Here is a 56095-nt window from a genome sequence, read left to right on the forward strand (position 1 = left end):
CTTGTTGATTACGATCCTGACTGGATTGGATTATTTGAAAATATGAAAAAAAGCATCTGTACTGCCACCTCATTACATCCAAATAGAGTACAACATATTGGAAGTACAGCGATTACTAATATCCAAGCCAAACCTGTAATCGATATTCTTGTCGGGATTGATCATTTAGAGCAAGTAACTATGTATGATGAGTATTTGAAAACGATAATTTTGTAATATATTTCCACTTTAAAGCAAAAACCCTTCTTTGTGTTGTAAAAGAAGGGTTTTGTTGATTATTATTTTTCCATCTATACGTTCATCTATACGTTCATCTATCCGCGAAAAGCCGCCAAACGTTTATTCAATTCCGCAGTCTGTCCATAAATATCCTGATAAATCGCAAACAACTGATCATACTTTTCAGCACGCTCTGGATCAGGTTGATAAGACTTCGCGTGACGTAAAAATGCCGCTGCACAGTCTTGCAAAGATGGGAACCACCCGCTACCATAAGCCGCTAACATAGCCGCTCCCATAGCAGGCCCTTGCTCATTTTCTAAACGAACAATCTCAGCGTTAAAGATATCTGCTTGCATTTGTAACCAAGTCTCATTCTTCGCTCCGCCACCGATCGATACGACAGAAGTGATACTTTTGCCTGATTCGCGTAAAATATCAATCGATTCTCGTAAAGAGAATGTAATTCCTTCCAATACAGCACGCGCAAAATGCGGTAACTTGTGCGCGGCATCAATACCGATAAAGCTTCCACGAATATCTGCATCCGGATGAGGTGTACGTTCACCTACGATATAAGGTGTGAATAACAACCCTTCTGCACCTGCCGCTACGTTGTTCACGCCATGCAATAACTGGTCAAATGAAAGGTCTTTGCCAAATGCACTGCGGAACCATTCTAGACTGTACCCTGCCGCAAGAGTAACGCCCATAATATAAAAAGCATCTTGCTCGCTATGATTAAAGAAATGAACTTTCCCTGCAAAATCCAAATCTTTGCGTTCTTCATAAGACAGCACGACACCGGATGTACCGATACTGCACATCGTCTGCCCTTCACTTAGAATTCCTGCACCAATCGCACCACAAGCATTATCTGCTCCACCACCATAGACGCGTGTATTTACACTCAATCCTGTCTGTTCAGCGACTTCCGGCAATAATCCACCTACATCATCAAATGATTCGATTAGACGCGGAAGCAACGACATAGGCAAATCAAAAGCTGAAGCGATCTTCTCACTCCACTGCTTACCGGTTACATCGAGTAACAATGTGCCTGCCGCATCGGAATAATCCATCGCTAGATCACCTGTTAACTGGTAACGCACATAATCTTTCGGTAGCAAAACTAATCGTGCCGCTTCCATATGCTCTGGCTCATTTTCCTGCACCCATAAGATTTTGGGCAATGTAAATCCTTCCAACGCTCGATTACGAGCAATCTGTAATAATTCATCACCTAAGGTTTTTTCAATTCGGCGACACTGCTTACTGGTACGTGTATCATTCCACAAAATCGCTGGACGAATTACCTTATTGTCTCCATCCAACAACACCAATCCATGCATTTGCCCCGAAAAGCTCAACCCTTCAATTTCTTCAGACGCTACACCTGAAATCTCTACTAACCGACGGAGCGATGTTAACGTCCCTTTTACCCAATCTTCAGGACTCTGTTCGCTATATCCTGCTTTCGGTTGAGATAACGGATACGATTCAGACGTCTCATAAGCAATATTCCCCTGCTTATCCACCAACACCGTCTTCACCGCACTCGTCCCCAAATCAACCCCAATCACATAACTCATCCTTACCCCTCCTTCAATTTATCTTTGCTACACAAATAATTACTAAATATATCAAAAAAATTAAATCCCTTTTACCACTTCATAACACCTTTAATTCCATACCTCTATATTTTTCTTTCATCACATAAAATGCTAATCATTATTTATTATCTCTAAACTTATTGCCAACCATTATTACGTATTCTACGCCCATAACTGCACTCATAGCAGACATCTACTCACAATAAATCATTCAATCTTCTAATCTTTTAACCTTTTAATCTTTTAATCTTTTAAAACTTTATATTTATTTATATTTTTGCCCTATATCAAAACCAAAAGCATTTTCCCAAAATGCTTACCGCATCAAAAAATGCCTCCCTCCCCACAAGGGAATAAGGGAGACATGCCTTTGACCTTATCTTTTAGCGTTATCTTTTGCTCTAATCTTCTATCCTAATCCACAGTACCTACACGCTCAAGCGAAGAGAATCTATTCTTCTGAAAGAGCGAAGCGCTCGCCTTTAAGGTTGGATATCGACTGCCTAGCAGTCTAACCAAGATATCCAACCTTACCAGCGACGACAAGAAGAATAAATTCTCGTAGCGCTCTAACGTTAGTACACTATATTTAAACTAAATTAATCCCTAAAGTGTATCCCTCTTATTCCGTCACCAAATACTGATTAAGAACAGATTTCAACCATTCTTCACGACCAGATTCATTGGCACGAGGAGTTTCATTATTAAGCGCATACTCTGCTAGTGAAGACAATGTCGCTTTACCGCTCAATACATCGGCTCCAATACCTTCTTGGAAACTGCTGTACCGTTTGTCGATAAAGTCTTCAAATACACGATCTTCGATCAGACGCGCTGCTGTTGTTAGACCTTTAGCAAAAGTATCCATTCCAGCGATATGAGCTAAGAACAAATCTTCTGGCTCAAAAGAAGGACGACGTACTTTCGCATCAAAGTTAACGCCACCTTTGCCTAGACCGCCATTTTGCAACACTTCATACATTGTTAAAGTCGCTGCATAAAGATCTACCGGGAATTCATCCGTATCCCATCCGATCAATAGATCCCCCTGATTCGCATCCAGTGATCCTAACATACCATTCGTACGAGCAACACGTAATTCATGTTGGAAATTGTGTCCTGCAAGCGTCGCATGGTTCGCTTCCAAGTTCAATTTGAAATGTTTATCCAGACCATTTTTTTGCAAGAACGCAATGGTAGTTGCCGCATCAAAATCATATTGGTGTTTTGTCGGCTCTTTTGGTTTGGGTTCGATCAAGAATTGAGCATCAAACTGAATTTCTTTCGCATAATCGATCGCCATATGGAACATACGTGAAATATTATCTTGTTCTAGTGCATAGTCCGTATTGAGCAATGTCTCATACCCTTCACGACCGCCCCAGAACACATAGTTTTCAGCACCTAGACGTTTACCTACTTCAAGACCTTTTTTGATCTGAGCCGCTGCATGAGCGTACACATCTGCATTACTCGTTGAAGCTGCACCATGCATAAAGCGTGGATTACTGAACATATTCGCTGTATTCCAGAGCAATTTTTTACCGGATTGTTTCATATATCCTTCTAAAAGGTCGACAATCGTATCAATATTGCTGTAAAATTCTCGCAAGCTATCTCCTTCAGGAGCGATATCTACATCATGGAAACAGAAGTAAGGCATATCAAGCTTATCCATTAATTCAAATAGTGCTTCAGCACGAGCTTTGGCAAGATCAAGACCTGTATACGAATCCCAAGGACGCACTGCTGTATTCACACCAAATGGATCAGCTCCACCTGCTACCATCGTATGCCAGTAAGCCATACCGAAGCGCAAATGTTCTTCCATTGTTTTACCAGCGATCACTTGAGTCGGGTTATAAAATTTAAAAGCGTATGGATTTTTGGATTGGACACCTTCGTAAGTAATTTTTTCGATATTTGCAAAGTAAGCCATAAATAAAATCCTCCTCTTATCATTCGTATGAGATTGTTACAAAAATCTCTTTTAGAGCGGCTTAGTAAGCAGAGAAGGTGCGCCTAAAATCGATCATCTAACAATCATTTAGCAGAACAATGTATCCAACATAATCAAAAAGAAATCGTTTACATCGCTATCCTAACATATATGATATACTTTGTCTATCGGTTAAACAAAGTTAGTGAATAGTCATCTGAAAGGAAGAAAATTATGAAAATCACAGGTGATCAAGCGCTTGTCAAAAAGATAAATAAGTCTCTGGTGTTAGATAATATTCGCCAGTATGCTCCTCTATCACGTACTCAAGTCTCCCAATCAACAGGGCTGAATAAAGCCACAGTCTCCAATCTTGTACAAGAGTTGATTGATGATCAACTGGTAATCGAATCCGGTCAAGGACAGTCTAGTGGTGGACGTAAGCCGTTGATTTTGTTGTTTAACAAAAATGCAGGTTATGCCGCAGGTGTAGAGATTACAGTCAACGAGCTTATTTTGATTCTGACCAATCTAGAAGGTGAAATTATTGCCAACTCGACCTCTCCTCTTGCTAGTCATCAAGTGACTGATGTTATTGAGCAGCTACAGACCGAAATGACTGTATTGTTGCGCAATCTGCCTGATTCGATCCATGGAATTATCGGTATGGGAGTAGGTGTACCAGGAATGGTGGATGAACAAGGAAATGTATTATTTGCACCCAACCTCGGTTGGGAAGGTGTTGCTTTACGAGAACAATTAGAGCATTTATTTCATATTCCTGTGATTGTCGATAATGAAGCCAATGCAGGGGCACTCGGAGAATTGCAGTTCGGTGCAGGTAGACAAGCTCAACATCTGGTCTATGTCAGTGTAGGAACAGGGATAGGTTCTGGCATCATTATTGAAGGGGAACTGTACAAAGGCTCACGCGGTTATGCGGGAGAAACAGGGCATATGTCTGTAGAATCTTACGGTCTGCCTTGTTCTTGTGGTAGTCAGGGGTGTTGGGAATTATATGCTTCTGAACTGGCTTACGATCATGCTGTCAAAGAACCGATTCCCGGTAGTACTACCGCAGATTGGGTAAGACGTGCTGAATTCGATGAACCGGAAGCTAGAGATTTATTTCAAAAAATCGGTGAATATCTAGGGATTGGTATTACCAATCTAGTCAATGGATTTAACCCTGAATTAGTGATTATTGGCGGGCATATGAGACAGGCAGAACCATGGATCGATCAGTATTTACAAGAGGTGGTATCCCGAAGAACTCTTCCTTATCATCGCCAAAAGTTAATCATTCAATACTCCGAATTACAAGATCAATCGACTGTGATCGGTACAGCCTATATGGCTGTCTCACAATTTCTAGGTCGGGTAAAAGTATCGCTTTAATATCATTTGGACACAATTCTTAATTATTTTAATAGTAAATGTGAATTATTTATCTTAAATTTGACGTAAAATTGCCTTATTTTAGTGGAAAATCTATTGCTCTTTCGGTCTATAATTTCGTTATGTGTTATGCAATACGAACGAATGTGAAACGGAGAGAGCTACCATGAACCTGTTGGGAACTGCCGACATTTCGCTGCCTTTTTACGTAATGTTGTTTTTATTTTCTTTTATCATCGTTCCATTAGTAAGCCTGAGTGTGTTTAACTTCTCACAAGCGAGGCGCAAAAAGGGCGTATCCTTTTTGATCGCAGGTTTTGGATTTTTTATGATTTTTCGCGCTGTCACCCAGTTATTATTTTAGATACGATATCATGTGTTAGTATGCTCCACATTATTTTTTTGATACAAATGTACTTTATTTGCACAACGTACATGTTTTTCTTCATTCTTATAGGATTATCTAATCAACAAAAAAACGGCAACCCATCATCCGGGCTACCGTTTATTTTTTTGCTTATTTTACGCTTCTGCTAGCGCTTTGTTAAATTGGGTCATATTCATACCCATAATTTTGTACTCACCGATCAATGTAACTGGAACAGCACGTACACCCATGTTCCAAGCTTCTTCTGCATATTTTTCTTCCAATTCGATATTACGTTCTTCGAATTCGATGCCTTTGTCATTCAAAAAACTTTTCACCTGTTTGCAATGCGGGCAGTTAGTACTTGTATAAACGATAGCTTTTTCCATAATAATGTAACACTCCTTTTATCAAATTAGATTATGTAGATAGCAGAACTTGAAGCTATTCTGCTACCTGTAGACATTATATATGTTAGATCTGTATAAAATACAATTAACCCATAACGACTTCTTGATGTTCCAACGCTTCGATAAATTTCTCACAGTCCATCGCTGCCATACAGCCACTACCTGCTGCTGTAATCGCTTGACGGTAACGAGTATCTTGCACATCGCCACAAGCGAATACGCCCGGAATATTGGTCTCTGACGTACCTGGGTTAGATACGATATAACCATTCGCATCCGTTGTGAGTTGATTGTTCAAGAATCCTGTATTGGGATGATGACCAATCGCTACGAATACGCCATGTGCAGGAATGATTTCTTCTTGCCCTGTATTGTTGTTCATCACTTTAAGACCTGTTACACCGCTATCGCCAGCAACCACTTCAAGTGGATTTTGGTTCAAAGCCCATTCGATTTTTTCATTGGAACGAGCACGATCTTGCATGATTTTGGAAGCACGCAATTCTTCGCGACGGTGAACCAGTGTTACTTTAGAAGCAAAACGAGTTAAAAAGCTAGCTTCTTCCAATGCAGAGTCTCCACCACCGACAACCACGATTTCTTTACCGCGGAAAAAGAATCCATCGCAGGTTGCGCAAGTACTTACGCCGCGTCCGATATTATCTTGTTCGTTAGGGATACCTAGATATTTAGCTGTAGCCCCTGTAGAAATAATCAATGTTTCGGTAACCAATTCGCCCATACCTTCTACTTGCAATTTGAACGGACGATCTCCAAGATCTACACTGTTCACCCAACCTGTACGGAATTCTGCACCAAAGCGCTCTGCTTGTTTGCGCATATTGTCCATCAATTCCGGTCCCATAATACCATCAGGGAAGCCCGGGAAATTTTCAACTTCTGTCGTGGTAGTCAACTGACCACCTGGTTGTGGGCCTTCAATAATCAACGGGCTTAGATTTGCACGAGCAAGGTAGATCGCAGCAGTTAGTCCCGCAGGACCTGTTCCAACAATAATTGATTTGTACATATTGCATTCCTCCATATTTAAGATGAGCATGATGATCACACCCAACTGAATGTGTATAGTAATATAAATGTTAAGAGCTAATAGATAATAGTTACAATTAATTGCATACAATTTATAATCATTCTAAACTATTACCAATTATGAGGAAAAGGAGGACTATAGTCAAATGAAGTTTTCATGAAGGGATCACTTGGCACACAAATAAAACCTGCTTTCTTCTATAACAGAAGTCCGCAGGTTTGAAGTCTATATCATATAGGATGATCACTTAATCTTTGTCTAAATGATCGTAAATAACGCCCCAGCCATAACCTGCTTCTGGAGAAGTATCTTCTGGCATACCCGGCAAAATCAATCCGCCATCTACCCGTAAATTGATTCCTGTAATATAAGAAGCGTCATCAGAAGATAACCATGCAACTGCTTTGCCGATATCCGCAGGTGTACCCATACGACCTAAAGGAATCTTACGTCCTAGTGGTTGCTTGATAGCATCGTACTCTAATCGATTTACAGTCGCACCCGGACCTACACAATTCACCCGTATACCGTAAGGAGCAAATTCCAGTGCAAATGAAGCCGCTGAGCGTATCAATGCCGCTTTCATGCCACCATAGATGCTGTCGGTAGGATAAGCACGTTCTGCGCGGGAAGATGTGATAAAAATAATATTTCCAGCAATTTCTTGATCAATCATCGCTTGGGCTGCATATTTGGAAGCTAGAATAGGTGCGCGATAATTAAGATGGATCGAATGATCTAAATCTCCCATTTCCAGATCCAATAAGGCTGTACCGTTGCCTCCACCTGCATTATTAACAAGCAAGTCGATCCTTCCGAAATGTTCTAACGTCTGCTTGATTACCGATTCTGGCTGATCAGGTTGCGTAAGGTCTGTCTGAATAGCAAACGGCTGTGCTCCATAAATATGTGATAATTCTTGAGTCACATTGTCAATATCATCCGATTCTGAATGATATGTAAGCGCAATACGATATCCTTTATGAGCAAGTACTTTGGCGATTCCTCGTCCAAGCCCTATGCCAGCTCCAGTAATCAAAGCTACTTTACGATTTCGATGATGCAGTAAATTATTCATCGTACCCTCCTTCTTCTTATCCCTATCTGCTTCTTCATACATCTGTTAAGAAGAATTAAACATGAACTTAAAGTATGAAGCTTATTGATAACGATAGCAATGATTTAATATTTTGCCACATTCTACAAAAAAAAGAATAGCCTTATGATAAAGGCTATTCTTCAAAAGGAGGATATCGAAAAATAATAATAGCTACACGATTAAGCCTGTACGTCTTGCCAGATCTTACGCATATATAATGATGCTTGCGGAAGGTCATCTAAAGGTACACCTTCTAGTGAAATATCGATATGAGGTTTGTACTCCTGAAGCAAACGGAAAAATAACGGATAATCCAATATACCTGTACCTGCTGTACGATAAGGCTTACTGCCATCCGGTGCAAATGTAAAATCTTTCGCATGGATCAACAACATCCGATGAGCTAACTGTTCAAATGTATCCCGTAAAAAAGCTTCTTGATGATCTACATGTTCCGTTTTCATCATATTACAAGGGTCAAACAGCATACCTATCGCTGTCGTAGGAATATCCTCGATTAACTGTAACATCCGCTCGGTAGAATGAAGCGTATGATCAGCAACCGGTTCGATGGCCATATGTACGCCCCATTTATCAGCTTCTTCGGCTAATTCAGATATTGTTTCTTCCAAAATACGCCAACCTACTTCTGCATATCGTTCCGGTTCTGAAGCTTGATAGGTCGTATACCCACCTGTTTCGGTAGCGACCATACTACATCCAAAGTCACGTGCATATCGCAAATGTTCTTTGAACCGTTCGATGCCATGACGACGTTCACTGAGATCAGGATGAATAGGATCAATATAACAACCCAGTACAGCAATGCGTACATTCTGACGATCAAATTGTTCTGCAATATGATTAGCAAGTCCGGGACTTAATCGACCATTTGATGTATCTATATCCGAGATCGCTTTGGCAAGCGCTAACTGAACAGAAGTGAATCCACCAGCAGACACTTTAGCAGCAAGTTCTGCAAGTGGCAATTGTCCATAAATATGTGCAAGTACGCCTTGTTTCATCATCACACTGCCTTTCTGTTATAGATTCTGTGGTACACATTCATGCTAATCGATACAATCATCCAAATCGAATTAGCGTGCCATCCATCCGCCATCTACACAGATGACATGTCCATTCAAATAATCGGAAGCTTTGGAAGCTAAAAAGACGACAGGTCCTTGCATATCTTCGGCTGTTCCCCAGCGCCCTGCTGGAATACGATCGGTAATCGCATCAAAGCGAGCAGGATCAGCTACAATCGGTGCTGTATTGTCTGTCAGCATATAACCTGGAGCAATCGCATTAATCTGAATCCCTTTGCTTGCCCATTCATTCGCAAGTGCTTTGGTAATTCCTGCAACCCCATGCTTACTGGCTGTATAACCCGGTACATTGATGCCACCTTGATAAGACAACATCGAAGCCACACTAATAATTTTACCGCTTCCTTGTTCGATCATATGACGACCGACCAATTGTGACAGATAAAACACTGTTTCTAAATTAATATCAATCACATCGGCAAAGTCTTTCCACGGATGATCTACTGCTGGAGCACGACGGATAATACCTGCATTGTTGACCAAAATATCGATTTTGCCTTTAAATGCTAATGCTTGATGTACTACATCTTCTAATCGGTCATGCTTGCTCAGATCAGCTTCGATATCGATCGCTTCACGTCCTAATGCTTTTACTTTATCGACTGTATCTTGACTGCTTGAATAAGAGACCGAGATAATATCTGCTCCTGCTTGAGCAAGCCCTAATGCCATTCCCTGTCCCAGACCACCGCTTGATCCTGTAACCAAAGCTACTTTGCCGGTCAAATCAAAACTGTTCATCAATATATTCATCCTTTCTACTGTGTAGCGATATCCAATGGAAGATTGGATTGTTTAAAATGTTCTATCTGTTCAGCAGACAATCCACTATCGGTAATAATCATATCGAGCTGTTGGCAGGCAGCAAATGTCCATAATGCAAATTGTCCGAACTTTTGATGATCGACTACTCCATAGACTTGTTGCGCTGTTTCAACCAGTGCCTTTTTGAAAGGAACCAGATCACCTGTATAGATCGACAATCCAAATTCAGGATGGAGCGCTGTCGAAGATACAAATGCTTTATGAATATTGAGACTGCGTACATACTCTACCGCTTGCGAACTAATCAACATATTACGTGTTCGTTCCCCGCCAGGAACGACCAGACGTACTTGTTCACGCTTGGCAAGTTCACTCAAAATAAACAGGTCATTGGTAACTACAGTTAATGGCACATTAGGCAGTCGCTTGGCGATCTCCAGCGTAGTACTGCCTCCATCGAGTGCAATAATATCGTTAGGCTGTATATAATGAAGCGCCCGCTCGGCGATTTCTACTTTTTCAGACATATGCTTGGTATTGGTTCCTTGACCGGATAAAATGCCATATTGATCATTTTGTGCCAGTACAGCTCCGCCATGTACACGAGTTAACAATCCCATGTCTTCTAACTTAGCTAGATCTTCACGAATCGTTTTGCCTGTAACATTCATCATCTCGCTCAATTGACTGACTGTTACTTCTTGATGAGATATTAATATTTCCATAATGCGTTCATGACGCTTCAATGCACTCATAATTCCCCCGTCCCTTCCAGTATGATGCCGGAATGGTTTTGGGTTTATTTTAAATCTTTCATAGCTACTGCGTCCATATCATCGAACGTTTGATTTTCGCCAGCCATTGCCCAACAGAATGTATAATTGCTTGTACCTACGCCACTATGGATCGACCAGCTTGGAGAAATCGCTACCTGTCCATCACGTACAACAAGATGTTTGGTATTTTGCGGTTCGCCCATAAAGTGGAATACTGTCGCATTTTCATCCAGATTGAAATACAGATAGACTTCAGAACGACGGTTATGAGTATGACAAGGCATTGTATTCCACATATTACCTGGAGCCAGTTCTGTTATTCCCATCACTAACTGACAGCTTTTAATACCGCCTTGATGAATATATTTGTAAATTGTACGCTCATTTGATGTTTTGATATCACCTAGATGACTTGGTGTTGCATCTTCTTGGGTTGCTTTTACGGTTGGATACTGATGGTGTGCGGGTGTAGATACAAAGTAGAACTTAGCGGGCTCACTGCCACTACCTGAAAACGTCACTTCTTTGGTACCCAGTCCGATATACAGACATTCTTTGGCAGCTACTTCATATTCCTGACCATCTGCGGTAACTTTACCGGGAGCTCCAATATTAATAATTCCAATCTCACGACGCTCAAGGAAAAAGTCTGTTCCGATATCTTTAAGATTCACTTCTAATTTGATCTCTTTTGAAGCAGGAACAGCCGAGCCTACAATATAGCGATCTACATGACTGTATACGGTTACAAGTTCATCGGTTTGAAATAAAGATTCGATCAAAAATTCCTCACGTAGACGATCAGTATCAAAAGATTTCACATCATTCGGGTGAGACACATAACGGTTTTCCATTATTATTCATCCTCTCAATAAGTGTAATTTGGATTACTAATGTTCATATAAGTTCATTTTAGTTCATATTGTTCGTTTTGGGAAGTGATTAATCACACTTTTTGGATTTTTTTGCAAATTCGTTGATAGGCGTGTTGCTGGGTTGATGTTATGATCTACATAATGTCAGACTATCTCGTTCATGTATTCTTCATATTGATCTGATATGATAATGCAAGCACTGGGTACGATTAATCTGATTACTTGTAAAGGAGCGTTACGATATGGTACGTATTTTGATAGCTGATGATGATCCTTCCATTTTGGAATTAATTCATATGTATTTAAGTCGTGAAGGATATAGTGTGCATACGGCACGAGATGGTAAAGAAGCATTTGATATGCTTGGAAATGGCAAATGGGATCTGATTATTCTGGATGTGATGATGCCTCATATGGACGGATGGCAACTAACGCAAGATATTCGCCGTTATTATGGAGATGTACCGATTCTTCTAGTAACTGCCAAAGGTGAATCCGAAGACAAAATCAAAGGATTCCGCTTGGGTACAGATGATTATTTAGCGAAGCCTTTTGTAGCTGAAGAAATGGTTATGCGCGTCAAAGCTTTGTTGCGACGTTATCGCATTTTTTCAGGCGAATCTCTTTCGATTGGTAATGTCAGACTGGATGCTTCGACCAAAGAAGCAGATACAAATGGTAGCCTACAAGCTTTGCCTGCCAAAGAATTTGATCTGTTATATACTCTTGCTGGATTCCCGGGACAGATTTTTACACGCGATCAATTGATCGAAAAAATCTGGGGGCATGATTATGATGGTGATGAACGTACAGTCGATGTGCATATTAAGCGTCTACGCGATCGTTTTACAGAAGAAAATGGATTTACGATTCAGACAATTCGGGGCATCGGTTACCGGATTGAGGTGAAATAAGGTTGAAAAATATTTATAGTCAGCTGGTACTTACGTTTATTGCAGTTGTAGTAGCCAGCTTTGTCATTACTTTACTGATGTCTGATTGGGTATTTCAACGACAACAGGTTAACTTTGTAGAAGATCGTATTTTGGCAGATGCCAAGTCTATGGCTGAGATTCAATCTTCTATTCCTAAAAATATGATTCAGAAATATCTAGATAGTCAGGGCGGACAGATGCAGATTGTAGTGATCGGCGCAGATGGTACGACGTATCGTTCTATTGGTGAAGGACCGGGAGGGCCTCCGGGACTTTCCCCACCACCTGTACCTCCGACACCGCCTGCTTCTACAACAAGTACCTCAACAGATACAAAAAATAAAGCAAAACCAACACCTCCTGATCCTTTGAATCAATGGAATATCCCAGAGACAGTGAAAGAAGAAGTATTAAATGGACAGGTCTATCACCCTACAGCTATACCGACTACCAATAATACTGTCCCTAGTTTTGATTTTTCATTTTTTAATTCAAAAGATAAAAAAGAACCTCGTTATGTCGGTGTACCGTTTGAGCGTAATGGTCAAAAATATGCTCTTTTTGCTCGTCCTGCACCCGGTCATTTTGTGAATCAATTTAATAGTTGGATGTTTTTAGTCTTGTCGGTCATGTTAGTGATTGGGGTTGTACTGTTTTTATTTGCGGCTCGCTTAATTGCCAAGCCGATTGCCAAATTATCGGAAGCGACCCGACGTGTAGCCAAAGGCGATTATCAAGTTCGTGTGAATCTACGACGTAACGATGAGATTGGTGAATTAAGCCGTAACTTTAATCGAATGATTGGCGAATTATCTAAGATCGAAGCGATGCGTCAAGAATTTGTATCCAATGTATCGCATGAGATTCAGACTCCTTTGACTTCTATTCGTGGATTTGCAGGAGCTTTGCGAGATAGTGCTTCTCCTGAGCAGGTCAGACATTTGACGATTATTGAGCAAGAAAGTGAACGATTATCCAAGCTTAGTAGCAATCTGTTAAAACTAGCTTCACTTGATGTTGTTAAACTTCATACTGTTCCTTTCCGTCTGGATGAACAGATCCGAATGTCTGTCGCTTCTTGTGTCCCTCTTTGGATGGAAAAAAATATCGAACTTTCTGCTGATCTCGACAAAATTACATTTGACGGAGATGAAGATTTACTCAGTCAGGTATGGATTAACTTATTATCGAATGCGATCAAGTTCACTCCGGAACAAGGGAATATTTATATTACGCTTACACATGATCAGCAATGGATTATAGCGTCGGTGCAAGATACCGGTTGCGGAATAGCACCTGATCATTTAGAACATATTTTTGATCGCTTTTATAAAGTCGATACTTCACGTACATCGGTTACCGGTGGTAATGGATTAGGATTGTCGATTGTGCAGAAGATTATTGGATTGCATGGTGGACGAATAGAAGGATCTAGTGGGGATGGACAAGGAACCAAAATGACTGTTTTTTTACCGTTAACTGTTGAACAACCCAAAGGATCTTAACTTTTTTAAATCAGAGCTAGGTGTTGACCCATTTTACAATATCAATATATTCTTTTCAGGTTCTATTCATCTTGTATCAGTAAGCGAGAAATTCCTTGTATGTTAAGGGTTTCTCGCTTTTTTATATGTATTTATAGCAATCTTTAACCGCCTTTAAGGCAACGTTCATTTTTTGTTCATAAACCCTTGTTATATTTTTTACATAAAGTTATACGACGTGATCAACAAAGGAGGATATATACAAGTGAAAGAATCCCGCATTCGAAGGATAGATCCGATTTTAGCTATACTGGCGCTTATCGCCGCGGGTCTTTCGCTATATAACATTAATCAATCAGGTGACCTGAACAGTTACTATACTGCTGCTATTACAAGCATGGTGCAGAGCTGGCATAATTTCTTTTTCAACGCTTATGATCCTGGTGGTTTTATTACGATTGATAAGCCGCCGGTTGCTTTCTGGCTTCAAGCGATCAGCGCCAAACTATTTGGAATTCATAGTTGGAGTCTAGCATTACCATCTGCACTTGGATTAGCTGGCTCTGTTATTTTACTGTATCTCATAATGAAGCCTCACTTTGGAATCACTGCTGCACGTATCGCCGGGCTGATTATGGCGTTAACGCCAATCGCTGTAGCTGTTAGCCGCACGAATAATGCAGATAGCACACTAGTTTTCTTTTTAATGCTAGCGACTTATCTATTGTCCAAAAGTGTACGCAGTGGCAAACTACTTACCCTTTGTATCGCATTCGGACTAGTTGGAGTAGGATTTAATACCAAAATGCTACAAGCATTTATGGTACTCCCTGCGTTCTACCTTCTCTACTGGTTAGCTCGTAAAGGACAATGGAAACAAAAAATACTTCATTTGTTAACTGCTAGTGTATTGATGGGAATGATTTCTCTATCATGGGCAGTTATTGTTGACCTTACACCTGCGGATCAACGTCCCTTTGTAGGAAGTAGTGGAACATCCAACTCTGTATTAGAACTTGCGCTTGGCTACAATGGAATCAGTCGTCTTACAGGTGATTCTAGTGGTAGTGGCGGCAGTGGTGGAATGGGTACTATGCCATCCGGTACACCTGATGGTCGTAGCAATAGTAGCACAACATCAAGCTCTATCAGCTCAAGTAGCACACCAACAACAGCTAACACTTCAACAGATACATCCAATACAAAAACATCGGCAATATCGGATCAGCCTGCAACTACTACAGTTAGTGCAGATCATTCTACCGCTTCTGTTCAGAATACTAACGGAAATGCTCCACCACAAGGCGGATTTGGTGGGGGTAATGATGGCGGACGATCTGGCAGTGGTGGAATGGGTGGTTCTGGCAGTGGTGGAATGGGTGGTTCTGGCGGTGGTAGTAATGACGCTGGTGATGCTGGATGGCTTCGATTATTCAGCACAGCCAATGCAGGGCAAATCGCATGGTTCCTTCCTTTAGCCTTATTGAGTGCTCTGATATTATGGTTGCAACGCAGGGAACAACGACATATTGTTCTGTTCTGGGTAGCATGGCTTGCACCGATGATTATCTTTTTCAGTATTGCAGGGCATATTCACCGTTATTACTTTATTATGATGGCTCCTGCGATTGCCGCTCTCACAGGTGCAGCGCTCGCTTATTTATGGCAAAATATACACAAGCGCTGGTTGACGATATTTATGCTCATAGGGATCGCAACTGGATTATATATTACGATTTCGTTAGATCAAATGATTCTTGGTATTGTAGCAGCTCTGATCGGACTGATGTCTATAGGGATTGCCCTTCGTTCACGTCAATCGATGAACAGCATCTCACTCACTCTTGCTCTTGTCGCTTTACTTATTGCACCTGCCTACTGGTCGATAACACCAGCAATCTATGGAGGCAATTCTACACAACCTTCTGCCGGACCGGAATTAGCAACCTCTAGCGGACGCAGTAACAGCTCTACTATTGATTCTGGTTTGATCACTTATTTGCAACAACATAACACTGGTGAGAAATATCTGGTAGCCACTACTTCTTCACAGACAGCTACACCGATTATTTTAGCTACTGGATCTCCTGTAATAGCATGGGGCGGATTCAAAGGCTCTGATACTGCACTGACAACGACTCAACTCGAAGCGCTAGTCACCAATGGCGAACTTAAATATGTGATTCTTGGTGGCGGTATGGGTAGTGGGAGCTCAGATTTGACATCATGGGTACAAGCACATGGCACTGAAATTGCACAAAGTGAATGGAGTGCTAACTCTACTACATCAACCGATACGACTTCTCAACGTTCTCAACGCGGTGGCGGTGGAAGAAGTTCTCAACTGACTTTATATGAATTAAATCAATCGTAACTCCACTGTTGTGATGACATAAAGATGTATTTATAAGGAGGAAAACCTATGCGATATTCAATCGTTGTACCTGTATATAATGAGGAAGCTGTTGTAATGGAATGTTACCGTCGCCTGACTGAAGTGATGCAACAAACGAATGAACCTTATGAATTAATTTTTGTAAACGATGGAAGTCGTGATCAAACGGCTTCTATTGTGAATCAGCTTTGTGCCCAAGATACATCTGTGAAATGGATCGACTTTTCCCGTAACTTTGGTCATCAGATCGCGATTACTGCTGGTATGGATCATGCTCAAGGTGAAGCGATCGTTGTTATTGATGCTGATCTTCAAGATCCACCAGAATTGATTTTGCAAATGATCGAAAAATGGAAAGAAGGCTACGATGTCGTCTATGCTACCCGGGCAGAACGTAAAGGTGAAACAGGCTTTAAAAAATGGTCTGCTTCGATGTTCTATCGCACACTGAACAAATTAAGTGATATTGATATCCCGATGGATACAGGTGATTTTCGCTTAATCGATCGTAAAGTATGTGAAGCGATGAAAACATTAAAAGAAAATAATCGATTTGTTCGTGGTCTGGTGAGCTGGGTAGGCTTCCGCCAGACATCTATCAGTTATGTACGTGAAGAACGCTTTGCAGGTGAAACCAAATATCCTCTTAAAAAAATGATCCGCTTTGCATCAGATGCACTGGTCGCTTTTTCGCTCAAACCTTTAAAATTAGCTAGTATTCTAGGTAGTGTTGTATCGTTATTCAGTTTCTTTTATCTAATCTTTGTACTGGCTCAGAAGTTACTGCATTTTTCAACCACACCAGGGTGGGCTTCTATCGTAGCAACGATCTTATTTTTAAATGGGATTACGTTAGTCATTCTTGGTCTTATCGGTGAATATATTGGCCGGATCTATGATGAAGTGAAGCAACGTCCTCTTTATCTGATACAGCAAACTAGAAATTTTGCTCAAGAACAACCACTTCCTGTGCATGAACAATTGCAAGAACAACGTCGTATGATGAGCGAACAACGTCATGCTGGTTTCTAAATTATTTGCGAATCAAGCGATTCGATTTGCTACAGTTGGTGTCTCCAATACTGTGATCGACTTTGTTGTTTTTATGCTACTACAGAGCTTTACAGGCGTTGTAGCCGCTCAGTTTATCGGCTATGGCGCTGGAACACTGAACAGTTATCTCTGGAATCGTCGTTGGACGTTTGCACGTGGTAAAGGCTTTGACTTTTCAGAAATACTCCGTTTTCTACTGGTAAATATAACAGTTGCTAGTATTACAGCTATTGCAATTAGCTTGGTTCCTGCGAGTATTCCGGTCTGGATTGCCAAAATAGCAGTAACCATTTTGGGATTAGGAATCAACTATACGGTCAGTAAATTATGGGTATTCCGTTAATCAAACGTCTGCATAACAGATATAGCGTACGTGTATGAAGATAATACAGGTTCAGGAGGGAATTCCGATGAAAGTTCGTAAAGCGATTATACCTGCTGCCGGGCTTGGCACACGTCTGTTGCCTGCTACCAAAGCACAACCAAAAGAAATGTTACCTATCGTTGATAAACCAGCGATTCAATATATTATTGAAGAAGCCGTTGCTAGTGGGATCGAATCTATCCTTATTGTTACCGGTCGTGGCAAACGCTCGATTGAAGATCATTTTGACCATTCGATTGAGCTTGAACTTGATTTAGCTTCCAAAGGGAAACATGCTTTACTAGAACAGGTGAATCGTATTTCGGAACTGGCAGATATTCATTATATTCGTCAAAAGAAACCTTTAGGTCTAGGACATGCCATTTTGTGCGCCAAGCAGTTTGTTGGAAATGAACCTTTTGCAGTACTACTGGGTGATGATCTTATCGTTAATGAAGTACCCGGATTACAGCAATTATTGAATCAAAATGTATATCCTTCTACAGCGATTGTAGGTGTACAACATGTGCCTTATGAACATACAAATAAATATGGGATTGTCGCTCCATCGGTTATACCCAACACTCCTTATTCGATTATTCCTGTTAGCGATATTGTAGAAAAGCCGGCTATCGAAGATGCTCCATCCGATCTAGCAGTGATAGGACGGTACGTATTGCCTCCTGAAATCTTTGATTATTTGGAAGATACGTTACCTGGCAAAGGTGGCGAAATTCAATTAACCGATGCGATCTCACGCTTACCTCATATAGCAGCGTTAGAGATTCAAGGTAATCGTTATGATATCGGTGATCCGCTTGGTTATGTCAAAGCAACAATTGATTTTGCTCTTCAGCGTCCTGAACTTCGTGATGAAGTTCAAACGTATTTGGATCACTTACAATATCGTGTTACTTCTTCTATCCCTCAATTAGGATAATGCTCTCAAGTAGCTATACATTATGATAATCACTTTGTATCTGCTATACATTATGTATCACATCTATAAAAGAGTCTTGCTTTGCTGTTTGTCACAGCGGAACAAGACTCTTTTTGCTATACTGCTGTTGTTATCTATTACGGTATTACATCATCGACTATGATGATGCACTGCACTGTATCTGCTGTTGTCCTTTAAATTAGATATTAATTAGGCTTACTTGGATTACATAATCTAATCATTCCTATCAAACGGTATAGCAAAAAAGCTCTTTCACTTTCACCACTACAGCATAACAATCTGTAGTAGATCCAGCAAAAGAGCTTTTAAAGTCTATCTCGTATCTTGCACTTATAAGTTCTTATCTAGTGGATTAGTATCCTACGCCGTTGTAAGCCATGATCCATACAGAACCAGATACAACAACCAATACAATCGCTAGACCAAAAATCAAAGCCATTACGTTCCAACGAGGTTGGTTACCTGTACGATCACGTACATGCATAAAGAAGAATAGCTGTACAACGAACTGCAATACTGCAGTGATCATAATGATTAGAATCGTTGCTGTTGCTTGGAACATATGGTTCATAACAACAACTAACGGAATAATCGTTAAGATAATCGAAAGGATAAAACCAATGATATAAGATTTAAGCGAGCCATGAGCATGATCTTCACCATGTGCATGTGAATCTGTTGAATGCTGCGCCATATTACATCACCCCCAACAAGTAGACGACGGATAGCAAGAAGATCCATACCGCGTCCAAAAAGTGCCAGTACAAGCTGATGACGTTAATTTTACCGCGTGTTACGTCAGTGATACCACGACGAGACAATTGGATAATCAATAACAACATCCAGACTAGACCAACCGAGACGTGAAGTCCGTGAGTTCCGACAAGTGTGAAGAATGCACTTAGGAATGCACTTGCAGAGATTCCGTGTCCTTCTCCAATCAATTTCACGAACTCCGTTACTTCAAGCCCGATAAATGCTGCACCTAGAATAAAAGTAACGATCAACCAAGAAATAAGTTGTTTTACCTTTCCTTTGTTCATAGCAAGTACAGCAAGTCCGCTTGTAAAACTACTTGTTAACAAGATAAATGTCTCAGCGATAACGCCAGGCATTTCGAATATTTCTGCACCACCGGGACCACCGGCAGTGTTTTTATGAAGAACCACATATGTTGCAAATAAAGTACCGAATAAGATAACGTCGGTAATTAGGAAGATCCAGAAACCAAGAAGCTTCATTTCTTGCGGATCGTGATGCCCGTGGTCATGACTATGATCATGGTCGTGACCATGCTGTGATACAGCTTGTGCCATTAGACCGTCCCCCTTATCGATGCTTCCGTCTTCTCAATTTCTTCAACTGGAATGTAATAGTCGGTATCGTATTGGAAAGAGCGAGCAATCATACAACCTGCTACACCAATCAGACCAAGAACCGCCATCCATGTCCATAAGAAGACAAAGCCGAATCCGGCAATAAAGAAGAATGTTGACATTATAATTGGAATTGCAGAGTTTTTCGGCATATGAATTGGAGCATATACAGGTTTTGGCGGATTTTTCGGAAGCTTACCAGCCGCACGACGCTGTTTCTCAACCCATAGCGGATCTCTACTATCCACAACTGGAACCACTGCAAAGTTATACTCTGGTGCAGGAGAAGGAATACTCCATTCCAAAGTATGAGCGTCCCAGATATCGCCAGTCGTATCGACTTCACGATTTTTGATACTATAAGCAATTTGAAGAACTTGGAACAAGAACGCTACACCCATCAAGTATGCACCCATTGTGGATACAACGTTTAATGGACCCCAGCCAGTGTCCCAATCAAATGTACTGATACGACGAGTCATACCCATTAGACCAAGCAAGTATTGAGGCATGAAACATACATAGAAACCAATGTTCCAGAACCAGAATGCCCATCTACCTAATGTTTCGTTCAGTTTGAAACCGAACATTTTTGGCCACCAGTAGTACATACCAGCGAAATAACCGAATACTACACCACCGATAAGAACTTGGTGGAAGTGAGCAATTAGGAAGTAACTGTTATGATACTGGAAGTCAGCAGGAGCAACAGACAATAGAACCCCTGTCATACCACCGATAATAAAACATGGGATAAATCCGATCGTCCAGAGCATCGGCAGATCGAAGCGAATTCGACCACGATACATCGTAAACAACCAGTTAAAGATTTTAACCCCTGTAGGAATTGCAATCAGCATCGTGGATAATGCGAAGAACGCATTAACATCTGCGCCAGAACCCATCGTGAAGAAGTGATGCGCCCAGGTAAAGAACGATACGAATGCAATAATCAACATGGCGAATACCATGGATGTGTAACCAAATAGCTTTTTACGTGAGAATACGCTGACGATTTCGGAGAAAATACCGAACGCCGGTAATATAACAATGTATACCTCAGGGTGACCCCACATCCAGATCAAGTTGATATACATCATCGGGTTACCGCCACCATCGAGTGTAAAGAAGTGAGCCCCCGCAAACCTATCGATAAACAATAGTGCTAGTGTAACTGTCAAAATTGGGAAAGCGAAAATGATAATGATACATGTTGCGAATACAGACCATGTAAACATAGGCATTTTCATAAATGTCATGCCTGGTGCACGCATTTTGATAATCGTTACCAAGAAGTTAATACCCGTTGCAAGGGAACCAATACCTGAGATCTGAATACCCCAGATGTAGAAGTTCTGTCCAGGTCCTGGATTAAATTGGAGTTCTGATAGTGGTGGATAACTCAACCATCCTGCATCCGGTGAACCACCGATAACGAAAGATAAGTTAAATAGCATCGCACCCAAGAAGAACAACCAGAAACTTAATGCGTTCAAGAATGGATAAGCTACATCGCGTGCTCCTAATTGAAGAGGAACAACGATATTAAAGAGTCCGAACATAAATGGCATCGCCATAAACAGGATCATAACTACGCCATGCGTCGTAAATACCTGATTATAATGTTCAGGATGTAAAAATTCGAGATTTGGGAATGCGAGTTGAGTACGCATCATAATGGCATCCACGCCGCCACGGAACAACATCAAAATCGAAGCAAGAATATACATGATACCGATTTTTTTGTGGTCAACTGTTGTTAAATAATTACGCCACAACCAGCCCCATTTTTTGAAATAGGTGAGTCCCACAACGATAGCAATCATCGCAAGTCCGATAGATACATCTGCACCGTAAATTAGTGGGTCGCCGGTGACGAAAAAGTCAGATGCAAAATCTTTAATTTTCTCGAGCATCGGGGAGCTCCTTTCCCTGTCTTTTATGTCACACGCTACGGTACAACTAACTTCAAATAAATCTGAACTTAATTGCTAGTATTCGTGTCTGTGCTTTCTTGATCATTCATTTCCATGCCATCGTGATCGCCTGTTCCCATATCACTTTGTCCTTCTTCACTTTGTTTCTCATCAATCTGAGTAGAAGGAGTGGTGTGAGTAGCACGATCTTTACCGCCTGCTAAACCGCCTGGCAAGTATTTGGTAACAAGTTGTTGGAATAGACCTTCCGGGAATGCAGAAAACGTTTGTTTGTCAGCAGTTCCAGGAACCGTTAGCGACTGGTATGTTTCCATACTCATAGGTTTAGACTCGGTTTTAACTTTGTTGACCCAAGTCTGATATTGCTCGTCAGATACAGCATTCACATCGAATCTCATTTGGGAAAAATGCTCACCACTGAAGTTAGCACCTGATCCAAAGAAAGTTCCCTGATGATCAGCTTGTAGATACAATGTCATAGCCATACCCGACATCGTATAAATTTGTCCACCAAGTTCTGGCACCCAGAAAGAGTTCATCGGAGCATCAGAAGTCAGTTCAAATCGTACAGGTGTATCTTCTGGAATCGTAATAGAGTTCACAGAAGCAATACCTTCGCCCGGGTACATAAATAACCATTTCCAGTCCATAGAAGCAACTTGGATTGTAATAGGTTCCTTCTGTGATTGAATCGCTACAGAAGGCTCTAATGCATAAGTGTAACGCACAGTTACAATACCAAGTACAGCAATAACGATGATTGGAATCCCCCACCAGATGGTTTCAAGCTTGGTGCTGTGGTTGAAATCCGGATCATATTTTGCTTTTCTACCTGGTTTGTCACGGTATCTCCACACTATAACAAAAGTGAGTATCGTTACCGGAACAATAACAATGGCAGTTAGAATCGTGGAAATCACGATTAGATCTCTTTGTCCTGCGGCAATAGGTCCTTTCGGATCGAGAACAAAGTAATTGTGGCTACCTGCATAAAGTGCCCATACCGTCAAAGCGAGTGACAGAACCGACACAATAATCATAACCCACATCATAAGACGAGAACCCGGTTTTTTGTTCATCTTAATCCCCTTTCTCACATAACGTTTAAGACGTTCATAATATTGAAACCACACATTTCTATGTTAACACTAAGTGTGCTATTTGCGTATCCATAGAAGGTGTAAATTCCACATTTTTTTGACTTGTTAACAAATCTGTCAATTTATTAACAGGTTATCGTGAATCTTTTCACATTATTTATATATTATCATATTGTGATTCCGTAAAAAAGCCCCTTTAAGAATTAATTCTTAAAGGAGCATGTATTTAATTAAAAAGGATTTATTTTATCGTCAATCTCATTTTTTAATCATCATTGATACTTTCTTTTCCTTCTTCATTACGAACTTGCATAGAACCGATCGATTTACCAATAAAGTAAATAAATACACTTCCTACTACACATCCGATACCCATCATCAATCCAGCGTTGTTATCATTAAATGGTTGGATATTCAAAATAATCGTTACTACACCAACAACAAAAGCAATCCAACCTATAATTGTGAGCAAACGAGTTAATCCGCGTGCATTTTTTCCGGGTGAATTTGAACGGCCTTTTGTATTTGTCGCCATAATTAAGCACTCCCCTCTTATGTTAGTATCCATTGCTACTCCAAACTAGGAGCACTTTAAAAATTACGTTTCTATTGTTATAGTCTCTATTACCACAATTTGCCCCTTTTGATTCGTTATTTAATTATATTCTTCTTATTTCTATATTATTTATTACAAATTATTGTCAAATGGTATGTATTTCATCGTCAAAAAGGCGACATTCTCTGTGTAATACAGAAAATATCGCCTTTGTTCATCTCCCTATTAATATATTCATAATTACATATTTGATAAGAATATATTTATATATAGAAGAAAAAATATTTTTTCATTACTTCTCGTCAAAATATTCGTAGATTAACTGTATGATTATATCCGAATTTTAGACCTTTGCATGTAATGTATAACTTCTCCCCGCTTCCGCAGTAAACTCCAGCACAAAATCAGTTTGTTGCTCATTAGGTTCAGTCAATGTAGAAGCTGTTAATGGATCTTCCAATTGCAGAGCAATAGAACTCACCAAGCGACAGGTTCCATGAAACTGCGATTCTACTGTCACTTCTACCAGTTGTGCTTGTTGCCAGTGCATATCTACTGTATATCCGCCACGTGCCCGTAGCCCTTTCACAAATCCTTTATTCCATACTTCTGGCAACGCAGGCAGTAGATGTAGTTCTTGTAAATGGCTTTGAAGCAACATTTCAGCAATACCTGCGGTTCCACCAAAATTACCATCAATCTGAAATGGAGGATGAGCATCAAATAGATTCGGATATGTAGAACGTGATAATAACGTACTTACAAATTCATGTGCAGTCTCTCCATCCAACAAACGAGCATACAGATTAATAAGCCAAGCACAGCTCCATCCGGTATGTCCTCCGCCATGCTGAATACGTCGTTCTAGCGAGACACGAGCAGCTTCTACTAGCTCAGGTGTCTGATAACGATTAATCTCATGCCCGGGATACAGACCATACAAATGAGACACATGACGATGCCCTGGTTCATGCTCTTCATAATCCCGGTACCATTCTTGTAATTGACCATGGCGACCAATATGAAAAGGATATAAGCGCTTATAAGTCTCTTGTAGCTCAGTTGCCCAATCTTGATCGACTTCAAGCAATAATGTGCTGGTGATACAGTGATCTAATAATTCGCGGATCAATGTCATATCCATCGTAGATGCTGCTGATGTACTACATACTTCTCCAGAAGCAATTAGAAATTTATTTTCAGGTGAAGTCGAAGGAACAGTAACCAAATAACCTTCACGATCTTCAACCAACCAATCCAGTGCAAACCTAGCAGCTTCTTTCAAAATCGGATAAGCCGTTTCCCGTAAAAAGTCTAGATCACGATGATATTCATAATGCTCCCACAGATGCGCACATAACCAGATTCCACCAAGAGGCCAGAACGCCCAGCTTGCATCACCTTGAGTCGGAACAGCCAAGCGCCAGAGATCACTATTATGATGGGTCGTCCAACCTTTGGCTCCATAATGAACTTTCGCCGCTTCCTGACCACTTACACTCAGATCTTCTATCATACGAAATAACGGTTGATGACATTCAGAAAGCTGACACACTTCAGCAGGCCAGTAATTCATCTGTGTATTGATATTCGTGGTGTAATCACTATTCCATGGAGCTTGTACATGTTCATTCCATATCCCTTGTAGATTAGCTGGCTCACTTCCAGGTCTGGACGAGGAGATTAACAAATATCTTCCATAATGAAAATATAGCGCTTCTAAATCTGGATCATGACGATGCTGTTGATATTGTTGCAGTCGCTGATCGGTTGGTAATTCTTGGTCAGTTATACTTTGATCGGATGCTAACAGATGTTGCTCATCTTCTAATTGAAGCTCTACCCGATTAAACAGACTACTATAATCTGCTAGATGTTGTTCTAACAATGACTGGTATCCAATACTTCCCGCTTGATTGAGAATAGCTACACATTCCTCTGCTAATACACGTCCGCTACTTCCCGGGACTTGATCGTATCCTTCAAAGTTAGTAACGACTGATAATACAATCATAATTTCATGTGCTTCTTGAATAGATAAGTGCTGATCTTCTGCTTGAATATGTCCTTGATCTACATACACTTTGACGCCTACATGAAATTTAATACCTTGCTCTGCTTGTGCATCATACGCGTAAGGTGGTTCTGTCTGACGGTAGTCTTCGATACTTGGCAAGCAATAGCCAGCTAACGATAATTCATGATCTTGAGCGTACTGTTGATGCGGTTGTACACTATCTAGTCGTACACGAATATTCAGAGGTTGCTGACCATCACTACGTAACCGATAGACCATCACTTGATGCGGATGACTGACAAATACTTCTTTTTCAATACGATGTCCATCTGCTTGCCATGATGTACGGGTGAGCGCTTGATCTACCAGTAACTCACGATGATAATCTGTAATTACAGGTTCAGTCGCAGGGTATTGTATATCGACCCACAGGTCGCCTACAGGTTGATAACCTTCAGTATCATGCCCTAACATGCTGGTGTTAATAATCGATTGTGCTTCTTCTAATTGGTTATCAAAAATAAGTTCTCGAACATGAGATAACTCAGCTAAACTACTAGGATTGACTGTCTCATGTGTTTTCCCTGACCATAATGTATCTTCATTCAATTGAATACGATCCTGCTGTATACCACCAAATACCATGCCTCCTAGACGACCATTCCCTATCGGTAACGCTTCTTCCCAGAGTTGTGCAGGTTGGTTGTACCATAGTTTCCATAACGACTGCTTATTTTGATCCATCAGTATATGACCTCCTGATTGAAATTCATACATTTGAAATTCATACATAAAGGGGCTTCGTTAATCCGAAGCCCCTCTTTGCGCTGTATCACAGCTTTTGCAATTATCTAAGATGTTTATTTTGCAGTGACAGGTTTGCTCCACAATTCAACGGTATCTTTGATCATTTGTGTATACGATGCTTCCATTTTTTTCATTGGTTCTGTACTTAACTCAGTAACCATTTCATCGTAAATGCCATCAAATTCTTCTGGAGAAGCTAAAATTGCTTCTGGAATACGTTTACGCACAATATCTTGTCCTTTTTGGAAGTTTACTGTGTATTCTTGATCATCCGGTGCTGGTAAGTTGTACGCTGCACCCCAAGGTTTAACAGGGAACTCATCTTTTTGCGGGAATAAGTCTTTCCATGTTGTTGCACCATAAGCTTTTAATGTTTCTTTTTCGGAAGCTGTGTAACCTGCAATAATTTGTTCAGGGAAATTCGTAGTGTAATAGTTACCTGATGGATCTTTCACGCCATCACCATAATGAACACCAAATATAGTATATCCACTTACACCTGTTGTTTTAACAAAGTTCGTATTATCATTTGTTTTCATGTCTTGGACATCCGCAGGAATAACACGTTTGCCATCTTTCATATTGTACTGCTTACCTTCGATACCCCATTGATTCAAGACTTGAGCTTCATCTGAAGACATCCAATCTAAGAATTTGATAATGCGGATCGGGTCTTTCGCAGAAGTAGTAATCCCTATACCGTAACCTACTGGTGCACCGATATCCTGGAATGAACGATCTTTTGTTTCTGTTGTTAATTGAACAGGATAATGCCCGTATGCACGTTCAGTCATACCTGAAGATTTTAGAGCATTTTCAGCTTGTTGGTAATCCCAATCTTGATCGATTAGACCAAGAACACGTCCACTTGCAATTTTAGAGTTATATTGGTCTGTTTTTTGTGTGAATGTCTCAGGATCTAACAAACCTTCGTTATACATATGATTTAACCAGCGGAAATATTCTTTTTCTTCCGGACGTTTGTAATGAAGTTGTGCTTCATAGGTCTCAGGGTCGATGTAGAATTCGCCATCATCCGGTGCACCTGTTGATAAGAATGCTGGGTTTGTAACTGTAATCTGAATTTTCCAATCATCTGCATTAAGAGATAATGGAATCGTTGGTTGTCCATTGATTGTCGGATTTTTTTCTTTGTACTCTTTTAATACTTTTTCGAAATCTTTAACCGTTTCGATTTTAGGATAGCCTAGTTCTTTCATTACAGCATTTTGCACTTCAAAGCCGCCACCTGCGTCAAAGCTTGTTTGCCCTACGCCTGCATTGGTTGGCAATACATAGATAGATGGATCTTCTTTACTGTATTGTAAGCGAGCAAGATCGTCTCCATATACTTTTTTGATATTAGGACCATATTTATTAATAAGATCAGTCAAATCGATCAATGCGCCAGCTTCTACTAATTTACTAATCGAACCTTTAGGAGTAATCATATCAGGATAGTCACCAGAAGCTGTCATCAAAGCAATCTTCTGTGTACCCCCACCACTTACATCATATTCAGCATTGAGCGTTACATTCGTTGCTTTGGTGATTGCTTTACCAACATCATCCTGCATATTATTCCACGTTGGATTCGCATCAGAACCAAAAAAGGAAATCGTGATCGGTGTGGACACATCAGAAGTTTCTGTTTCTACTGGATCTGAACTTCCACATGCAGTTACACTTGCTAGTGCTACCACTAACATCGGTGCCAAAGCATATCTGAATAATTTTCTCGGCATTAAAATTGCCTCCCTTTTGAATATAGATAGTCCTTCAATCATAGAACAGGGTAGAAATAAGTATATGCTAAGGTGGTGACACACCACCCGATAGCTATATTAAGCTTTCACTGCACCTAGCGTCATACCGCTGACAAAATACTTTTGCAAAAACGGATATACGATAAGGATCGGTAATGTAACGACAATCGTAATCGCCATTCGAATCGATTCAGGAGAAATACTTGCCATCTGCTTCGCCATATCGTTCGCATTCACAGCACCACTTTGCTGTGTACTTTGTTGCAATACTTTCATCAACTCATACTGTAGCGTTGTCCATTCAGGACTGCTGGCGTTATACAGATACGTATCAAACCAAGAGTTCCATTGTCCAACTGCTAAGAACAAAGCAATCGTTGCAAGTACCGGCTTACAGAGTGGTAAAATAACTTTCCAATAAATCGTGAAATCATTCGCTCCGTCAAGCTTCGCTGATTCTTGCAAAGCATACGGTAAGCCATCGATAAAGGAACGGATAATGAATACGTTAAATGCACTCACGATTCCTGGTAAAACGTAGACCCAGAATGTTCCGATCAAGTGTAGATCTCTCATTAACAAGAACGTTGGAACCAATCCAGCAGTAACATACATGGTTAATGCTAAGAATGTTGAAATAAATTTACGAGCTTGAAAATCGACTCTACTCAATGTGAAGGCTAGCATTGAAGCACTAAGCAATCCAAGTACTGTCCCAATTACTGTTCTTAATACCGAAATCCATGCTCCAGTTAACAGTCCTTGATATTGAAAAATAGTGGCATAGTTCTCTAATGTAAATGCTCTTGGAAAAATATGAATACCACCTCGAACTGTATCTGTCGATTGGTTAAGTGAAATCGCAAGTACATTCAAGAAAGGATATAACGTTACTACAAGTACCATTAACATCACGATCGTATTACAAATATCAAATATTTTATCGCCTCTGGTCGCATTAAAAGCTTTGTTTGCTGCCATGGTCGCCCGCCTCCTTTTGAATACAGATTATTTACATAATGCTTTCTTTGGTTGTTTTCTTGAAAATTCCATTAGCTGTAAACAACAAGATAATACTAATCACCGAGTTGAAAATACTAATAGCCGTACCGTATGAATAACGGTTCATTTCCAATCCATATTTCAACGCGTACAAATCAAGCACTTGTGAATAATCTTGCACCAAATTGTTACCGAGCAAGAATTGCTTCTCAAAACCGATACTCACCAAATGTCCGATCGACATAATCAACAGCACGGTAATCGTGGTACGCATACCTGGAAGTGTAATATGCCACATTTGGCGAAAACGTCCAGCACCGTCTACACGAGAAGCTTCATACTGTTCCTGGTCAATACCTGTGATCGCTGCCAGATAGATAATGGTATTCCAACCCATCTCTTTCCAAATATCTGAAGCGGTTACAATTCCCCAGAACCATTTCCCTTGAGCCATAAATTGAATCGGCTGATCGATAATATGCATCGATACTAATAGTTCGTTGACTATACCACCATCAGTCGATAACGATTTCGTTACAATACCTGCTACAACAACCCATGATACAAAGTGAGGAAGATACGAAACGGTCTGTACTGTTCTTTTGAAAAACATGCCTTTGACTTCATTCAGCAAAATAGCAAAAATAACAGGAACAACAAATCCAAAAATCAGACCCATAAAACTCATTGCCAGCGTATTACGCAGAGCTAAGTAAAATTGTTGATCTGCGAATAAGGCTGTAAATTGATCGAATCCAACCCACTTCTGATCAAAAAACGATTTGGCTGGTTTAAAATTCTGGAATGCCATTGTCCAGCCCCACAAAGGAACATAACTAAAAATGAAAGCCCAGATTACAAACGGTAGTGACATCAGATAAAGATAGCGCTGCTGTTTAAATAATTTCCAGAAGCCACCGCCTCTTTTGATCGTTGTTTTGGATACTCGCTCTCCTTTTTTAGAAGAAGCACGCTTGGTTGTTGTGTCCATAATACAGTCCACCCTCCTATAATCGATCATTCATCCCTTTCGGGTTCCGCTTCTTCATCCCTATTGTCATACGACTCAGGGGTATATACCGATTATAAAAGAAAGCGCTTTCTATTTATACCTTCTAAATTATACATAAAATCATATAAAAATTAGATATCGCTTACATTTGGTTCTTTAAAGTCAAATTTTTACCTGATTGTGGGATTATAAGCGGTAATAGTCCACGCAAATCATTATACTTTTTCTACTGATTTATACATCATCGTTTTGTTGATCTCGATAAGCAGACGGCGAAATTCCTGTATATTTTTTGAATTTGCTATGAAAATAATCTACATTCGCATATCCAACTTGAGAAGCGACTTTGTGTACTTTCATTCCTTGTGCCAACAACGATTTGGCTTGCTCTAACCGTACCTGATCTAGAAAATGGTTAAAGGATTCGCCTGTGTGTGTTTTGAACATTTTGCCAAGATAAGCACTATTGTAATTAAATATTTCCGCTAATAATTCAAGCTTGAGGTTATCGCTATAATTGCGCTGAATAAAATCGGTCATCTGCTTCATTACCGATTCATGAGTACCATGATTGATCGACTGTAACAATTGTTCTAATCGGCTTACTACCAATGTAATCATCTGTCTGGTAGTCGATACAGCGTACAATTCAGGGATTAAAGACAGACATTGTTGCACAGCAGCCCCAGAACCCGGTACACTTGCTGGCAAGCGGCTAAGAGCCAGTGATAACACATGCGAACAAAGACTTTTCACTTCACGTTCAGATAGTCCAGCTTTCCATGAAATATCACATAATTCTTCCAGTACTCGCTCAGCGGCAGCCACATTACGAATATCGACAGCATAATACAGACGGTCTGACCATTCTCCTGCCAAAGGAACGTCAGCAAGTGGCTCAGTAGTAGCTCGATCTACAGCAAGTTCTGTCGACATCACACCATGATCATCACACCAGAAGCGTTGTGCAATCAATGTGGATGCTTCTTCATAGATCAAGCGAAGGTCTTCAAGGTCTGTTACTACATGACTTGCAGCTAGGTACATTTCAGGTTCATCATGTAACCATGACCAGATGTGTTCTTTCAATTGTATTAATTCATGATGTTGCATATATGCTTGCTCTGTCAGCAAACCGATATATGGACCTGCACGAAATACAATACGATGATAAGCGTCATTGGAATATTCAGCCAACTTTTGCATTTGAGTAAAAAAGTTTACTTTTTCATCGCCTTGCACATGACTACATTCGATCAAAATCAATTGGTAACGTTCCCAATGTAACTGAAGCGAAGTCGCACTTTGATGTTGTGATGATGATGATACTAATAATTGTTCGACTTTTTCAGATAATGGAGTCTCTGGAATATGGATAATCATATCTTGTTGCTCACGATGAAGAGATCCATGTACACGACGAAGTTCATCTTGCATTTCATCTTCATCTACAGGTTTGAGTAAATATCCATCAACTCCAAATCCTAATGCTTTGCGTGCATATTCAAAATCAGCATGTCCGCTTAAAATTAAAAAATGCGCTTGCTGGTGTTGCTCACGAATGTGTTCAATCACTTCCAGTCCACTCATTCCCGGCATACGAATATCCATAATCGTTAGATCCGGTTTCCAGCGCTCAAACTTTTGAATTGCATCTCTTCCATTTACCGCAGCATCAACAACTTCAAATCCAATCTCATTCCAATTAATAATCGTTTTTAGTCCTTCACGAATCGCGGGTTCATCATCTACGATCATCACTTTAAACATTATTTATTGCCCCCTGACATTAATTGATCGGTTGTGGCTGGTATTTTAAATGAAATTTGAGTTCCTTCCCCAAGCATACTGGATATATGAAGCCCATACGCTGCACCGTACGACAAAATCAATCGCTGATGTACATTGCGTAATCCAATACGATCTCCTTCCTGACTTTCATTGATTTGGAGTGAATTTTTTACCCATTGCAAACGTTCCTCTGCTATCCCTGCTCCATTATCGATAACATCTATCATGACATCTTGTTCAATCCGTAATGTACGAATAATAATCAATCCACCATTTTCCCGACTTTCCAGACCATGAATAATCGCATTTTCTACTAAAGGCTGAATAATTAACGGTGGAATCGATATTTCTTTTGTTTGAGGATCGATAAGCAATTCATAATTTAAGCGATCACCAAAACGAAACTTTTGAATTTCCAAATACGATTTAATTAATTCCATTTCGCCTTGTAAAGTTGTATTTTTCATACCAATCTCTAAATTATTACGAATCAATTTGCCTAACAAACGCACAATATACGCAATCTCTTGTTCACCTCGAATATGAGCTTTCATCCGTATCGATTCCAGAGCATTGAATAAAAAGTGAGGATTGATTTGACTGGCTAACATTTTAAAGCTGATTTCTTTTTGACTCACTTCCAAGCGAGTATTGCGCTCATTCGATTCATATACTTGATCCATCAACGTTCTTATACTGACGACCATATCGTTGAATTTTCTTGAAAGCTGTCCAATCTCATCAGCTCCTGCAATATGGGAAACGACTTTTAGATCGCCTGTTCCTACTTTGTTCATCTGACGACTTAGACCGGATAAGCGGCGCGTAATCAAGTGTGAGATCAAGTATAAAAATAATAATCCAGTACAGAGAATCAATATTAGTAATCCGGTACCAATCAGAATAATACGATTTGAATCCCGAACTATACTTTCATTAGCAAATACAGAGATAATTTTTAACCCGTTATCACTGCTATCTGGCATCACTTCATCCACTACAATATTCGAAAGCTGTCCTTTTACATCACGCTCATAGATTCCTTTGCCTTGTAGATCGGAGCTTATGCCTAGCTCTGGATCACCCAACTGTTTGCCGATTAAAGTGACATCTTTGGCAGCGACTACATAACCGCTATGATCCAAAATCATTGTCTCAAATGGTTCTGCACTCAAAATTGAATTAAGATAGGACTGGCTGAGTTCAATAACGAGTACACCATTTGTCGTATAATCGGTAAAGTTGATTTTGCGCACCAGACTGAGTTTTTTAGTTTCACTAATTTCGATATCATTGCGGTAAATCCAATTGATCTTGCGACTATTGATCGCCGTCTGATACCATTTGCTATCACGTACTTCATTACTGACTTTCATAAATTCCAAATTATTCTGAATAGTGTTATTAGTGGTGTAAAATCGGATTGCTGATATTTCAGAGTACAAACGCAGATATTCTTGAAATTCCTGATAATTGTGATAAGCGACAACCAGATCGTATACTTTGGTATAGCGTGTGTTGACCACATCACTTAGTCTGGAATCAAATAGTAGCTTGTTAGATATATCAATAGGTACACGCAACATAGTATCCATTTGATTTTTGACACGTTCTACATTATTGGTGGTCTGCTCAATCGCATTATCCAGAGCCGATTGTCTAAAATAATCTACTACGACCCCGCCAATCCCCAGTACAGGAAGCGCGACAATAAAGATATACGCAAAAATCAATTTATTTTTAATTTTTACATTATTCATGCGCTCAATCAACGGCTTCCACATGACTCCCCCTACTTTCTACACCATTTGTTTGCCGTTTTGGATAAAACGCTTACAGAAATCAGAATAATATAACATAAAATCTAGTTTTTGTTTATTCTATTTATCATATCACAAACCAATTTGAAAAGACTGCCTTCACAACAGCAGTCTTTTAGCCGATATCATTAATAGCTTAGTATATTAACAATATCAATCCATTTTCATCCATAATATCCAGTTGATATGATTCAACCGTCCGCTATAGCTGTAATGAATAGTTACAGTGGACGAATAAACTCAACCTCTGGCAAACGGCTAGGATCTTTTTTATTGATATGATCATAGAACATTACACCGTTCAAATGATCTAATTCATGCTGAATGACGACAGCTTCAAACCCTTTTAGTTTCAATGTAAAAGGTTTCCCGTCAGGTGTAAATGCTTTTATCGTTATTTTCTCATACCGTGGTACGAATCCTTCTACATCACGGTCAACTGACAAACATCCCTCTCCGTGCTCCAGATAGACCATTGCTGTGGAATGACTAACTAATTTGGGATTGCAAAACACATATTCAAGTTGCCGATCTTGGTCATTAGTAAAGTAGACTACAAACACTCTTCCATCCCAACCAACCTGATTAGCTGATAATCCTATTCCTGGACGCAAACTATATTTCTCAGCTAATTTCTCATCTTGCGATTTTTTCAAAAAATCCATCATTCGATTCGCACGTGTACGATCTTCATCAGATAACGGTAATTTCACAGGTTCCGCTACTTTTCGCAAAATCGGATCACCTTCACGCACAATCTCGTCCATCGTCACAAAAGAAAGTGAAGAATTATTCAATGTATAGAGCCACCTTTATATTTGTCATAGATTGGAATTCACACAAAGTGATAGTCAAATCACATTATTTTAGATTTAATTATAAAAAATGTTCAATTTTACGTCAATGATAACGTTTACTTGTCTCAATCTGTCGAATTTGCATTGACGATAGTATGGTAACAAATTACTATAATGTTAAGGAAGTTTTAAGAATGATCGAAATCTTAGTATCTTTTTCACATTTACTTTCGTTTTTTACTGTTAATTGTAGTTGTATAGTGCAGTATACAATGATAGTTAACTAAGAGTTTTATTTATATATATCGAAGGAGGATTTACAATTTGGAAACGTCTAATGAACTTCTCAAAAGCTATTTAACACTTGTGGATCGTATGCCACGTATTATGGAGCTCCCTACCTTAATGCGACAACTCAAGTCCAATGCTACAGAAGTGTATATCCTGCACTTTTTGTTAGCAAACGGCAGTCAATATGGTACAGACATTGTCCGGGCAACAGGTCTGACTACCAGTGCCGTTACACAGATCTGCGATAAGTTAGGACAAGAAGAGTTGATTGAACGTACACGATCCGATCAAGATCGTCGGTATGTGAGTATTTCGATTACCCGTAAAGGGGAAGAAGCACTAGATGGAATGTACAAAATCATGTCTAATAAATTAGTTGAAAGTATTCGTGGGCTTAGTGATGATGAGGCACATGAATTACTAGGACATTTCAGAAGTGTAGAACATTTAATTATGAAGCGTAAAGATTTGACGGTAAACGAATTATCGGTAAAAAGTTAAGACATTGCTGTTGTAGTATCCTGTTGTATATAAAAAACGTCCGAATGGAATATATTCCATTCGGGCGTTTTTATTTATATTACTCTACTGTTGCTAAATATTCAGCAACTTGCGTAGGTGTTTTAGCAAATTTACTGTGCAAATGAGCTATTTTTTCACCATTACGATATACAAGCAAGCTTGGAATTCCTCTTACTTCATTTTGCTCAGCCAAATCTTGAAACTTTTCTGCATCCATCGCAAAGAACTGTTTGTCATTGTTCTTTTCGATAATATCAACCATAAAACGGTCAAGCGTTTTGCAATCCGGGCACCAGTTTGTATCAAATTTGATTACAGTAAGGTCGTTACCATTAATCAAATTGCGGTATTGATCTTCCGATTCTATTCTTTCCATTAGGAAGTGATCCTCCTTTAAATGATGATTCAATTAGCAACAATACAAAATATAATCTCTTAATATGAAGATGTTGCTATCTTTATTATCTGCTCTTTATTGTAATTTAGCAACAATGTAGTGTATAAAGTGTATTAAAAATGATTATTATTTCAATAAACCGACTGTTTTTTGATCAAATAACCAGCCCATCAGATCAGGAAAACGCTGATAAAACGTTTCAGGATCATGATCGTCACCTTCGATTCGTTCAAAGTAGAAATGAGATTCTGCCAGATTATTCATCAAAATACTTACCGCTTCATCTGTGCACGTCTGTATCAAGCGCTGACGATTTGCTTTACCCAAGCCTTCTAGATTACCGATATCCATATAGATACGCAGATCAGGAGATAGATGCTGACGTTCTCTCATAAATTCAATAAATCCTTCATACCAGAGCGAAGCCGACATAATTCCAATTCTGCCAAACACATGTGGATAGACATAGGCGGCAAATAAAGACACCAGACCACCCAAAGACTTGCCTACAATTCCTGTCATTTCAGGTCGACTGTCTGTATAAAAGTTCTGATCGATCCATGGCTTAATCTCATGAGCAATCAGATTCAAATACTCGGTCGCCCGTCCGCCAAAATCTCCATGACCCAGTCCTGGATAAAGAGCACGTGCATACCACGGTGTATATTCAACTAAAGGATCATACGCAGCTATCCCGACTAGAATTAATTCCGGTAAAGTGCCTGCGGCAAAGCGTTGTTCTAAATTATATAAAGTTCCGTTCAATACCAGATCAAATACATCTCCGCCATCATGAACATAGACGACTGGTAACGGATACGATGCTTTATCATAAGAAGGTGGCAAATAAATCAGCAAGTCTCGACCTGCATACATTTTGGTAAAAAGTGTTCCTCGCATACGACTCTCTCCCCCTACTGATAATCATTATCAATTAGTATACCAAATGATCGAGAAGATGACAAAAAAAGCTTATCGATGTTATGTACACCGAATAAGCTCCTTTTCAAACACAGATATCGATTAATATTGACTTATGATCCGATACTTAACAACAATGCAGTCAGTAATCCAAGTGAAGCGATCAACCCTACTAACGGGCCACCATCTTCATACGCTTCCGGCATCATCGTTGAACAGATCATCGCTATAATACCACCACCGGCAAAAGCACCGATTCCTGCTTTGATCTCATCTGGCAATAATTCTAAGAATAGGTACCCTGCCATCGAAGCCAGAGCAGAGATCACGAGAACAACAGCCCACATGCCAAAAATTTTGCCACGTGAATAATGACTTTGCTTCAACCCTACCGTACTGGACAATCCTTCAGGAATATTGCTGACAAAAATAGAAATAACCAATACCAGACTTACACCCTGACCTGCAAGCAAACTTGCTCCGATCATAATGGATTCAGGAATCGCATCCATCACTGTACCTGCAAATATACCAAGTCCACTTTGACTGCCGCCATCCTTTTCTTTAGAGGATGAATTAGAAGAAGACGAGTCTTCCTTGCTCATATAGGAACGTTTACGGTTCGCTCCCCCTTTACGAGATATGTATAGATCAAATGCAGTGTATACAATCGCACCCACCATAAAGCCTATACCTGTTGCCCAGATGCCTCCATCTTCTACTGCATCTGATAACAATTCAAAAGCAACCGCTCCGATAAGCGTCCCTGTACCAAAAGCCATAATCCAGCCAATAATCTTCTTAGGCATATTGAAAAACATGGCAATCAAAGCTCCTAATAAAACAGCAGAGCCTGCTATCGCACCCCACATTAACGCATTCCACATATTTATTCTCCTCTCACTACACTGTCTTATTATTAACCCAAAATAAGAACTTTAGACCGATGTGAGCATAAAAAAATAGAATAAATGAATTAAATGCGAATATGAACGCTTTTTCATATCATTAACGGTGTTGTGTATACTGGTTAGCAGCCCGAATAGAACGGATCATTTGCAGTTCATCATCTGTTAATGCTGGTGATGAAGCGGCTTCTACATTTTCACGTAATTGTTGTGATGAACTTGCTCCCGCGGCTAGCACTGCTACTGCTGGATGAGCAAGTACATATTGAATAGCGGTCTGGGAAAGGCTTCTATTAGCTTGTGTAAGAGGTTCTAATTGCTGGCGCAGACTAATAACATCTTCACCGCTGATATCCAGATAACCCTTCTGTGCTTTGTTTTCACGTCCATCTGCTAAAGCTCCACTTGCTACAGCACCACGTACAATAGAACTGATCCCTTTTTGTGTTAATAACGGTAATACTTCTTCTTCAGGACGACGATCCAAAATACTGTACTGGCTCATTACACTGACAATATGCGAACGATCTACATATTCACGAATCACATTAGGACGAATCGAAGAAATACCGTATTCTCGAATCAACCCTTCTCTTTTTAATTGTGCAAAAGCTTCGATCGTTTCGTCGATATTGTCATCCATTGTACCGCCATGCAGTTGATACAGATCAATATAATCGGTCTGTAAGCGTCGTAAGCTTTCTTTGATCGCTTCCATAATATGAGCTTTGGATGGATTCCATACTAAGCCGTCTTGACCTTCTACACGAGTATTACCTACTTTGCTAGCGATAATCACATCACTGCGGCGACCTTTGATCGCTTTCCCAATCAATTCTTCATTGTGCCCGTTATCATAAATATCTGCTGTATCCAAAAAGTTAATCCCCAGATCAAGTGCTTCATGTAGCAAAGGAATCACTTTGCTCTCGTCTGTTCCCAGAGACATACAACCCAGTCCAATTTCACCTACGATTAAATCTGATGTACCTAGTCTATTCTTTTTCATGATTGATCATCCTTTCACGATATCGATCTGATCTTTCTTTCACTTATTGATATATCCGTAATACTACTTATTAAACATTACACGTTGCTATTAATAATATGTTTTACCCGTCCTACGTCTCCTGATTGAAGGCGTACTTTGATTCCATGTGGATGATTGGGTGAATTGGTTAAGATATCTTTGACAATTCCTCTTGTTAATTTGCCTGTGCGTTGATCTTGTTTGAGTACAATATCGACTTCGATTCCTGCTTTAATATTCGCGCGTGTCTGACCACTCATTTATAATTCCCACTTTCTATATTTAACATGTATAACAAATGCCGATAAGGCACTCCTACGAGCACAATACCGGCATTTGGATCATTGATATATACGTTGTAGCTAACAGATTTATTTGAATTTTTTCCAGTCTTGTTTGGTATTTTCGAGCAAATATCCAAAATCGTTATCACGACGTTTTTGTTCTGCTTTGCGAGCATCGTCTGCTTCTTGTTGTTGTTTCTCTTTGCGTTGTTGCTCTTCTGCTTTGAGCTCGGTTGCTTGCGCTTTGAGCTTATCTAATACATCAGCACTTAGCATGTCTTTGAGTGTAGCTGGTCGATCTTGTGCTGGTGTAGCTGTCGGTCTTGCAGATGCTCTATTTTTCTTAGCCATCTATAATCACCTCTTTTACTATACGAACTTGTTATAGTATACCATCGTTACGGAATAGACGAAAATGATTACTCTTGCTCCTCTTCTTCATCTTCTTCTTCAAACGTAGTCACTTCAATTTCTTTAATATGACGGTTTTCCATACGGGTTACGGTAAATTCATATTCTTCGACCCGTACCGATTCACCTTCATGAATATTAAATTTCTGCGCCCAGATCCATCCACCAATCGTATACGCTTCGCCGGCTTCGATATCCGTTCCTAGACGACGATTCACTTCATGAATCAATGCAAGTGGTTGTAGACGATAATGCTTGTCTCCTAGCTTATGAATCGCTGGCGTAGCAGCAGGTTCGATATCTGATTTGGAAGGAATATCGCCTACAATTTCTTCTAAAATATCTTCCAATGTCACCATACCTGCTGTTCCGCCATACTCATCTAGCAAAACCGCCATATGAATATTTTGCTTTTGCATTTGCCCTAATAATTCACGAGCAGGCACAGTCTCTATCAATTGCAAGACAGGCTTGATAAAAGGCGCAATCGGATCAGTAGGTGTATGTGGATGACTCACAGCATCACGCAATACTTCTTTGACATTGAGCAATCCAATAATACGGTCTTTGTCTCCATCCAGAGCGACAGGAATCAAGCTGTATGGCTCTTCTTTCACCAGTTCATAGAAGTCTGCTAATTTCGCTTCATGCCCGATATACTTCATCTCTGTACGTGGAACCATAATCTCGCTACCAACTAATTCATCAAATTCAAACACATTATTCAAATAACGATATTCTGTCGGTGTAATATTACCACTTTTGAATCCTTCTGATAGAGCAAATCGTAACTCTGCTTCACTCTGTGCGGCATCTTGTTCAGAGATAGGCTTTACTCCGAATAAACCGGTAATCAGACGTGCTGAACGACTCAGTACCCAGTTAAATGGATACGTAATGCGGTAAAAGACCATCATCGGACGAGCAAAGAATAATGCCATCGGTTCAGCCAGTTGAATAGCGAACGATTTGGGAACCAGTTCTCCGATCAACACTTCGAAATAGGTCAGTAACAAAAAGGCGATAATAAACGATATGACCGATTCTAATCCTGCTGGAACATGAACCCAGACAAAAATCGGATGAAGTAATTCTTCTATCGTCGATTCTCCTAACCAACCCAGTGCTAGTGATGTGAGCGTTGTTCCTAACTGACAAGCTGATAAAAATTCATCCAATTTGGAAATAATATTCTGAACAGCAACTGCATTTTTGTTGCCTTCATCGGCCAATTGATTGATCTTGGAAATACGTACACGAATAATCGAATACTCAGATGCTACAAAAAAGGCTGTTAATAAAATCAGTACAATAACCAATATCAAATTCAAAAATTCCATACCTTGCTCCCCTTTGCGTGATCTATCTATTTGCTCACTAAAAGTATGTATAGATGTACACATATGAAATACATTACCCATTTTTGACTGCTATGCTTTGATTCTATGCAAAAAATCCTAACGATACATAACAAAAAAAGCGATCAGAACAGAGATTACTGTTCAAATCGCTTTGTTTAGAATCGTTGTATCACATATACCACTTCATTATATATGCACAACTTCAATATGTTATATTATTTTGTTTTCGGCTTACGATCGACTAATAACCATGCTCCGCCTAATAAAACAGCAAGTGCAACCAAAGGTTGTACAAATACCACATGATGGAGTACAGAATCTAACGAAAAGACAGCGAAAAACAACAATCCGATTACTGTCAAAATATTAATCGGAATCAACAACCATTTGTTACGAGAACCTAACCAGTAAAACTCAAACAATCCTAACGCTACTGCAAGTATGTAACCCGGCCACATCACAGCCCAAAGATCAAACAATGTAGCGATTTGACTCACTACACCTGCTCCTAGCAAAATTCCACCTGGAATCAATAACCCTTTGTGTTTGGAATTCATTAACGAAAAATGTAACCAGTGAAAAAATAGCCCTAACGGAATAACAAACAAAGTCGGCCAAAATGTAGCAAAAATAGTTCCTACCCCTGTAGACCCGCCCGGATTCAAAAATAAATAAACACCTAACAACAATAATACCGGTGCAAGAACTGCTTTTTTAATCATGATCCTTACACACCCCTTTTCTATTCGATTATCCTTGATTACACTGTATCACACCTTGCTTTGCAACTCATCCGCCTATAGAAGAAAATAAACCTAGACTAAAGTCGTAGATGACTTCAATCTATATATAAAAAGACCCTTCCACAAAGGAAGAGCCTTGAATACATTATATTCTACATTAAAGTTGATATCAGACTGCAAATTCGCTTTTCGTTGGAGCATCGACAGGTACAACAGCATCATGTAAATGTCCTTCTAATTCGTCAGTGTAGCGACGTTTTTGGTCGGCTGTCCAGTTAAAACGTCTGGACATATATTCGATCACAGGTTGTTTCCATTCATGTACCCAATTGATATTGAAGAATAAAGCTCCTGTACGACGGATAAAGAAATCGACCGGTTTGACTGTCATTTCTTCTTGAATAGCATACGCAATACGAGCGCGAATATCTGCTGGTAATTTCAATTCATCTGCGATAGAGTCTGATTGACGTACCAGATCAAATAATTTGCTTACATTGGAACCGTAGAAGCCTGCTAGATATTCCGCTTGTTCTATTGTTAATCCAGCTTGTCTACCTTTGTCTCCTTGTTGCAAAATAAAAGCAGGTAAGTTCGCTGAACCGCCTACATCCCCACCAGAGATTGCCATATGTTTGGTCTGACAAGGTTTGAATTTTTTGCCTTGTTCTTTGCCGATCAATTCAGCAGCTAGATCTATCACCATTTCCGCCATTTTGCGGTAACCTGTTAATTTACCACCAGCAATCGTAATCAAGCCACTATCTGATTGCCATACTTCATCTTTACGCGAAATTTCAGAAGGATCTTTACCTTCTTCATAGATCAATGGACGTACACCTGCCCAGCTTGATTCGACATCAGCGGCTGTAACTTTCACACTCGGGAACATATAGTTAATCGCTTTTAATACATAATCACGATCTTCCAGTGTCATTTGTGGGTGGATCGGATCTGCTTTGTAGACGGTATCGGTTGTACCAACATACGTTTTGCCATCTCTCGGAATCGCGAATACCATCCGACCATCCGGTGTATCAAAATAAACAGCTTGTTCTAAAGGGAAACGCTCATGATCGATAACCAAATGAATCCCTTTAGTCATTTGTAGTACTTTACCTTTTTTGGATTTATCTAATTGACGAAGTGTATCTACCCATGGACCTGCTGCATTGATTACTTTGCGAGCGAAAATACTATATTCTTGACCGCTAATCGTATCGGTGACTTTTACACCTTTTAGCTTGCCATTTTCATAAATAAATTCAGATGCTTTGGTATAGTTAGACGCATAAGCACCACGTTTTACTGCTTCTTTGATTACTTCAATCGTTAAACGAGCATCATCGGTACGGTATTCTACATAATAACCGCCACCTTGTAGACCATCTTTTTTGATCAAAGGTTCTTTGCCCATCGTTTCTTTAACACTTAACATTTTACGACGTTCATTTCTTTTGACGCCTGCTAAGTAATCGTATACACGTAGACCGATTGAAGTACTGAAGCTACCGAATGTTCCGCCTTTGTGAAAAGGAAGTAGCATCCATTCTGGTGTAGTAACATGCGGTCCATTTTCATATACGACAGCACGTTCTTTTCCTACTTCTGCAACCATCTTCACTTCAAATTGCTTCAAATACCGCAATCCACCATGAACTAGTTTCGTAGAACGACTGGATGTTCCTGCGGCATAATCCTGCATTTCTACCAGCCCTGTTTTCATTCCGCGAGTAACAGCATCTAAAGCAATCCCTGATCCTGTAATTCCGCCACCGATTACCAGTACATCTAATACGTCACTGCTCATATGCTCTAATGCATTTGCTCTGTTTTGTGCTGAAAATGTTGTATTCATCGGTATATCCTCCCTTATTTGAACGCGCTATACTGTTTATTTTTACCAATCATAAGCCATAAAAAAGAGACCACGAATAATTACACTAAAACGGCTGTATACCGCGTGTACTCGTGGTCTCTCCAAAGTCTCATGACATTATTATTAACTTGTTAACTGTATTGTACCATATTAGCTTTAGGGTAGCAAAGAATTTAGACAATTTTTTAAACATTAGTAATGATGGGTTACGATTGAGTTAGGCATTTTACAATATAATCAAGCTGTCCATTCATAGAAATCGGATCGTTGAAATAATAAGCGACCGGATCAATTTTGAATACGTGGTTATTTTTCACTGCCGGCAAGTCTTTCCATAGACTGCTGTTGTATACGTTACTTCCATCTTTATCACCATCTCCACCCCACGGTGAAGTGAAAATATAATCGCCTGCGAAATCAGGCAGATTTTCAAGAGAAAGACTTGCAAAACCTTTACCACTATCAATAGCTTCTTTTTGTAACATCGGTGTACCTTTAAGACCTAATGCTTGATAAATAATCTCTCCTCCGCGACCATACGTATCACCCATCGCATAGATCCCTTTAGCATATGGTTGTAGAATAGATACTGTTTTATCGCCGACTGCGGCTTGTACTTGTGGTTTTAGCTTGTTGATTTTGGTTTCCCAGGCAGCGGCTACTTCTTTAGCTTTATCCTCTGTGCCTGTCATTTTACCGAATTCTTGCAATAATTCCTTGTACGTATATTGTCCGTATTTGATCGCAACAGTAGGAGCAATTTGCTCATAATTTTCTATATTTTCATCGTTATCCCAGACTACAATTAGATCTGGATTTAGAGCTAATACTTTTTCAACATCCGGGTTATTACCTAAGTTGGTTACACCTTCTGTCGTTTCTTTTAAAATCGCACTTTGAAATACATAATCAATTGTTGCAATCGGCTTGATCCCTAATGCATACAAATATCCGTAATAACTATCTGCTATCACAACTACACGCTGAGGATGACCGGGTACTTGGACTTCACCATTTGCTGCTTTGTATGTAATCGTCTTATTCGTTGTTGCTGGTGTATCTGTAGAGGTTGATATAGATGTAGAAGATGTGGGTGTTGTACTTTGACCACAAGCTGCCAGAATAGCAATTAGCACAATCGTCGTTAAGATTATACTTACCTTTTTGATACTATACATGCTGTATAACCGCCTTTTATATTATGATATGTCGCTTTTAAATGATAAAGATTATCATTATCAATTGAAATCTTAGCATAGAATGAGAAGGATTGCATCCATTTTTTTGAAAATAACATATAGCAAAAACCCCTTCTCTTGAATCTAGAAAAGGGGTTTTTGCTATTACATATTTATTCAATTCTATTTGCTTACTTTATTTATTTAAAAGCCATAGTTGCATGAACAGCTTTTTGCCAGCCAGCATATAGACTTTCACGACGGGACTCTTCCATATTCGGTGTAAATTGATCATTTAATTCTTCATGTGCTGCGGCAATCTCATCAAGACTTGTCCAATAACCTGTTGCAAGTCCTGCCAGATAAGCTGCTCCTAGCGCTGTTGTCTCATTCACTACAGGACGATCTACAGGAACGCCTAGAATATCGCTTTGGAACTGCATTAAGAATTTATTTTTTACTGCGCCGCCATCGACTTTCAATGATTCTACTTTAAGCCCTGTATCGCTTTCCATTGCGGTTAATACATCTTTGGTCTGGTAAGCTAGTGATTCTAATGTAGCACGAATAAAGTGTTCTTTGGTTGTTCCGCGGCTGAGACCGAATGCGGCTCCACGTACTTCACTATCCCAATATGGACTACCCAATCCTACAAAAGCAGGTACAAGATATACGCCATCTGTTGATTCTACACGTGCAGCATAAGCTTCACTATCTGCCGCATCTCGGAACATACGTAGACCATCACGTAACCACTGAATAGCAGAACCAGCTACAAAGATACTTCCTTCTAGTGCATAATGAATTTTGCCATCTACACCACAAGCGATCGTTGTGATTAGACCATGCTCGGAGCGGATCGGTTCTTCACCAGTATTCATAAGCATAAAGCAACCTGTACCGTATGTGTTTTTGATCGATCCTTTTTCATAGCAAGCTTGTCCGAATAGCGCTGCTTGTTGATCTCCTGCTGCGCCAGCAATCGGAATATTTTGACCAAAGAAATGATAATCAACGGTATGCGCATAGACTTCAGAAGAAGGACGCACTTCTGGCAACATCGAAGCTGGAACACCTAGAATATCTAACAACTCTTCGTCCCATTTCAATTCATAGATATTGTACATTAATGTACGAGAAGCATTAGAATAATCCGTTACATGCGCTTTGCCACCGGATAATTTCCAGATCAACCATGTATCAATAGTACCGAACATTAACTCTCCACGTTCTGCACGTTCACGTGTACCTTCAACATGATCGAGAATCCATTTTACTTTCGTACCGGAGAAGTAAGGATCGATCAACAATCCTGTTTTATCACGGAAAGTTTGTTCTAGATCACGCTTTTTCAGATCTTCACAGATTTCAGCACTTTGGCGAGATTGCCATACCAGTACATTATAGACAGGATCTCCTGTTTTGCGATCCCAGACTACAGTGGTTTCACGTTGGTTCGTAATACCGATCCCTGCGATTTGTACAGGCTTGATTCCAGACTCGGACAGACAAGAAGCGATAACCGCTAGAATCGAACTCCAAATTTCATTCGCATTTTGTTCTACTGTACCTGGCTTAGGGAAATACTGTGGAAATTCACGTTGTGCCATGTATACAATTTCACCTTTTTTGTTAAACAAAATTGCGCGTGAGCTTGTTGTTCCTTGATCCAGTGCCATAATATATTTTTCCATAAATAAGTTCCTCCTTGAGTGGTATACATAGTGTGAATAGTTTTAGATTTAGATTTAAGCGGTTACTTTGCTAGAAACAGATTCTTGTGTTTTGCGACCTGAACGATGAGCGAAAAACAAGCAAACCACAGTAACCAGTAATAGTACCCATAACATCGGAGTACTTTGACCCTGAAATACATTTTTATAAAATAGACCGCCGATCGAACCGCCTAACAATGGGCCGATAAATGGAACCCAAGCGTATCGCCAATTGGAAGATCCTTTACCAGCAATCGGTAACAATGTATGCATCAGACGAGGACCTAGATCACGAGCTGGATTAATAGCATACCCTGTTGTACCTCCAAGCGACAATCCGATACTAACAACTAATAAACCGACAATCAATGGATGAACACCTTCTGTAAATTGATTGGCACCCATAGATAACAATACCATGACAAAAATAAATGTACCGATAATTTCACTCAACATATTTCCGACAGGATGTTTAATAGCCGGTGAAGTTGAAAACACGCCTAATTTAGTCGCAGGATCTGGAGTTGCTTTCCAGTGCGGTAAGTATTGTAAGTAGACCAGTAATGCGCCTGCCATAGCTCCGATCATCTGTGCCAGAATATATGATGGAACCTGACTCCATGGAAAATCGCCGTTAAATGCAAGTGCTAATGTTACAGCCGGGTTCAAATGAGCCCCACTAATATCGCCGACAGCATATACTGCCATTCCTACTCCAAGACCCCAACCTGCGGTGATAACCATCCAACCAGAACTTTCTGCAAAAGATCCTTTGAGTGCAACCCCGGCAGAAACACCAGCGCCTAATGCAATCAGAATCATCGTTCCTACCAATTCAGCTATAAATGGTGACATTATATTTCCCTCCATTCGAAGTAGCAAGTTATTTCAACCGATAGACAACAGAAAAAGCCACTGCAAACCACCCCTTTAGATGTAGGGGTCTTTGCGTGGCTCTCCGGTTCTCCGTCACATTATTAACTTGATAAGTTCATCATATCGTAACATGTAAGCGGTGTCAACATGACAATATTCATGTGATCTTCATTATTATTGTTTTTTACTTGTCTGTACGGTAATGAGCAAACAACTGATCATTGGATGTCGTAACCGCTGTTGCCCCCGCAGCAAGTGCTTGTTCCACATCATTAGCTGTACGAATCAACCCACCTGCAAATACAGGAATATTGGTGCGTTCAATGACTTCTTTGATCATATGAGGAACTACTCCGGGTAAGACTTCAATATAATCAGGCTGTGTCTTTTGCAATAAAGCATAACTTTTCTCCAGCGCAATCGTATCAAGCATAAAAACACGCTGAATAGCGATAACTCCTTTTTGCTTGGCTTTCAAAATCATATTACCGCGTGTCGAAATAATACCGTAAGGCTTAATCTCCTGGCACAAATATTCAGCTGCATACTCATCATTTTTGAGACCATGTACTAGATCGGCATGCAAAAACATTTTTTTGTGATGATGATTTGCCATTTTATAAATATTTTTGAGTTGAGCAATATGGGTATCCAAAAATACTCCATATTCATACGAACTGGATAAGATTTGTTCAAATTGCTTCATACTTTTGGCTGCTGGCAAAATCGCCTGACCGTGAAACATCGTTAATCACTCTTTTCTCCCTAAGTAAGTTGTTTCATTACATCTCAATATCTATATCCATTCGTTTGATGATAGTTCGAGCACAGTCTATATTAACCCATTCACTTACAATATGTAATGCCAAATGGATACCTGCCGAGATTCCTGCGGATGTCATAATCGATCCTTGATCTACAAATTTCACACCTGATTTGACGATCACATCAGGATAATCTTGTTGCAATCGATCCAGATCCATCCAATGAGTAGTTGCTTCTAGACCTTGTAACAGCCCTGCTTCTGCTAGCACCAATGCACCGGTACAAATAGAAGCTAGTAATTTCACCTGTTGAGCTTGTGTTTGTATCCATTTGATAATGACAGGATCATGAATAATGATTTCTTCTGCCCCGTACCCACCGGGAATAATTAAAATATCCATTGCAGGCATATCTTGAATCGCATAATCCGGTTGCACTTTTAGTCCGTTACGAGCACTGATAAGTTCACCATCTGGAGATATCGTATGTACTTGAAATAATTTCTGCTTATCTACCGTCTCTGCAAGTGAAAACACTTCAAACGGCCCTGCAAAATCCATTACTTCCACTTCATCAAACAACAAAATACCGACCTGATAACGTTCTGGGATATCATTATGTATTGGCATATTTGATCATTCTCCTTATGTATTGAAATGGTTGTTACTGTAAGGGATGCTAACCTCATTTTTTTGCGAATTGGATGTATTTCTCTATCATGCCTTATATGTGAAATAAAAAACAATAGAATTTAGATTAAATTAATATCTTTATATAGTTATCGCATTCAAAAAAGCATGTCATGAAGACATGCTTGGATATTGTACTCATATGATGTTTCACGTTATGAGACATAATCATCTTCTAACGATTTTCTAGGAAGGATGATATTTTTCTCATTTTCATTCCTAATATTAGGTAACAAAAAGAAAGAAAATATAGATAATGTTATCATATAAATTCCAATGATATAACCCACATACACTACGCTTGTTTGTTGAATTAAAAAACCGATTAAAAAGAAACCTGGCAAACTTGCTCCTTGCATTAACAAGGTATAAAAACTTGATACTCTTGCATAATAATCTTGAGACGTAATTTCCTGCAAATAAGAATTAATAAATGTCAAAAATACGCCTTGAGCTATACCACCTATCATCAACGAAAATAAAAGTATAAAAAAAGGAAGCTTCATAGCATACATCAAAATGACAAGTCCAAAAATTAAACTGGGTAGATAAAATCCTAGCTTTTTATTGATTGTACTATACCATTTGGGTCCTAAAAAAGAACCAATTACAATACCGCATAGTGAAAATGTTGTGATCAGGTAAAGATCTTCTGTACCTAATTGTAATACATCGTTTAGATATGAAATTAAAAAAATATCAATAGATGAACCTATTAACCATGCACAACCAAATATAATAAAGATTTTTTTTATAATTTTAGTATTTTGAATAAATTTCAATCCTTCTACAGCAAGTTGAAATGTTTTTTCTGAGGAATCAGCACGATTGATAATCTGTGGCTTTATTTGAAAAACTATACATATAGAGACTAAAAAAGAAATTATCACTATACTTAATAACGCGTTTAACTCTAATCCTATTTTAATAAGAAATGCACCTAATGAATAAGATAATAACTTGCCTGTCATCATAGCTATTTGTAATTGCCCATTGGCTTGCGGTCTGAGATGTTCAGGTACAATCCAACGAAGTAAAGATTGACTTGCAGGTAAGAAAAACATGTCATTAATAGTAATTAGGAATAATAAACAATAAATCAGTATCGGTGAATAGGTAACATACAAATTCATTATAATAAAAACAAAAATTAATATTGCACGTACAATATCTGTAGCTATCATTGTTTTTTGTAAATTAGATTTTTCTACAACTGCTCCTGCAGGTATAGCGAATAAAAATGCTGGAATACCCGCAGCAAGATAATAGAAAGACAACCCTATGCTACCAGTATTTTTTAGTTCCAACATTTTCAATAATACTAAAAATAACAAGCCATCCCCAATCAATGCGACAAAACGTGCTGAAAACAAATAAATAAATTGTTTATTTCTCCACAATTCCATAATATTTACCTCAACTTGTTTTAGTTTCGTACATGTGACCTGTTCTCAAATCAATTCCTAAGCCATATTCTGCTTCAACCCAATCGATATTAGGAGTAGCTAGGTCTTGATTTGTCGCTATTTCTTGCCAATTTTCTACATAGTGATGGTGTCTATACCAGAAGCGCCATAAATCTGGACGATGCAATAAAGATTCTCGAAAAAATTCATAACTTTGATCGACACCTTCTTTAATATTTGATTTTGATACTGCAAATGGTTTATAGGCAATTAATCTATTGTAACCAGGTTGAGGCTGATCAGCTAAAATAACACACAACTCTTTTTTTAATAAAGAAACAAGTCGATAAATACCACTTCTCATGTTTACAGAAGAAGTGATATGATCACAAAACATAGGTTGAGAATCTTCTCCTGAACCTGTATTACCATCTAAATATAAAAGAATATTTCCTCTATTCTTTAATATACGTACTAATTTCAAGCCACTTCCATGTTCTTCTGAAATAATATAGTTAACATCTGCTTTTTTTCTTATTTCATTCCATTTGTGTAGATCTTTTTCGCTTTCATAAGAATCTGTATCTACAACCACATCTAAAGAAGATGAATGTTCTTTAACTAGTTTGATTAGCTCTAAAGCTACATATCGATAAGCTCCATAATGAAAAGTACCAAATACACCTTTATTTTTGATACATTCTAATATATGTTCTTGACCAATAATTTCATCAAATCCTGTAAACAATTCTGGCTGAAAACGATACTCATTTTGTTCTAAATTATTAAGTCTATACTGCATCCAAATTTTTTCGATATCTGTAGAAGATGTATGATCTAAAGGCAAAAATTCCTTACATATATTCATTAAAGCCATAAAATCATCATACTCAACTCCTAGTTCTTTTTCCGTTTGAAGTAACTGATTCAATTGACTTTTTAAATCTTCAGTTTTTATATTCATCATCATTCTCCTCCATTTATTATATTTTTGGATTTATTCAATACATTGAGTAATTGAGAAAAAATATTTATGATTACATCGTATTGATAAGGAATATGATCTGTATTTGCCCCCTGTCCTTCTACAACATCAAAGCCAATAATATTAGGCACGCTCTGAAACATTTGCAACACTTCAAATATCTGTTCTATAGAAGCCCCTCCAGAAGAAGGAAAATCAACATATGGAAATATAGAAGGATCCAAAACATCTACATCGAAAGAAATATAGAAATACGAATTTTTATTTAATAAAGGCTCTATTGCTTTCTTTACCGAATTAACATTTAGCTTTTGACTAGAAATATAAGATAAATTAGTGTGTTCGTAATACTGACCTAGAGAACGCAAGCCTCTAACTCCTAATTGAACAACATGCTCTACAATTTGATCTTGTATTAAATGGCGTACAAAATTACCATGATCTACTTCTACATCTAAGCGCAACGGATCCGAACCACAATCCAGATGAGCATCGAAGTGAATATAAATAATATTTTTCCCATTCTCTTTTAATTGCTTCAAAATATAGTATGTAATAGAATGGTCACCGCCAATAAAAGAAAATTGAGATTCTGTAGAGCAAAAATGGTCTATATACGTGTTTAATTTTGATTCTAATTCTTGTTTTGATTGTTCTACAAATGTGATATCTCCTAAATCATTCAGTACACAATCATGAAGAATTTTTTCATTATTCAAATCCAAAATTCCGCTAGTATATAGATCGTTTAGGGAAGGATAAATTGGTGTCTTGGTACTCAAATAACGTAATGTATGGGGAAATTGTTCTACTGAACTATTTTCGTGATTAGAACCTGAACTATATGGAACTCCGACAATATGAATACTGTTTGCATTTACAGGAACATCTTCCTGAATATTATAGAATGTTAATTTGTTTTCTTTGCTCCGTATTGAAATATCCTCTGATGTCCAAAAAAATTCTAATGATTCATCGCTTATAATAGATTCTCCACGATTATTTTTCTCCAAAATATATTTAATATTTGTCATATTCTAACCTTCTTTCTTTTAAAATATTACGAATGAACTTCACTGCAATTTGTCCCCATATAAATAGGCTAAGTACAAGATATGTGACTTTCTCTATCAATAAAGGTTGATTCCAAATCTCTAACAATCCATTCCATGCAAAAATCCAACTGCATCCAAAAATAATGGTTAATACAACACTCCACTTTTTTGCAGCTTCTGTTTTTAAATTTTCCAGTACATAATATCCATCCAGACCATAAAAATATAAAATATTAAAAAAGATATAGGGCATATACACCAACGAAATTAACGACAAACTTATAGAAAAAGGTTGAATAATACATAAAACAGAAAATAAAAATTGTACAACTACTCCTGCAAAACTAATTATTATATTTTTTGAAAATGTAATAGGATACGAAAATGAAAAGTACGTTTTAAATTCTATCTGATAGGAGTTTCTTTGCTTAGTAATAGCGACTTGTTCTGCTCCCAAAAAATAAGCACTCAAAGCATGACCTAACTCATGAATATAAGTGCTTATAAAAGTAAAGAAAATGTATATAATCATGACCTCTATAATGATCATTTTCTACATCACCCTTATTAAATAATAGAGGTGTAAAAAGCCGGAGCTCTTTACACCTCTTAAGTATTTTAATTAGCAACGACCTGCAGCACAACGACCGCTTGCACAACGTCCAGAAGCTGCTCTACGATTAGCTTCCATTTCTTTTAAATCTTTAATATCAACAGGTTTTAAAACAATACTTTTTTTCATAATGGGTTCCTCCTTTCTAGAATAATATCTATTAAAAGTCTAATTAGACCTCTAACCCATTCTCGTGAGGTAACTCTACTTCTTTGGATACTTGAATTTTATCTTTTTCAATGGAGATGTTTTTGGTGACTGTGCTTATTCCCATTATGAAGTTAACAGCTGATAGAAATACTAATCCAACACATAATGACCTGAATACATTTTTCACGATCAACACCTCCTGTTTATTAACTAAGTTCAGCATACATTATTATTAAAATTCATGAAAAACGGTTCTAGTCTTATATTTTTTAGTTTTTATGCTACTAAATAACATATATTTGCTCTAGCGTGATAAAATATAATTGTAGGAATATTCCATTTATATTTGAGGAGGAGATTATGTACCAATACACAACTATTGGATCAACCTTAAAAAAATTCAGATTAGAAATGGGAATGTCACAAACACAATTGGCAAAAGATATCTGTACGCAAGCTCAAATTAGTAAAATTGAAAAAGGAGATATTCTTCCTTTAAGCAGTACTTTATCCGAATTAACGAATAGACTTGGTATTACACTGGATTATTTTTTTTCAGTTGTTAAAAGTCCTGAGTTTGATTATGTGAATGATTTTTTCTACTTTTTACGAAAACACGTTAGAGATAAAGAATATGATGAAGCACTATGGATGGTACAAAAAGAAAAAAATAATCCCTTATTTAATTCTCCAGAAAAAAAACAATTCTTATTGTGGCATGAAGGAATGTGCCATTTTCAAATTCATAAGGATGTTGACTACGCTACAAATTGTCTTTACACTGCTTTACATTTAACCTCAAGGATTAATTTGATCTATTCTGAACGGCAAACTGAAATACTTAATAGTTTAGGAATAATTCATGATCAATTAAAAAATTTTTCTAAAGCAGCTGAGCTTTTTTCTCTAGCTTTGGATAGTTTAGAAAAACTCCCACTCATTCAAGATAAAAAAATCCAACTCCGCATCTATTACAATTTTTCTAAAACTTTAATCAACCTTGAAGAATATCAAAAATCTATATTTTATTCAGAAATCGGAATTAAATTATGTATACGTGAAGAAAATCTCTATTTGTTTGGAGAATTACATTATCAGGTAGGTAGCAATTTGATTAAATTGAATCGTATTGAAGAAGGAAAAATATATATTTTTAAGGCACGTTGTATTTTTGAGTTAACGAATAAAACGAAGTTAATATCTATTATTGATAAGGAATTACAATTGTTGCCTTCCTAAATCAAAAATAGATAGAATTAATAAAAATTTTATCAATAAAAATAATCAAAACAGTAGCCATGTAAAATCTTTTATAGTAAAATTTGCATACCTTAGTTTTTGCGCATTAAAGCGTTGATGAGCTATATTTTTATAATTGCTTGTCAAAACAATAACTAATTATGTATATATTACTTAGAATAGGAGATTACATCATGAATGCTGTAGCCAAAGTTAGTAAGTTTGTAGGGGATACATTTTCGATCTGGGTGATATTATTTGCGTTACTTGGATTTTTTATGCCCGGTGTATTTACAGGGTTGAAAGGACAGATTTCGTTATTGCTTGGAATCGTGATGTTTGGAATGGGATTGACGTTGTCTTCTGCTGATTTTCGCGAAGTGTTTCGTCGTCCGTTAGATGTTGCATTGGGAGTAGTAGGACATTATATTATTATGCCGCTACTTGCTTATGGTCTAGCGATTGCGTTGCAACTTCCGCCTGATATTGCTGTGGGTGTGATTCTTGTTGGTTGTTGTCCAAGTGGTACATCTTCTAATGTTATGACTTTTTTATCTAAAGGAGATGTAGCGCTAGGCGTATCTATCGCTTCTGTATCGACTTTGATTGCTCCACTAGCTACACCGGCGATGATTTCGTTACTTGCCGGACAATGGATGGATATTAGTGCAAGCAGTCTTATTCTAGATATCCTCAAAGTCGTGATCGTTCCTATTGTACTAGGCGTTATTGTAAAATCACTATTTCGCAAACAAGCAGAAGCGGCTACAGTGGCATTGCCTTTTGTTTCTACGCTTGCGATTGTATTGATCGTCTCGATTGTTGTAGGTCTAAATCGCGACAAAATTGTGGAAACAGGATTATTGATTTTCCTTGTCGTTATTTTACATAATGGACTTGGTTATTTGCTCGGATATTTGTTTGCCAAAGCGATTCGTATGAATCCTGCACAACGTAAAGCTATTGTTTTTGAGACAGGTATGCAAAATTCGGGGCTAGGAGCAAGTCTAGCTGCAGCTCATTTCAATCCTTTAGCCGCTGTGCCAAGTGCCATTTTTAGTGTATGGCATAATATTTCAGGTTCGTTATTAGCAACATGGTTTGCTCGTCGTGCTGCCAAAGAAGAACAACAGACAAAAGAGACTTAATATTTTTTTGAAAGTACAGCTCCTTATATTCAGCAAGTAGGATAATACTTCTGTCTATTCAGTCCATACAAAGACTCTATTTCAATAACAACTGTACGATGTTGTTGAGAAATAGAGTCTTTATGCTGAGTACTTACTGTCCTTTGATATACTTTTCAGTTTTACGTTTATCCTGTGCTTCGTGTATTGATATAACCGCTCTGCTTGTAGCTGAATAAGAAATTACACAACATCCGTCTAATAATCATCTAAATCTTCTATAATATCAGCTAATGTGAATTGTTGAAGATAATCTATCACTTGTTGTTCTGCGCCTTTCATGATGTTACTCAATCGCTGATTTGCCTTTTGGCTATCTTGTATACCATCAGCAGTATGCAACTCATGAATCGGTTGTTCGATACGAATAGCAAGATAGATAGCAGACAACGTTAATTGATCGGCTGGCATCCGCAAAGTATAACCACCGTCTCGTCCTTCTCGGGTATCTACAATTTTATGACTGGCTAGTGTAGCTAGTATTCTTCGTAAAAAGGTTGGATGGGAATGAACTTGAGCAGCAAGCATCGCGCTGGATAATGTTCCACCATTTGAAGCAAGCCCGGCAAGAGCATGAACAGCTACACTAAAGCGTGCGGGTCCAATCAATTTAGCTCGTGTCGTCATAAACGCCCTCCCACTTGATGTTGATGTTGATGTTGATGTTGATGTTGATGTTGATGTTGATGTTGATGT

Annotated in this window: 51 protein-coding genes (1 of these 51 running past the window's edge); 11 read left to right on the plus strand and 40 right to left on the minus strand. The window is 38.9% G+C overall.

What is annotated here, in order from left to right; all coding sequences use genetic code 11:
* A protein-coding gene (locus QCD85_RS20110; RefSeq protein ID WP_301263690.1) for a GrpB family protein crosses the window boundary here: on the plus strand, window positions 1-216 show its 3' portion. It extends 42 nt beyond the left edge of the window; the window shows 216 of its 258 coding nt (coding positions 43-258); its start codon lies off the left edge, out of view; it ends in the stop codon at window positions 214-216.
* A gap of 98 nt (window positions 217-314) precedes the next feature.
* Here the strand turns inward: QCD85_RS20110 and xylB are convergent, their stop codons facing one another.
* Both xylB and xylA read right to left on the minus strand, forming a co-directional pair.
* Window positions 315-1811, minus strand: coding sequence for a xylulokinase (xylB, locus tag QCD85_RS20115; RefSeq protein WP_301263691.1), 1497 nt, complete (start codon window positions 1809-1811; stop codon window positions 315-317).
* A 643-nt stretch (window positions 1812-2454) separates the two neighbouring features.
* Complete coding sequence (gene xylA / locus QCD85_RS20120; RefSeq protein WP_069325632.1) at window positions 2455-3771, minus strand: xylose isomerase; 1317 nt, start codon at window positions 3769-3771, stop codon at window positions 2455-2457.
* A 234-nt stretch (window positions 3772-4005) separates the two neighbouring features.
* Here xylA and QCD85_RS20125 point away from each other — a divergent pair, with 234 nt between their 5' ends.
* Window positions 4006-5169: an ROK family protein gene (locus QCD85_RS20125; RefSeq protein ID WP_274171873.1), complete on the plus strand. Its 1164-nt coding sequence runs from the start codon at window positions 4006-4008 to the stop codon at window positions 5167-5169.
* 522 nt (window positions 5170-5691) lie between these two features.
* Here the strand turns inward: QCD85_RS20125 and QCD85_RS20130 are convergent.
* The 7 genes from QCD85_RS20130 to kduI form a co-directional block, all read right to left on the minus strand.
* Window positions 5692-5925 carry a glutaredoxin family protein gene (locus QCD85_RS20130; protein WP_069325635.1) on the minus strand — a complete coding sequence of 78 codons (234 nt, stop codon included), beginning with the start codon at window positions 5923-5925 and terminating at the stop codon, window positions 5692-5694.
* 106 nt (window positions 5926-6031) lie between these two features.
* Window positions 6032-6976 carry a thioredoxin-disulfide reductase gene (gene trxB / locus QCD85_RS20135; protein ID WP_273613600.1) on the minus strand — a complete coding sequence of 315 codons (945 nt, stop codon included), beginning with the start codon at window positions 6974-6976 and terminating at the stop codon, window positions 6032-6034.
* 268 nt (window positions 6977-7244) lie between these two features.
* Window positions 7245-8075 (minus strand): SDR family NAD(P)-dependent oxidoreductase, encoded by an 831-nt coding sequence (locus QCD85_RS20140; RefSeq protein WP_273613601.1) that lies wholly within the window; start codon window positions 8073-8075, stop codon window positions 7245-7247.
* A gap of 200 nt (window positions 8076-8275) precedes the next feature.
* The gene (locus tag QCD85_RS20145; protein ID WP_367317671.1) at window positions 8276-9124 is read right to left on the minus strand and encodes a sugar phosphate isomerase/epimerase family protein; all 849 of its coding nucleotides are present in this window, start codon (window positions 9122-9124) and stop codon (window positions 8276-8278) included.
* Between the two features lie 69 nt (window positions 9125-9193).
* Window positions 9194-9946, minus strand: a complete 753-nt coding sequence (gene kduD, locus QCD85_RS20150; RefSeq protein ID WP_274171871.1) for a 2-dehydro-3-deoxy-D-gluconate 5-dehydrogenase KduD — start codon at window positions 9944-9946, stop codon at window positions 9194-9196.
* Between the two features lie 17 nt (window positions 9947-9963).
* The gene (locus QCD85_RS20155) at window positions 9964-10725 is read right to left on the minus strand and encodes a DeoR/GlpR family DNA-binding transcription regulator (RefSeq protein ID WP_301263692.1); all 762 of its coding nucleotides are present in this window, start codon (window positions 10723-10725) and stop codon (window positions 9964-9966) included.
* A 44-nt stretch (window positions 10726-10769) separates the two neighbouring features.
* Window positions 10770-11600 carry a 5-dehydro-4-deoxy-D-glucuronate isomerase gene (gene kduI / locus QCD85_RS20160; RefSeq protein ID WP_273613604.1) on the minus strand — a complete coding sequence of 277 codons (831 nt, stop codon included), beginning with the start codon at window positions 11598-11600 and terminating at the stop codon, window positions 10770-10772.
* A gap of 263 nt (window positions 11601-11863) precedes the next feature.
* Between kduI and QCD85_RS20165 the strand changes: the two genes are divergently transcribed.
* From QCD85_RS20165 to galU, 6 genes are all read left to right on the plus strand, one after another.
* Window positions 11864-12535, plus strand: a complete 672-nt coding sequence (locus QCD85_RS20165) for a response regulator transcription factor (protein WP_273613605.1) — start codon at window positions 11864-11866, stop codon at window positions 12533-12535.
* 2 nt (window positions 12536-12537) lie between these two features.
* Window positions 12538-14061, plus strand: coding sequence for a sensor histidine kinase (locus QCD85_RS20170; RefSeq protein WP_274171869.1), 1524 nt, complete (start codon window positions 12538-12540; stop codon window positions 14059-14061).
* 244 nt (window positions 14062-14305) lie between these two features.
* Window positions 14306-16414, plus strand: coding sequence for an ArnT family glycosyltransferase (locus tag QCD85_RS20175; RefSeq protein ID WP_301263693.1), 2109 nt, complete (start codon window positions 14306-14308; stop codon window positions 16412-16414).
* Between the two features lie 48 nt (window positions 16415-16462).
* Window positions 16463-17467 (plus strand): glycosyltransferase family 2 protein, encoded by a 1005-nt coding sequence (locus QCD85_RS20180; RefSeq protein WP_273613608.1) that lies wholly within the window; start codon window positions 16463-16465, stop codon window positions 17465-17467.
* Window positions 17454-17831 (plus strand): GtrA family protein, encoded by a 378-nt coding sequence (locus tag QCD85_RS20185; protein WP_301263694.1) that lies wholly within the window; start codon window positions 17454-17456, stop codon window positions 17829-17831. Before QCD85_RS20180 ends, QCD85_RS20185 begins: the two co-directional genes overlap by 14 nt.
* A 67-nt stretch (window positions 17832-17898) precedes the next feature.
* Complete coding sequence (gene galU, locus QCD85_RS20190) at window positions 17899-18792, plus strand: UTP--glucose-1-phosphate uridylyltransferase GalU (RefSeq protein ID WP_301263695.1); 894 nt, start codon at window positions 17899-17901, stop codon at window positions 18790-18792.
* A gap of 373 nt (window positions 18793-19165) precedes the next feature.
* Here galU and cyoD read toward each other — a convergent pair whose 3' ends face one another.
* From cyoD to def, 12 genes are all read right to left on the minus strand, one after another.
* A complete protein-coding gene (gene cyoD / locus QCD85_RS20195; protein ID WP_069325649.1) occupies window positions 19166-19507 on the minus strand; it encodes a cytochrome o ubiquinol oxidase subunit IV in 342 nt (113 codons plus the stop codon).
* A 1-nt stretch (window position 19508) separates the two neighbouring features.
* A complete protein-coding gene (gene cyoC / locus QCD85_RS20200) occupies window positions 19509-20129 on the minus strand; it encodes a cytochrome o ubiquinol oxidase subunit III (protein ID WP_301263696.1) in 621 nt (206 codons plus the stop codon).
* Window positions 20129-22105, minus strand: coding sequence for a cbb3-type cytochrome c oxidase subunit I (locus QCD85_RS20205; RefSeq protein WP_273613612.1), 1977 nt, complete (start codon window positions 22103-22105; stop codon window positions 20129-20131). The genes cyoC and QCD85_RS20205 overlap by 1 nt, the downstream gene beginning before the upstream one ends.
* A gap of 68 nt (window positions 22106-22173) precedes the next feature.
* The gene (qoxA, locus tag QCD85_RS20210) at window positions 22174-23205 is read right to left on the minus strand and encodes a cytochrome aa3 quinol oxidase subunit II (RefSeq protein ID WP_273613613.1); all 1032 of its coding nucleotides are present in this window, start codon (window positions 23203-23205) and stop codon (window positions 22174-22176) included.
* Between the two features lie 286 nt (window positions 23206-23491).
* Window positions 23492-23761 carry a hypothetical protein gene (locus QCD85_RS20215; RefSeq protein ID WP_273613614.1) on the minus strand — a complete coding sequence of 90 codons (270 nt, stop codon included), beginning with the start codon at window positions 23759-23761 and terminating at the stop codon, window positions 23492-23494.
* A gap of 364 nt (window positions 23762-24125) precedes the next feature.
* On the minus strand, window positions 24126-26543 hold the full coding sequence (locus QCD85_RS20220; RefSeq protein WP_301263697.1) for a glycoside hydrolase family 95 protein: 2418 nt from the start codon (window positions 26541-26543) through the stop codon (window positions 24126-24128).
* Between the two features lie 116 nt (window positions 26544-26659).
* Window positions 26660-28351 carry an ABC transporter substrate-binding protein gene (locus QCD85_RS20225; protein ID WP_301263698.1) on the minus strand — a complete coding sequence of 564 codons (1692 nt, stop codon included), beginning with the start codon at window positions 28349-28351 and terminating at the stop codon, window positions 26660-26662.
* A gap of 99 nt (window positions 28352-28450) precedes the next feature.
* Window positions 28451-29353, minus strand: a complete 903-nt coding sequence (locus QCD85_RS20230; protein ID WP_273613617.1) for a carbohydrate ABC transporter permease — start codon at window positions 29351-29353, stop codon at window positions 28451-28453.
* 31 nt (window positions 29354-29384) lie between these two features.
* Window positions 29385-30365, minus strand: coding sequence for an ABC transporter permease (locus tag QCD85_RS20235; protein WP_301263699.1), 981 nt, complete (start codon window positions 30363-30365; stop codon window positions 29385-29387).
* 255 nt (window positions 30366-30620) lie between these two features.
* The gene (locus QCD85_RS20240; RefSeq protein ID WP_301263700.1) at window positions 30621-32156 is read right to left on the minus strand and encodes a response regulator transcription factor; all 1536 of its coding nucleotides are present in this window, start codon (window positions 32154-32156) and stop codon (window positions 30621-30623) included.
* Window positions 32156-33961: a sensor histidine kinase gene (locus tag QCD85_RS20245; protein ID WP_301263701.1), complete on the minus strand. Its 1806-nt coding sequence runs from the start codon at window positions 33959-33961 to the stop codon at window positions 32156-32158. The genes QCD85_RS20240 and QCD85_RS20245 overlap by 1 nt, the downstream gene beginning before the upstream one ends.
* A gap of 257 nt (window positions 33962-34218) precedes the next feature.
* Window positions 34219-34794, minus strand: coding sequence for a peptide deformylase (gene def / locus QCD85_RS20250; protein WP_301263702.1), 576 nt, complete (start codon window positions 34792-34794; stop codon window positions 34219-34221).
* Between the two features lie 324 nt (window positions 34795-35118).
* Between def and QCD85_RS20255 the strand changes: the two genes are divergently transcribed.
* Window positions 35119-35586, plus strand: coding sequence for a MarR family winged helix-turn-helix transcriptional regulator (locus QCD85_RS20255; protein WP_273613622.1), 468 nt, complete (start codon window positions 35119-35121; stop codon window positions 35584-35586).
* Between the two features lie 79 nt (window positions 35587-35665).
* Here the strand turns inward: QCD85_RS20255 and QCD85_RS20260 are convergent, their stop codons facing one another.
* The 18 genes from QCD85_RS20260 to QCD85_RS20345 all read right to left on the minus strand — a co-directional run bounded on the left by QCD85_RS20260 (window position 35666) and on the right by QCD85_RS20345 (window position 52760).
* Complete coding sequence (locus QCD85_RS20260; protein WP_204827062.1) at window positions 35666-35983, minus strand: thioredoxin family protein; 318 nt, start codon at window positions 35981-35983, stop codon at window positions 35666-35668.
* Between the two features lie 147 nt (window positions 35984-36130).
* A complete protein-coding gene (locus QCD85_RS20265) occupies window positions 36131-36904 on the minus strand; it encodes an alpha/beta hydrolase (protein ID WP_274171862.1) in 774 nt (257 codons plus the stop codon).
* 134 nt (window positions 36905-37038) lie between these two features.
* A complete protein-coding gene (locus QCD85_RS20270; protein WP_301263703.1) occupies window positions 37039-37812 on the minus strand; it encodes a ZIP family metal transporter in 774 nt (257 codons plus the stop codon).
* Window positions 37813-37933: 121 nt separating this feature from the next.
* Window positions 37934-38842, minus strand: a complete 909-nt coding sequence (locus QCD85_RS20275) for an aldo/keto reductase (protein ID WP_301263704.1) — start codon at window positions 38840-38842, stop codon at window positions 37934-37936.
* 77 nt (window positions 38843-38919) lie between these two features.
* Window positions 38920-39123: a YwbE family protein gene (locus QCD85_RS20280; protein WP_273613626.1), complete on the minus strand. Its 204-nt coding sequence runs from the start codon at window positions 39121-39123 to the stop codon at window positions 38920-38922.
* Between the two features lie 111 nt (window positions 39124-39234).
* Window positions 39235-39498, minus strand: a complete 264-nt coding sequence (locus tag QCD85_RS20285; protein WP_301263705.1) for a YqkE family protein — start codon at window positions 39496-39498, stop codon at window positions 39235-39237.
* Between the two features lie 68 nt (window positions 39499-39566).
* The gene (locus QCD85_RS20290; protein WP_301263706.1) at window positions 39567-40898 is read right to left on the minus strand and encodes a hemolysin family protein; all 1332 of its coding nucleotides are present in this window, start codon (window positions 40896-40898) and stop codon (window positions 39567-39569) included.
* Between the two features lie 236 nt (window positions 40899-41134).
* Window positions 41135-41641, minus strand: a complete 507-nt coding sequence (locus tag QCD85_RS20295; protein ID WP_273613629.1) for a hypothetical protein — start codon at window positions 41639-41641, stop codon at window positions 41135-41137.
* A gap of 190 nt (window positions 41642-41831) precedes the next feature.
* A complete protein-coding gene (locus QCD85_RS20300) occupies window positions 41832-43520 on the minus strand; it encodes a glycerol-3-phosphate dehydrogenase/oxidase (protein WP_274171856.1) in 1689 nt (562 codons plus the stop codon).
* Window positions 43521-43747: 227 nt separating this feature from the next.
* Window positions 43748-44719, minus strand: coding sequence for an ABC transporter substrate-binding protein (locus tag QCD85_RS20305; protein WP_301263707.1), 972 nt, complete (start codon window positions 44717-44719; stop codon window positions 43748-43750).
* A gap of 200 nt (window positions 44720-44919) precedes the next feature.
* The gene (gene glpK, locus QCD85_RS20310) at window positions 44920-46413 is read right to left on the minus strand and encodes a glycerol kinase GlpK (RefSeq protein WP_204827051.1); all 1494 of its coding nucleotides are present in this window, start codon (window positions 46411-46413) and stop codon (window positions 44920-44922) included.
* A 54-nt stretch (window positions 46414-46467) separates the two neighbouring features.
* On the minus strand, window positions 46468-47289 hold the full coding sequence (locus QCD85_RS20315; RefSeq protein ID WP_274171854.1) for an MIP/aquaporin family protein: 822 nt from the start codon (window positions 47287-47289) through the stop codon (window positions 46468-46470).
* 205 nt (window positions 47290-47494) lie between these two features.
* Window positions 47495-48055, minus strand: coding sequence for a glycerol-3-phosphate responsive antiterminator (locus tag QCD85_RS20320; RefSeq protein WP_301263708.1), 561 nt, complete (start codon window positions 48053-48055; stop codon window positions 47495-47497).
* Window positions 48056-48092: 37 nt separating this feature from the next.
* Complete coding sequence (locus QCD85_RS20325) at window positions 48093-48686, minus strand: DJ-1/PfpI family protein (protein WP_420540675.1); 594 nt, start codon at window positions 48684-48686, stop codon at window positions 48093-48095.
* Window positions 48687-48919: 233 nt separating this feature from the next.
* Window positions 48920-50170 carry an MFS transporter gene (locus tag QCD85_RS20330; RefSeq protein ID WP_301263709.1) on the minus strand — a complete coding sequence of 417 codons (1251 nt, stop codon included), beginning with the start codon at window positions 50168-50170 and terminating at the stop codon, window positions 48920-48922.
* A 10-nt stretch (window positions 50171-50180) separates the two neighbouring features.
* Window positions 50181-51134 carry a hypothetical protein gene (locus QCD85_RS20335; RefSeq protein ID WP_301263710.1) on the minus strand — a complete coding sequence of 318 codons (954 nt, stop codon included), beginning with the start codon at window positions 51132-51134 and terminating at the stop codon, window positions 50181-50183.
* Window positions 51135-51136: 2 nt separating this feature from the next.
* Window positions 51137-52189, minus strand: coding sequence for an arginase family protein (locus QCD85_RS20340; RefSeq protein WP_301263711.1), 1053 nt, complete (start codon window positions 52187-52189; stop codon window positions 51137-51139).
* Entirely contained in the window at window positions 52176-52760 is a 585-nt protein-coding gene (locus QCD85_RS20345) for a hypothetical protein (RefSeq protein ID WP_301263712.1), read from the minus strand. The genes QCD85_RS20340 and QCD85_RS20345 overlap by 14 nt, the downstream gene beginning before the upstream one ends.
* 573 nt (window positions 52761-53333) lie before the next feature.
* On the opposite strand from QCD85_RS20345, the gene QCD85_RS20350 reads away from it, so the two are divergent.
* Both QCD85_RS20350 and QCD85_RS20355 read left to right on the plus strand, forming a co-directional pair.
* On the plus strand, window positions 53334-54212 hold the full coding sequence (locus QCD85_RS20350) for a helix-turn-helix domain-containing protein (RefSeq protein ID WP_274171848.1): 879 nt from the start codon (window positions 53334-53336) through the stop codon (window positions 54210-54212).
* A gap of 194 nt (window positions 54213-54406) precedes the next feature.
* Complete coding sequence (locus QCD85_RS20355) at window positions 54407-55360, plus strand: bile acid:sodium symporter family protein (protein WP_274171847.1); 954 nt, start codon at window positions 54407-54409, stop codon at window positions 55358-55360.
* A 237-nt stretch (window positions 55361-55597) separates the two neighbouring features.
* Here QCD85_RS20355 and QCD85_RS20360 read toward each other — a convergent pair whose 3' ends face one another.
* Window positions 55598-56026 (minus strand): RrF2 family transcriptional regulator, encoded by a 429-nt coding sequence (locus QCD85_RS20360; RefSeq protein ID WP_301263713.1) that lies wholly within the window; start codon window positions 56024-56026, stop codon window positions 55598-55600.
* Window positions 56027-56095: the final 69 nt, after the last annotated feature.

The organism is Paenibacillus sp. PsM32, assembly GCF_030433815.1.
Lineage (GTDB): Bacteria > Bacillota > Bacilli > Paenibacillales > Paenibacillaceae > Saccharibacillus > Saccharibacillus kyungheensis.

What these genes read in the sequence shown, in the direction of transcription:
- xylB (WP_301263691.1), bottom strand. Translation starts at nt 1,811, where the DNA reads ATGAGTTATGTGATTGGGGTTGATTTGGGGACGAGTGCGGTGAAGACG.
- xylA (WP_069325632.1), bottom strand. Translation starts at nt 3,771, where the DNA reads ATGGCTTACTTTGCAAATATCGAAAAAATTACTTACGAAGGTGTCCAA.
- QCD85_RS20125 (WP_274171873.1), top strand. Translation starts at nt 4,006, where the DNA reads ATGAAAATCACAGGTGATCAAGCGCTTGTCAAAAAGATAAATAAGTCT.
- QCD85_RS20130 (WP_069325635.1), bottom strand. Translation starts at nt 5,925, where the DNA reads ATGGAAAAAGCTATCGTTTATACAAGTACTAACTGCCCGCATTGCAAA.
- trxB (WP_273613600.1), bottom strand. Translation starts at nt 6,976, where the DNA reads ATGTACAAATCAATTATTGTTGGAACAGGTCCTGCGGGACTAACTGCT.
- QCD85_RS20140 (WP_273613601.1), bottom strand. Translation starts at nt 8,075, where the DNA reads ATGAATAATTTACTGCATCATCGAAATCGTAAAGTAGCTTTGATTACT.
- QCD85_RS20145 (WP_367317671.1), bottom strand. Translation starts at nt 9,124, where the DNA reads ATGATGAAACAAGGCGTACTTGCACATATTTATGGACAATTGCCACTT.
- kduD (WP_274171871.1), bottom strand. Translation starts at nt 9,946, where the DNA reads ATGAACAGTTTTGATTTGACCGGCAAAGTAGCTTTGGTTACAGGATCA.
- QCD85_RS20155 (WP_301263692.1), bottom strand. Translation starts at nt 10,725, where the DNA reads ATGAGTGCATTGAAGCGTCATGAACGCATTATGGAAATATTAATATCT.
- kduI (WP_273613604.1), bottom strand. Translation starts at nt 11,600, where the DNA reads ATGGAAAACCGTTATGTGTCTCACCCGAATGATGTGAAATCTTTTGAT.
- QCD85_RS20165 (WP_273613605.1), top strand. Translation starts at nt 11,864, where the DNA reads ATGGTACGTATTTTGATAGCTGATGATGATCCTTCCATTTTGGAATTA.
- QCD85_RS20180 (WP_273613608.1), top strand. Translation starts at nt 16,463, where the DNA reads ATGCGATATTCAATCGTTGTACCTGTATATAATGAGGAAGCTGTTGTA.
- QCD85_RS20185 (WP_301263694.1), top strand. Translation starts at nt 17,454, where the DNA reads ATGCTGGTTTCTAAATTATTTGCGAATCAAGCGATTCGATTTGCTACA.
- galU (WP_301263695.1), top strand. Translation starts at nt 17,899, where the DNA reads ATGAAAGTTCGTAAAGCGATTATACCTGCTGCCGGGCTTGGCACACGT.
- cyoD (WP_069325649.1), bottom strand. Translation starts at nt 19,507, where the DNA reads ATGGCGCAGCATTCAACAGATTCACATGCACATGGTGAAGATCATGCT.
- cyoC (WP_301263696.1), bottom strand. Translation starts at nt 20,129, where the DNA reads ATGGCACAAGCTGTATCACAGCATGGTCACGACCATGATCATAGTCAT.
- QCD85_RS20205 (WP_273613612.1), bottom strand. Translation starts at nt 22,105, where the DNA reads ATGCTCGAGAAAATTAAAGATTTTGCATCTGACTTTTTCGTCACCGGC.
- qoxA (WP_273613613.1), bottom strand. Translation starts at nt 23,205, where the DNA reads ATGAACAAAAAACCGGGTTCTCGTCTTATGATGTGGGTTATGATTATT.
- QCD85_RS20215 (WP_273613614.1), bottom strand. Translation starts at nt 23,761, where the DNA reads ATGGCGACAAATACAAAAGGCCGTTCAAATTCACCCGGAAAAAATGCA.
- QCD85_RS20220 (WP_301263697.1), bottom strand. Translation starts at nt 26,543, where the DNA reads ATGGATCAAAATAAGCAGTCGTTATGGAAACTATGGTACAACCAACCT.
- QCD85_RS20225 (WP_301263698.1), bottom strand. Translation starts at nt 28,351, where the DNA reads ATGCCGAGAAAATTATTCAGATATGCTTTGGCACCGATGTTAGTGGTA.
- QCD85_RS20230 (WP_273613617.1), bottom strand. Translation starts at nt 29,353, where the DNA reads ATGGCAGCAAACAAAGCTTTTAATGCGACCAGAGGCGATAAAATATTT.
- QCD85_RS20235 (WP_301263699.1), bottom strand. Translation starts at nt 30,365, where the DNA reads ATGGACACAACAACCAAGCGTGCTTCTTCTAAAAAAGGAGAGCGAGTA.
- QCD85_RS20240 (WP_301263700.1), bottom strand. Translation starts at nt 32,156, where the DNA reads ATGTTTAAAGTGATGATCGTAGATGATGAACCCGCGATTCGTGAAGGA.
- QCD85_RS20245 (WP_301263701.1), bottom strand. Translation starts at nt 33,961, where the DNA reads ATGTGGAAGCCGTTGATTGAGCGCATGAATAATGTAAAAATTAAAAAT.
- QCD85_RS20260 (WP_204827062.1), bottom strand. Translation starts at nt 35,983, where the DNA reads ATGGAAAGAATAGAATCGGAAGATCAATACCGCAATTTGATTAATGGT.
- QCD85_RS20265 (WP_274171862.1), bottom strand. Translation starts at nt 36,904, where the DNA reads ATGCGAGGAACACTTTTTACCAAAATGTATGCAGGTCGAGACTTGCTG.
- QCD85_RS20270 (WP_301263703.1), bottom strand. Translation starts at nt 37,812, where the DNA reads ATGTGGAATGCGTTAATGTGGGGTGCGATAGCAGGCTCTGCTGTTTTA.
- QCD85_RS20275 (WP_301263704.1), bottom strand. Translation starts at nt 38,842, where the DNA reads ATGAAAAAGAATAGACTAGGTACATCAGATTTAATCGTAGGTGAAATT.
- QCD85_RS20280 (WP_273613626.1), bottom strand. Translation starts at nt 39,123, where the DNA reads ATGAGTGGTCAGACACGCGCGAATATTAAAGCAGGAATCGAAGTCGAT.
- QCD85_RS20285 (WP_301263705.1), bottom strand. Translation starts at nt 39,498, where the DNA reads ATGGCTAAGAAAAATAGAGCATCTGCAAGACCGACAGCTACACCAGCA.
- QCD85_RS20290 (WP_301263706.1), bottom strand. Translation starts at nt 40,898, where the DNA reads ATGGAATTTTTGAATTTGATATTGGTTATTGTACTGATTTTATTAACA.
- QCD85_RS20295 (WP_273613629.1), bottom strand. Translation starts at nt 41,641, where the DNA reads ATGATTAAAAAAGCAGTTCTTGCACCGGTATTATTGTTGTTAGGTGTT.
- QCD85_RS20300 (WP_274171856.1), bottom strand. Translation starts at nt 43,520, where the DNA reads ATGAATACAACATTTTCAGCACAAAACAGAGCAAATGCATTAGAGCAT.
- QCD85_RS20305 (WP_301263707.1), bottom strand. Translation starts at nt 44,719, where the DNA reads ATGTATAGTATCAAAAAGGTAAGTATAATCTTAACGACGATTGTGCTA.
- glpK (WP_204827051.1), bottom strand. Translation starts at nt 46,413, where the DNA reads ATGGAAAAATATATTATGGCACTGGATCAAGGAACAACAAGCTCACGC.
- QCD85_RS20315 (WP_274171854.1), bottom strand. Translation starts at nt 47,289, where the DNA reads ATGTCACCATTTATAGCTGAATTGGTAGGAACGATGATTCTGATTGCA.
- QCD85_RS20320 (WP_301263708.1), bottom strand. Translation starts at nt 48,055, where the DNA reads ATGTTTCACGGTCAGGCGATTTTGCCAGCAGCCAAAAGTATGAAGCAA.
- QCD85_RS20330 (WP_301263709.1), bottom strand. Translation starts at nt 50,170, where the DNA reads ATGGAATTGTGGAGAAATAAACAATTTATTTATTTGTTTTCAGCACGT.
- QCD85_RS20335 (WP_301263710.1), bottom strand. Translation starts at nt 51,134, where the DNA reads ATGAATATAAAAACTGAAGATTTAAAAAGTCAATTGAATCAGTTACTT.
- QCD85_RS20340 (WP_301263711.1), bottom strand. Translation starts at nt 52,189, where the DNA reads ATGACAAATATTAAATATATTTTGGAGAAAAATAATCGTGGAGAATCT.
- QCD85_RS20345 (WP_301263712.1), bottom strand. Translation starts at nt 52,760, where the DNA reads ATGATCATTATAGAGGTCATGATTATATACATTTTCTTTACTTTTATA.
- QCD85_RS20350 (WP_274171848.1), top strand. Translation starts at nt 53,334, where the DNA reads ATGTACCAATACACAACTATTGGATCAACCTTAAAAAAATTCAGATTA.
- QCD85_RS20355 (WP_274171847.1), top strand. Translation starts at nt 54,407, where the DNA reads ATGAATGCTGTAGCCAAAGTTAGTAAGTTTGTAGGGGATACATTTTCG.
- QCD85_RS20360 (WP_301263713.1), bottom strand. Translation starts at nt 56,026, where the DNA reads ATGACGACACGAGCTAAATTGATTGGACCCGCACGCTTTAGTGTAGCT.